The organism is Pseudomonas sp. KCJK9016, from assembly GCF_046231795.1.
In the GTDB taxonomy this organism is placed as follows: Bacteria; Pseudomonadota; Gammaproteobacteria; order Pseudomonadales; family Pseudomonadaceae; genus Aquipseudomonas; species Aquipseudomonas bananamidigenes.
Map to the genome: position 1 here is coordinate 57,672 of NZ_JBJJMM010000023.1, position 42,265 is coordinate 99,936.

Genomic DNA, 42,265 nt, shown 5'->3' on the forward strand with positions numbered 1-42,265 from the left:
GGAAAACTGGATGCGGTACATGCGCACCAGTTGATACAGCTCGCCGCAGAGCATCTGGGTCAACGTGCGGTTGCCGCTGCCCTGGATGATCCGGTAGTGAAAGTCGAAATCGCCTTCCTGCTGGTAGTAGCCGACGCCGGCCTGAAACGCAGCATCGCGTTCGTGGGTTTCCAGCACCCGGCGCAGCTCGTCGATGTCTTCGACGCTCATGCGCTCGGCCGCCAGACGGCAGGCCATGCCTTCAAGGGATTCGCGGATTTCGTAGAGTTCGAGCAGTTCGGCGTGGCTCAGCGAGACCACCCGTGCACCGACGTGCGGCACTCGAACCAGCAGGCGCTGGCCTTCGAGACGATGAATCGCCTCACGCAGCGGTCCGCGACTGATGCCGTAGGTACGCGCCAGTTCCGGCTCGGAGATCTTGCTGCCGGGGGCGATTTCGCCTTTGACGATAGCCGCCTGGATGCGCCGGAAGACGTTTTCGGACAGGGTTTCCGAATCGTCGCCGCTGATGACCGGGGGATCGAGTTGATCCAGCATATTGTCGACACCTTTAAATCCGATGCGGCAAAAACTAACGAATCAGCCCGTACCAGTCAAAGGAAAAATAAAGATTGTCGACAATCGTCTAATAACACGCATCATCCACCCCAGGGGTTATAGACCCGCTCGGGCGCTGGCGCCATTAAACCACCGTGCTAGAATGCCGCCGCATTTGCGGGTCACTTGTACGGCTTGTCATAAAAAGCTGATAGGCACACGAAGGCACGCGCAGACAGGATCTCCTGATGCCGTGGCCCTGAACCGAGAACGGAACGCTGCTCGCCAGGATTTATGAGACTCAAGCCCTTCCCTACCTTTTTCTATCTGTTTTGCCTGCCCGGCCTGGCTGTGGCGGGGGAAAAGACTGTGTACGGCCTCAACGAATACGCTGCGCTCGACGGGATCAACCTGGAAGTGGCGGCGAAACTCGACACCGGGGCGAAAACCGCCTCCCTGAGCGCCCGCGACATCAAACGCTTCAAGCGCAATGGCGAGTCCTGGGTGCGTTTCTACCTGGCCATCGACGCTGCGCATTCGCACCCGATCGAGCGGCCGCTGGCCCGGGTCAGCAAGATCAAGCGCCGCGCCGGCGACTACGACCCGGAAGAAGGCAAGAAATACACCGCACGCCCGGTGATCGAGCTGGATATCTGCATGGGTTCGGCGATGCGCAGCATCGAAGTGAACCTGACCGACCGCAGTGCGTTCCAATACCCGCTTTTGATCGGCTCCGAGGCGCTGAAACGCTTCGATGCGCTGGTCGATCCCAGTCTTAAATACGCTGCCGGCAAACCTGCCTGCGCCATCGCCGCTCATACCGCCGAGTAATGTCCATGCGTTCTTTAACCCTCCACCTGAAAATCCTGATCGCCATCCTGGTGCTCCTGGGCATTTCGGTCACGGCCTATCAGATTTTCGTGCTCGGCATCCCGGTGACCGAAGACGCCACCGACGACTTGTGGAACATCGACGCCAAGGTCGAGTTCGTCGCCAGCACCAAGGATCCGGTGAAGATCCAGATGTTCGTGCCGCCTCTGAGCCGCGATTACGTCAGCCTCAATGAAAGCTTCATCTCCAACAACTATGGCGTGGCGGTCAACCGTGTCGACGGCAACCGCAAGGTCACCTGGTCGGCACGTCGGGCCAAGGGCAACCAGACCCTGTATTACCGCCTGGTGCTGACCAAACGCTACACCGCCGAAAAAACCAAGGTCAAAGGCCCGACCTTCCGCGACAGCATGGCCATCGAAGGTCCGGAAAAAATCGCCGCCGAAGCCCTGCTCGCGCCGATCCGCCAGCACTCGGCCGACGTCGAGACCTTCATCGGCGAGGCGATCAAGCGTGTCAACAACACCAACGACGACAACGTGAAACTGCTGCTGGCCGGCGATCCGTCGACGCCGCACAAGGCAAAGATCGTCGAACTGCTGCTGTCCATCGCCCATGTTCCGGTGGAAAAGGTCCACACCATCCGCCTCGTCGCCGATCAGCCGCAGACCCCTGAGCTATGGCTGCGCAGCTTCAATGGCAACGACTGGCTGTACTTCAACCCGGAAACCGGTGAACAAGGCCTGCCGAGCGATCGCCTGCTGTGGTGGACCGGTGATGAAAACCTGATCACCATCGACGGCGCGAAGAAGGCCAACGTGACCTTCAGTCTGAACAACAGCGAAATGAACGCAATTCGTCTGGCCAAGCTGACCGACGAAAACACCGATGCCAACTTTCTCGAATACTCGCTGTACGGCCTGCCGCTGCAGACTCAGCAGACGTTCATGATCATGGTGATGATCCCGATCGGCGTGCTGGTGATCCTGATCCTGCGTAACCTGGTCGGCCTGCAGACCCTCGGCACGTTCACCCCGGTACTGATCGCCCTGGCCTTCCGCGAAACGCAACTGGGCTTCGGCATTCTGCTGTTTACCGTGATCACGGCGCTGGGGCTGTCGCTGCGTTCGTACCTGGAACACCTGAAGCTGCAAATGCTGCCACGGCTGTCGGTGGTGCTGACCTTCGTGGTGGTGCTGATTGCGGCGATCAGCCTGTTCAGTCACAAGCTCGGTCTGGAACGCGGTCTGTCCGTGGCGCTGTTCCCGATGGTGATTCTGACCATGACCATCGAACGCCTGTCGATCACCTGGGAAGAGCGCGGCGCCAGCCATGCCCTGAAAGTGGCGATCGGCACCTTGTTCGCGGCGTCCCTGGCGCACTTGATCATGACCATTCCGGAACTGGTGTACTTCGTGTTCACCTTCCCGGCGATTCTGCTGATTCTGGTAGGTTTCATGTTGGCCATGGGTCGTTATCGCGGTTACCGCCTGACCGAACTGGTGCGTTTCAAGGCCTTTCTGAAGAAGGCTGACGCCTGATGTTCGGTTTCTGGAAGACCTGGAAGGCCCTGGAAGCCCGGGGCATCATGGGCATCAATCGGCGTAATGCGGACTACGTGCTCAAGTACAACAAGCGCAGCCTGTACCCGATCGTCGACGACAAGATCATCACCAAGGAACGCGCGATCAAGGCCGGCATCCATGTGCCGGAGCTGTATGGCGTGATTTCCACGGAAAAGGAAATCGACAGGCTCGACGAGATCATCGGCGGGCACAACGACTTCGTGATCAAGCCGGCACAGGGCGCCGGCGGTGACGGCATCATCGTCATCGCCGACCGTTTCGAGGGGCGTTATCGCACCGTGTCGGGCAAAATCCTCACGCACGAAGAGCTGGAGCACCATATTTCCAGCATCCTCACCGGCCTGTATTCGCTGGGCGGACACCGCGACCGGGCATTGATCGAATACCGGGTAACCCCGGACCAGATCTTCAAGAGCATCAGTTACGAAGGCGTGCCGGACATCCGCATCATCGTGCTGATGGGCTACCCGGTGATGGCCATGCTGCGGCTGCCGACCCGGCAGTCCGGCGGCAAGGCCAACCTGCACCAGGGCGCCATCGGCGTCGGGGTCGATCTGGCCACCGGCCTGACGTTGCGCGGCACCTGGCTGAACAACATCATCGCCAAACACCCTGACACCACCAACGCGGTGGACGGCGTGCAACTGCCCTACTGGGACGGTTTCATGAAACTCGCCGCCGGTTGCTACGAGTTGTGCGGGCTGGGCTACATCGGCGTGGACATGGTGCTGGACCAGGAAAAAGGCCCGCTGATTCTGGAACTCAATGCGCGGCCCGGGCTGAATATCCAGATTGCCAATGACTGCGGCCTGACCTCGCGCACCCATGCGGTGGAAGCACATCTGCAGGATCTGAAGACTCGCGGCATGACTGAAACGGTTGAGGAGCGCGTGGCGTTTGCTCAGGAACTGTTCGGGCATATTCCGGCGGTCGAAGGCTAACTCCTGTGGCGAGGGAGCTTGCTCCCGCTCGGCTGCGCAGCAGTCGTGAGCCGGCAGACACGATCACTTTGACAGACCGAGCCACTGAATCCCGGCCTGCTTTGCAGTCCAGCGGGAGCAAGCTCCCTCGCCACAGGTTGCTCGTCAGCCGCTGTCGATCTGCCAATCCCCGACATCCCCTCTAGGAGCAATTCCCCGAGGGGACTACAATCCCCACCCCGCCTCGATGGCCGATCTGCCCCGCCCATGTTGACCTGTTCCGTACACCCGCTGCCCTACTGCGCCAACCCCGCCGACTATTTCGCGGCAATCCGCCATGCGCCCGGCGCCGTGTTGCTCGACAGCGGCCGGCCCGCTGCCGATCGTGGCCGTTATGACTTGCTCAGCGCCTGGCCGCTGGAACAACTGACGGTTTTGCCCGACGAACGTGGCGACGATTTCCTGCAACGTCTGCGGGACAATCTGGCGCGGTTGGGCGATGCGCAATTGCCCGAGGACCATGAACTGCCGTTCGTCGGTGGCCTGATCGGCTACCTGAGCTACGACTTCGGTCGGCATCTGGAGCACCTGCCAGGCCTGGCGATGGATGATCTGCAACTGCCGGATGCACGATTCGGTCTGTACGACTGGGCCCTGATCAGCGATCACCACAAAGCCACCAGCCAGCTGGTGTTCCATCCGTCGGTCAGTGTCAGCGAGAAGCAACGGCTGATCGACCTGTTCAGCCAACCGATGGCCGCCGAACTGACGCCATTCAAACTGAACACGCCGATGACCGCCGACCTCTCGGCCGATGACTACCGTCAGGCAATCGAACGCATTCATCAATACATCCAGGCCGGCGATTGCTATCAGGTCAACTTCGCCCAGCGTTTCCGCGCACCGTGCCAGGGCGATCCATGGTTGGCTTATTGCGCGTTGCGCGAAGCCTGCCCGACGCCGTTTTCCGGGTTCCAGAACCTGCCTGACGGCGACGCGGTGCTGAGCCTGTCGCCCGAGCGCTTTGTCAAAGTCAGCCGACGCCAGGTGGAAACCCGCCCGATCAAGGGCACCCGCCCCCGTGGCGCGACCCCGGCGCAAGACGCCGCCAATGCCGCCGAACTGCTGGCCAGCCCCAAGGATCGCGCGGAAAACCTGATGATCGTCGATCTGCTGCGCAACGATCTGGGTCGCACCTGCCGAATCGGCTCGGTGCGGGTGCCGGAGCTGTTCAGCCTGGAAAGCTATCCGAACGTGCATCACCTGGTCAGCAGCGTGACCGGTGAGTTGGCGCAGGATCGCGACGCCCTTGACCTGATCGCCGGCAGCTTCCCCGGCGGCTCGATCACCGGAGCCCCGAAGATCCGTGCGATGCAGATCATCGATGAACTGGAACCGACCCGACGCGGCTTGTATTGCGGCTCATTGCTGTACCTGGACGTGCGCGGCGAAATGGACAGTTCCATCGCCATTCGCAGTCTGCTGGTTAAGGATGGGCAGGTGTGTTGCTGGGGTGGTGGCGGGATCGTCGCCGATTCGGACTGGCAGGCGGAGTATCAGGAGTCGATTACCAAGGTGAAGGTTCTTCTGGAAACCCTGCAGGGCCTATAGACCTGATCGTGGCGAACGAGCTCGAACTCAAGCGGCTCGACCTGGACCGTGCAACGCAGAGGCCGCCCCGGCGGACGTTGCTTTTTGTTAACATCGCCGCCATATAGAGCGCCCAGCGCCACCGACCTGTAGGAAGCCGCCTGATGAGCCCAACGTTCGACGTCGTGGAACTCGCCACGACCTATGCCAACAAATCCGCCCAGGACATCCTCAAGCTCGCGTTCGCCGAGTTCGGCGATGACCTGTGGATATCTTTCAGCGGCGCCGAGGATGTGGTGCTGGTGGACATGGCCTGGAAGCTGAACAAGAACGTCAAGGTGTTCAGTCTCGACACCGGCCGCCTGCACCCGGAAACCTACCGTTTCATCGATCAGGTACGCGAGCACTACAAGATCGACATCGAAATCGTCTCGCCGGACTACACGAAACTTGAACCGTTCGTGAAGGAAAAAGGCCTGTTCAGTTTCTACAAGGACGGCCACGGCGAATGCTGCGGCATCCGCAAGATCGAGCCGTTGCGCCGCAAACTGTCCGGCGTCAAAGCCTGGGCTACCGGCCAGCGTCGCGACCAGAGCCCTGGCACCCGCAGCGCGGTGGCGGTGATGGAAATCGACACCGCGTTTTCTACCCCGGAGCGTACGCTCTACAAGTTCAATCCACTGGCACAGATGACCAGTGAGGAAATCTGGGGCTACATCCGCATGCTGGAGCTGCCGTACAACAGTCTGCATGAGCGCGGTTTCATCAGCATCGGCTGCGAACCGTGCACCCGCCCTGTGCTGCCGAACCAGCACGAACGCGAAGGTCGCTGGTGGTGGGAAGAAGCGACCCAGAAAGAATGCGGATTGCATGCCGGGAATATCATCAGCAAGGGGTAAGCCGCTCGCCCCACAGTTGTCTCTGCCGGACATGAAAATGTGTACACACGAATGTCACCATCGGTGCCATTTATGTGTGCACTTTTCGCTTCTGCGCCCTGAAAAGTTACATCACGCTCACCGAGCGATCCCTTCCGACGCCCACCAGAATTCCCTCCGAAAAATAAATACCTGTTCAAGCGGTCAATTTATATCGCCTGCATTTCAGCGACTTAGCGCCATTCAATAACTTTTCGTAATCAACCGCGATTTTCATAGATCGCTGGCTGGCACAGATCTGGCTTAGTGCATACATGTTTTGTATACAAAACTGCAGAACATGAATACACACTTTCGATCCGCAAGCCTGAAGCGCCCTATCCCGTACAGGCTGCAGATGCCCCGTAACCAGTGATGTCTGCTGGCCGCGACGAAGATTTGTCGAGCCTCAAAGCTCATGCACAGTCATCGCGGCCCCTGCACATCAGGAGCCTGCCGGAATGCGTACAAGTCTCTCCAACAATATCGCGCTGAATCTGCCCGCCTCTGCCCCCGACCAGCCAATGCTCGGCACTGGCCAGGTCGAACCGCTCGAATTGAGCCCCCGCCTGCACAACAGCGACCTCGCACCGACCAAGGTCGAAGGACGGCGCTGGGGCAAATACAGCATCTTTGCCCTGTGGACCAACGATGTGCACAACATCGCCAACTACTCGTTTGCCATCGGTCTGTATGCCCTGGGCCTGGGTGGCTGGCAGATTCTGCTGTCGCTGGGGATCGGCGCCGCGCTGGTGTATTTCTTCATGAACCTGTCGGGTTACATGGGGCAGAAAACCGGGGTGCCGTTTCCGGTCATCAGCCGGATCAGTTTCGGCATTCACGGGGCGCAGATTCCTGCGCTGATCCGGGCGGTCATCGCCATTGCCTGGTTCGGGATTCAGACGTATCTGGCATCGGTGGTCTTTCGTGTATTGCTCACGGCGATCCACCCCGGCTTCGCCGACTACGACCACGACTCGATCCTCGGCCTGTCGAGCCTGGGTTGGGTGTGTTTCGTGGCGATCTGGTTCGTGCAACTGGGAATTCTGGCCTACGGCATGGAAATGGTCCGCCGCTACGAAGCCTTCGCCGGGCCGGTGATTCTGCTGACCGTCGCCTGCCTTGCCGCGTGGATGTACACCCAGGCCAACGCGACCATTGCCTGGTCGATCCGCGAACCGCTGACCGGCGGCGAGATGTGGCGCAACATCTTTGCCGGTGGCGCACTCTGGCTGGCGATCTACGGCACGCTGATCCTCAACTTCTGCGACTTCGCCCGCTCCTCGCCGTGCCGCAAAACCATCAAGGTCGGAAACTTCTGGGGCCTGCCGGTGAATATTCTGGTGTTCGCCGCCATCACCGTCCTGCTGTGCGGGGCGCAATTTCAGATCAACGGCCGGATCATCGAAAGCCCGACCGAGATCATCGCCTCGATCCCCAACACGTTCTTTCTGGTGCTCGGTTGCCTGGCGTTCCTGATCGTCACCGTAGCGGTGAACATCATGGCCAACTTCGTCGCCCCGGCTTTCGTGCTCAGCAACCTGGCACCGAAGTACCTGACCTTCCGCCGCGCCGGGCTGATCAGCGCCACGATTGCCGTGCTGATCCTGCCGTGGAACCTTTACAACAGCCCGCTGGTGATCGTGTATTTCCTGTCGGGCCTCGGCGCCCTGCTCGGCCCGTTGTACGGCGTGATCATGGTCGACTACTGGCTGATCCGCAAAAGCCGGATCAACGTGCCACAGCTGTACAGCGAAGATCCGAACGGCGCGTATTACTACAGCCGCGGGGTCAATCTGCGGGCCGTGGCGGCATTCATTCCGGCCGCTCTGATCGCCATCGTCCTGGCACTGGTGCCAGGCTTCCACAGCGTTTCGCCCTTCTCTTGGCTGATCGGTGCCGGCATTGCCGGGATGCTTTACCTGATCGTCGCCAAACGCCAGCCGCACTACGCCGACGTGGACGGCGAAGCCATCGCCGTCGACAACGTCAGCCACTGAATTATTTGGCGGCCCTTCGCCGGGCCGCAGAACCAACCGTAATAAGGACTTCTCATGCGTATTCTCGTGGTCAACGTAAACACCACCGAATCCATCACCCAAGCCATCGCCTGCTCGGCTCGGGCGGTCGCCTCTCCAGGCACCGAGATTGTCGGCCTGACGCCGCATTTCGGGGCGGACTCCGTCGAGGGCAATTTCGAAAGCTATCTGGCAGCCATCGCCGTCATGGACCGGGTGATGGCCTACGACCAGCCGTTCGACGCGGTGATCCAGGCCGGCTACGGCGAGCACGGTCGCGAAGGCTTGCAGGAATTGCTCAACGTGCCGGTAGTGGACATCACCGATGCGGCCGCCAGTACCGCGATGTTTCTGGGCCACGCCTATTCGGTGGTCACCACGCTGGATCGCACCGTACCGCTGATCGAGGACCGCTTGAAACTGTCCGGCCTGTGGGACCGCTGCGCCTCGGTGCGGGCCAGCGGCCTCGCGGTGCTTGAGCTGGAACATGAACCGCAACGGGCGCTGGAAGCGATCGTGCATCAGGCCGAACTGGCGGTGACTCAGGATAAAGCCGAAGTGATTTGCCTGGGTTGCGGCGGCATGGCCGGGCTCGATGAAAAGATCCGTCAACGTACCGGAGTGCCGGTGATCGATGGCGTCACCGCGGCTGTCACCATCGCCGAATCGCTGGTGCGTTTGGGCCTCTCAACCTCCAAGGTGCGGACGTATGCGACACCGCGACCGAAAACCATCATCGGCTGGCCAGCGCGTTTTGCGCGTTGAATCGCTCTGCCAGCCCCCGGGCTGAAAACTGCTCGATGACGAAATCGACGAACGCCCGGGTCTTGCCCGGCAGCAGTTTGTGCTCGGCGTAATAAATGGAGATGTTGCCGTCGTCGACGTACCAGTCGGGCAGGACTCGCTGCAAGGTCCCCGCCTCAAGATAGCCCACGGCGAAGGGCATGCTCACCAGTGCAATCCCCAGCCCTTGCGCCGCCGTGGCGCAGGCGGCCTGGGAGTCGCTCAGGGTCATGCGTGCCTGGAGCGTCAACGGGCGACAATTCTGCGGATTGCCCCCGGTCAGTTGCCAGGAGCGCACGCGTCCGGTTTGCGGCGAGCGAATCAGAATACCGTCGTGATGCCTGAGATCATCCGGCTCGCTGATCACTGGACGGTTGCGCAGATAGTCCGCCGATGCCACCAGGACTCGATGCGCCGGACTCAACCGGCGAGCAACCACGCCTTGAGGCAATTCGAATCCCCCGCCGATGGCCGCATCGAAGCCCTGCCCGATCAGGTCGACCTGCCGGTTATCGAAATGCCAGTCCGGACTGATCGCCGGGTATCGCCGCAGGAACTCACCCAGCATCGGCACGACATACAGGCAGCCGAAAGCGGTACCCATGCTGACTTTCAGCGACCCCGCCGGAAGCCCCTGAACGCTGGACAGGTTGGCAACGGCATTCTGGATGGTCGTCAGGCTGCCACTGATCTGACTCAAAAACAGTTGACCGGCTTCGGTCAGCGTCAGACTCCGTGTACTACGCTGGAACAGCCGTACACCCAGCCGCGCCTCGAGCTTCGCCACACTCTTGCCGACTGCCGCCGGGGTCAGGCTCAAGCGTCGGGCGGCCTCGGCAAAGCTGCCGACTTCGGCGCTACGCACAAAGCATTCGATACTGCTGAAGGTTTCCATGATCCTCACTATAAACTTCTGGTTTACACAGACTATAGCAATCATGGTCTACACGGTTGTCGATGCGAGGCCGATACTCGGCTCCAACCACAAGGCATCCCGCCTTGAAACTTCTGGAGATCGAACATGACCACTCAACACCTCAGCGGTAAAGTCGCTCTGATTCAAGGCGGCTCTCGCGGTATCGGTGCCGCCATCGTCAAACGCCTGGCCGCTGAAGGCGCCGCGGTTGCCTTTACTTACGTCAGCTCCGCCGCCAAGGCTGAAGAACTGCAGAACAGCATCACCGCTACCGGCGGCAAAGCCTTGGCGATCAAGGCCGACAGCGCCGATGCCGGCGCTATCCGCAACGCCGTGAACGCGACCGTCGAAACCTTCGGTCGCCTCGACATACTGGTCAACAACGCCGGTGTGCTGGCGGTCGCTCCGCTGGAAGACTTCAAACTGGAAGACTTCGACCAGACCCTGGCGATCAACGTACGCAGCGTGTTCATCGCCAGCCAGGAAGCCGCCAGACACATGGGCGAAGGCTCGCGCATCATCAATATCGGCAGCACCAACGCTGACCGCATGCCTTTCGCCGGTGGCGGTGTGTATGCGATGAGCAAGTCCGCGCTGGTCGGTCTGACCAAAGGCCTGGCGCGGGATCTCGGACCAAGGGGCATCACCGTCAACAACGTGCAGCCCGGTCCGGTGGATACCGACATGAACCCGGCCCATGGCGACTTTGCCGAAAGCCTGATTCCGCTGATGGCGGTCGGTCGTTACGGCACAGCCGATGAAATCGCCAGCTTCGTCGCCTACCTGGCCGGCCCGGAAGCCGGATACATCACCGGTGCCAGCCTGACTGTCGACGGTGGTTTCGGCGCCTGATTGTTTCGAGTGATCGAAAAACGCCGCCCCTCCTTCAATGGAGGGGCGGCGTTTTTATCTGCGGTCTGGTCAGGCCCAATCGAGCGCCGGCAACCCACAGGCACTTGGCGTGAACGCTTTCAACGTACGAAGAATTCCGTCGGCATGTGCGTATTTTTCATCGGCCATGGCCGCATCCGGAATCGCAATGGCGGTCATGCCCGCCGCTTTTGCTGCCGTCACGCCAAACGGCGAATCCTCGAACACCAGACAATCTTCCGGCGCCACACCCAAGCGGCGAGCCGCCGTGAGGAAAATGTCCGGTGCCGGTTTGGCGGCACCGACTTCCGGATCGTCGGCGGTGACGATGAAGTCGAACAACGCAAACCAGTCGCGGTGCAACGTGGTTTTCTGGCCGAACGACTGGCGCGATGAACTGGTACCGACGGCAATCGGAATGTTGTGTGCCTTTAGGTGACGAATCAGTTCCTCGGCCCCCGGCATCGCTTGCGCGGTGGGAAAGCGCTCGCGCATCAGCGGCTCGCGGATCACCAGAAACTCTTCGGCGGTGATTGGCAGATCCAGCGCCTCGACCACATAGCGCGCCAGATCGCCAGCCCCGCGCCCGATGATGTTCTGCTTGATGCTCCAGTCAAAAGTGCGCCCGTAACGCTCGGCAATCAGCGAGGTGACCTCGGTGTAAATGCCCTCGGTGTCCAGCAGCAAACCGTCCATATCGAAAATCACGGCCTTGATCGGGCCGAACGCCTTCAGCGGTGCATTCATCATCGGATCCGTTATCAAAGACATCCCGGGCGGCATAGGCTGCCGCTGCTCGGATCTGATTAAAGGGTTCAGCAGCATAACGAGCGTGGTCGAGGTTGAGCAACAGCTCAAGGGAGCGAAAGCGCGTCACTCATCATCATCGAAATCCTCATACTCCAGCTCTTCCCCTTCCCCCTCCCAAAGCGGAACCGTCGCATCATCCATCAACGACCCCGGATCCTCATTCCCCGGATCATTGATAAACGGCAGCCCGCTCGGGCCTTTTTCTTCCTTGCCTGCGGTTTCGGGAGTCATGGCGCACCTCGGGAGTTCAGCGTGTAGACGTTCGAAAAGTATGGTCGCCAAACGTTCCAGCGCGTTGCATGCGAACACAAAAAACCCGGCACAGGGCCGGGTTTCAGATCCGCTCGGTCAGCGGTGACGATATTTGTGTTTGTGCTTGTGGCCACCACCGGAATGCGACCGTCCACCATCGTCACCCAGGCTGTTGCCAATGGCACCACCCGCCGCACCACCGAGTCCTGCCCCGACAGCCGAGCCGGTAGATCCACCGACGCTGTTGCCAAGCACCGAACCGCCGGCCGCTCCGAGGCCGCCGCCAATGGCGGCTTCCGTACGATTGCGTTTGTTTGCCCCGACGGCGCTGCCGGCCGCGCCGCCGACACCGGCCCCGACTGCCGCGCCGGTGCTGCCGCCAAGTTGTCCACCGACCACGTTACCCAGCACACCCCCCAGACCACCGCCGACCGCCGCGGAACCATCGCCGGCAGCCATGGCGCCCTGGGCCACGAGCAATCCTAAAACCAACGCAGTTAATGTCGATCGCATACAGACCTCACAGGTCCCGGATCGGGACGGTACGCCCGGAGAACGGGCTATACGCAATTGGAGGCGAATTCGGGAAAAACGTTCAGCAACGAAAAGGCCCGGCATATAGCCGGGCCTTTCAGACACGCATTCTCAATCAGTGGCGCTTGTGGCCCTTGGACAGGCTGCTGCCCACTGCGCCGCCCGCTGCGCCACCCAGGCCTGCGCCGATGGTTGCACCGTTCTTGCCACCCAGGCTGTTGCCGATGATCGAACCACCTGCCGCACCAACGCCGCCACCAATGGCCGCTTTGGTGCGGGCACCTTTCTTCGCTGCCAAGGCACCGCCGGCCGCCCCTGCTACGCCGGCTCCAATCGCTGCACCGGTGCTGCCGCCCATTTTCTGGCCAACCACGTTACCGAGCGCGCCACCCAGACCGCCACCCAGTGCGGCGGTACCGTCGCCGGCCATTGCACCTTGAGCAACCAGAAGCCCCAGAACCAGAGCAGGCAGAGTTAAACGCATGACGAAAACCTCAACAAAAGGAAGAAAAAAGGGCGCAGATTGAATGCTGTTGCAGCGGCAATGTCCAGCACTGCCGCGCACTTGGCGCCGATTGGACAGCGATTATCAAAAAGGTTTTATGTCGGGCAAAAAAAAGCCCGCTGGGGAGACGGGCTGGAGACTTGCTTTCTAACGGATGGCTTCACCCTACGTAGACGGGTGTGAAAAGTTTGTGAAAGAAACCGGACGAATACGCAATTTTTGTAGGACAGAACTCTCGACAATCATTAACAAAAACCCCCGCTCAATGGCGGGGGCTGTGTGGCATCCTGATTACTTTCTGGAACGGGTCGTCACCCTGGGCAAAAACTTTGCCTTGGGCCCCTTGGGCGCCGTGGACTTGATCTTGCCGGTCTGCACCGGATCCTCGCCAAAGCCAGCCTGATACTCGGTCTGGCCGCAGCGCACGCAATTGTTGAATGGAAATTCAGCCCCGTCGTCTTCGATGTACGGATCAGTCATTTCTTCACCCCTTTCAAAAGCGGGCCGATACCGGCAAGACCCTTTTGCCTGAAAAAATATCGACCTCCAAGGCTTTTGAGACTAGCCGGTCATTCCTGGACTTGTGGTTCATATCACCCGAAGCCCGACGAATGGCCTGTCATTCGCAAATCCGGCTCAGCGCAGCTTGACTGCCGTACCGGTCGCAAACACCACAACCATCCCGCCCTTCCCCGCCGGCATGCTGATCTCGAAATCCACACCGACCACCGCATCGGCCTGCAAGGACCGTGCACGTTCCTTGATCTCGTCAGTCGCCTGAACACGCGCCTCCTTCAACGCGCGCTCCAGCGTCTGCGAACGCCCACCAAAAAAGTCGCGCATCCCGGCGAACATATCGCGAATCACATTCACGCCCTGCACCGATTCGGCGCTGACAATGTCCAGATACGCCGTGATCTGCCGGCCTTCGATGGAGTGGGTGGTGGAAATGATCATGGAAGTCGTCCTTTTACATACAGATAAAACCGCGATTGTACCGCCCCGGCAAAATGAAGCCGAACCCGGCTGGGCAACCAAAAATCCGGACCCCGGAATGCACAAAACCCCTGGTTTCTTTCGAAACCAGGGGTTTTGTTTACATCGAATTTGGCGGTGAAGGAGAGATTCGAACTCTCGATACAGTTTCCTGTATACACACTTTCCAGGCGTGCTCCTTAAGCCACTCGGACACTTCACCGTATCTCTTCAAACATGTTCTGTCTGTCGAGGCGCGCTAATGTAGTCGAAAGCTTTTCCGATGGCAAACTTTTTTTCAGAATTTTCATGTGGTTAAGACATTCAGCCGTTCTGCGCATTTCGGATCATGGCAAACCGGCCATTCTCCGGTCGGCGAAACCCTCCCATGAAGCGGCGAACCCGCAGCAGCCTGTACAGCAGACGGCAATCGGTGACCGGCAAGTCAGTCACAGTGCTTTACCTGACCGGCGACGCTGGGTAACGTCTGCCCATCTTTCGTATAAGGAATTGCGCCATGAGCGACCTGATTGCCTACCACCTCGAAGACGGTATCGCGACTCTGACCCTGAGCAACGGCAAGGTCAACGCCATTTCCCCGGACGTGATCGCGGCCTTCAACGCGGCGCTGGATCAGGCGGTGGCGGATCGTGCAATCGTGATTATTACCGGCCAGCCGGGCATTCTCTCGGGCGGCTACGATTTGAAGGTCATGACCGCCGGCCCCAAAGAAGCCGTGTCGCTGGTAACCGCCGGGTCGACCCTCGCCCGTCGCCTGCTGTCGCACCCGTTCCCGGTGATCGTGGCCTGCCCGGGTCATGCCGTGGCCAAAGGTGCGTTCATTCTGTTGTCCGCCGATTACCGCATCGGTGTCGACGGCCCGTTCAGCATCGGCCTGAACGAAGTGCAGATCGGCATGACCATGCACCACGCCGGGATCGAGCTGGCCCGTGATCGCCTGCGCCGCTCGGCGTTCCACCGCTCGGTGATCAACGGTGAGATGTTCGATCCGCAAAGCGCTGTGGATGCCGGTTTCCTCGACAAGGTGGTTTCTGCCGAAGAACTGCAAGGTGCCGCCCTCGCCGCAGCGCGTCAGTTGAAGAAGATCAACATGAACGCGCACAAGAACACCAAGCTCAAGGTTCGCAAGGCCCTGCTGGAAACCCTGGATAACGCCATCATCCAGGATCAGGAACACTTGGGCTGAATCCTCTTCAGCTCGGTACAGAAAAGCCCGACCGTCGCGTCGGGCTTTTTCTTACGCGCAAGGTTTAAATTTCTGCAGAAGCTCTAGGACGCCTCTGACCGACAAGTCGGAAACATGTGCTTAAACATCGCCTATCTCCTGACTCTATAACGGCAATTGCCGAAAACAGTGCACATCCGTACACTGCGCCACCTTTTGTCCCGGTGGGCCTGAAAATGCTGTTCATGTTTCGTATGTTGTTGATGGGCCTGCACTTTATTCTTGCGGGCGTGCTAGGGCTGATCCTCGGACTGTGCCGCCCCTTCAATCCGGATAACAGTCGCTTGTGTGCCCGCCTCTATGCATTGCCGGCCATGTGCATTTTGCGTCTGCGGGTGAAGGCCGATGTCGGATCGTTGATGAACAAGCCCGCCAGTTGCGTGATCATCGCCAATCACCAGTCCAACTATGACCTGTTCGTGTTCGGCAATGTGGTGCCGCGTCGAACCGTGTGCATCGGCAAAAAGAGCCTGAAATGGGTTCCGCTGTTCGGGCAGCTGTTCTGGCTCTCCGGCAATGTGTTGATCGATCGTGGGAATGCGCACAAGGCCCGCCGGTCGATGCTGACAACCACCGAGACCTTGCAGCACAAAGACACCTCGATCTGGGTATTTCCGGAAGGCACGCGCAACTTGGGCGAAGAACTGCTGCCATTCAAGAAAGGCGCGTTTCAGATGGCCATCGCCGCCGGCGTGCCTATCGTTCCGGTCTGTGTCAGCAGCTACATCAAGCACATGCGTCTGAACCGCTGGCGCAGCGGGAAAATTCTCATACGCTCGCTGCCGGCGATTCCTACCGCCGACCTGACCATGGACGACATGCCCATGCTCATCGCTCGATGCCGTGAACAGATGCGCGAGTGCATCGATGACATGGATCGACAGCTTCAGGCCGCGTAAAAAGGAAACCCGCCTTGTGCGGGTTTCCTTTCGCCCGGTGAACTGTGCAGATTTCACTGACTCTCAAGCAGCGACACGGCTAAGCTGAAGCCATGTCTCCTCTGTCATCTGCCAAGAAGAAGTGAACCACCACCATGGGTCGAGTTGTTGCTGCTGCGGTTTACAGCGCCGGTAAGAAAGTCACCAATATTTCCCTCGACGAAGGCGCCGCCTGGGCGGCCAAGACCGGGCATTTTGTCTGGATCGGCCTCGAAGAGCCAAATGCCCAGGAACTGGCCAACCTGCAACGCCAGTTCAACCTGCACGAACTGGCCATCGAGGACGCCCTGGAAAAACACAGCCGTCCGAAACTGGAAACCTTCGGCGACGCCCTGTTCATCGTCACTTACTCACCCGTGCGCCAGCACGGCATCCTGCAGTTCATCGAAACCCACATTTTCGCCGGCAAGGGCTACATCATCACCGCCCGCAACGGGCATTCCGCGTCCTACGCCCATGTCCGTCAGCGCTGTGAGGCGCGACCGCTGTTACTGGAGCACGGGGAAGATTTCGTACTGTATGCCCTGCTGGATTTCGTGATTGAAAACTACCAGCCAGTGGGTGAAGCGATCCACGCCGAGATCGATGAACTGGAACGCAATGTGTTGTGCAGCGCGCTGAATGAGCACGATATCCAGAAGCTGCACGGTCTGCGCCGCGACGTTCTGCGCCTGCGTCGATACGCAGCGCCGATGGTGGAAATCGGCGAGGAATTGCAGAAGCTGAGCTTCCCCTTCATCGACAAGAACATGCGTCCGTACTTCCGCGACGTGCAGATCCATGTCACACGGCAGATGGAAGACCTGACCACCCTGGCCGAGATTGCGAGCCAGACCATCGAGATCGGTGTGTTGCTGGAGGCGTCACGACAGAGTGTGGTGCAGCGCAAGTTCGCGGCATGGGCGGCGATTCTGGCGTTCCCGACAGCGATCGCCGGGATCTACGGGATGAACTTCCAGAACATGCCGGAACTGAGCTGGCATTACGGCTATTTCGCCGTACTGGGGTTTATCACGGTGGGCTGCGTGGGGCTGTGGGCCAGTTTCAAGAAGTCAGGCTGGCTGTAAGCCAGAAAGCGCCCCCGTACTCGACACGAGGGCGCTCCGGTTCAAGCAGCGTTTGGCTTGTGCGCCACAAAACGCATCATCCATTCCGCCACCGTGGTGCCGTGGTGATCGTTCTCAAGGCTGGCCACGCCCTTGCTGTAGATCTGCTCGCCCAGCGCTTCCTGACGCAGGTCCAGCAACGCTCGCGAATAGTCATGAATGAATTCCGGGTGCCCCTGGAAGCACAGCACCTGGTCGTTGATGTGATAAGCGGCAAACGGGCAAAAATCGCTGGACGCAATCACCGTGGCGTTCTCCGGCAACGCCGTCACCTGATCCTGGTGGCTGATCAGCAGCGTCAGCTCTTCACGCACCGGGTTCATCCACGGAGCCTTGGCCGCCAGCTTGTAGTTGTGGGTGCCGACACCCCAGCCCTGGGTCGCACGCTCGCTCTTGCCACCCAACAACAGCGCCAGCAATTGATGGCCGAAGCACACGCCGAGCAGTTTGTCGCCGCGTTCATAGCGGGTCAGCAGGTATTGCTTGAGGGTCTGGATCCACGGGTCGGTGCCGAACGAGTCCGCCTTGCTGCCCGTGACCAGGTACGCATCGAACGTCAGGTCATCAGCGGGATACTCGCCTTGCATCACGTTGTACACCGTGAACTCGGCAGCGATCGGCTGTTTCGAGAACAGGCGCTGGAACATCTGCCCGTACCCCTGATATTCATCGACCAGTTCCGGACGCAGGATGTCGGTTTCCAGAATGCAGATGCGTAGCGACATAAAAAATTCCTGACACGTGATGGGAATAATGCACACCCCAGAGCCTGCCCTGAAATCCCCCGGCAAGGCAAGCCCCGGAATGCTTCCCGCGCCGTCAGAACAGCTCGCCGCTGGCAGCCTTTTGCAGCAACAATGCCGGCGGTGTGAAACGGTCGCCGTACTGTTCAGCCAGGTACTGGGCCCGCGCGACAAAGTCCTTCACGCCATATTGATTGATGAACTGCAACGCGCCGCCGGTCCAGGCCGCGAACCCGATGCCGAAGATCGAACCGACGTTGGCATCCGCCGTCGAGGTCAACACCCCCTCCTCTAGACAACGCACGGTTTCGATGGCTTGCACGAACAGTAACCGGTCCCGCACATCTTTCGGTGAAATCTGCCCGTCGGCTTTTTCGAAACGGGTTTTCAGCTCGGGCCACAGGTGCTTCTGGCCTCCTGCCGGGTACTCATAAAAACCGCCTCCCGCTGCCTTGCCCGGCCGTTTGTATTCGTTGAGCAGCAAGTCAATCACGGCAAAAGCCGGATGCTCAATCTGCGGTTTCCCTTCGGCTTGCAGATCTTTGGCCGTTTGCTGGCGGATATGACTCATCAGGCTGAGGGAAACTTCGTCAGAGATTGCCAGCGGTCCGACAGGCATCCCGGCCTTGCGCGCTTCGGTCTCGATCATCGCTGCGTTGATGCCTTCGCCGAGCATGGCAATGCCTTCGCTGGTGAACGTGCCGAACACCCGTGAGGTGAAGAAGCCACGGCTGTCGTTGACCACGATCGGCGTTTTCTTGATTTGCAGGACGAAATCGAACCCGCGTGCAAGGGTTTCGTCGCTGGTCTGCGCGCCCTTGATGATCTCTACCAACGGCATTTTTTCCACAGGACTGAAGAAATGCAGACCGATGAACTTGCTCTGATCCGGCACCGCCGTCGCCAGACCTGTGATGGGCAGGGTCGAAGTATTGGAGGCAATCACCGCGTCTGCACCGACCACCTGCTGCGCCGCTGCCGAGACCCTGGCCTTGAGCTGACGATCCTCAAACACCGCCTCGATGATCAGATCGCAACCCGCCAGATCGGCATCGTTTTCAGTGGTCCGGATACGCGCCAGCACCGCCTCACGCTGCTGGGCAGTCATCTGCCCGCGAGCGACTTTCTTGTCCAGCAGCGTTGCCGAATGCGCCTTGCCCTTCTCGGCAGCCGCGAGGTTGATGTCCTTGAGCACCACCTCTATTCCGGCAGAGGCGCTGACATAAGCGATGCCGGCGCCCATCATCCCGGCGCCGAGCACACCCACACGCTTCGTTACATAAGGTGCAAGGCCCAGCGGACGCGAACCGCCGGCATTGATTTCATTGAGCTGGAACCAGAAGGTGCCGATCAGGTTTTTCGAGATCTGGCCGGTGGTCAGTTCGGTGAAGTAACGGGTTTCGATCAGGTGCGCAGTATCGAAATCCACCGGCGCGCCTTCCACTGCTGCACAGAGAATTTTCTCCGGCGCCGGCAACGTGCCCTGGGTCTTTGTGCGCAGGATCGACGGCGCAATCGCCAGCATCTGCGCGACTTTCGGGTTCGACGGCGTGCCGCCGGGAATTTGATAGCCCTTCACATCCCAACGTTGCATTGGCGCAGGATTGGCCAGAATCCAGGCCCTGGCCTTGGCCAACAGTTCATCGCGATTTGCCGCCAGCTCATCGATCAAGCCCGCCTGCAGCGCCTGCTGCGGACGGACTTTCTTGCCCTCGAGCAGATACGGCAGGGCTTTTTCGATGCCGAGCATGCGCACCATGCGCACCACCCCGCCGCCACCCGGCAGCAAACCGAGGGTCACTTCCGGCAGACCGAGTTGCACCGAGGCATCGTCCAACGCCACGCGGTGATGACAAGCCAGGCAGATTTCCCAGCCGCCACCGAGCGCCGCGCCGTTGATCGCCGCGACCACCGGTTTACCGAGGGTTTCCAGGGTGCGCAACTGGCCCTTGAGGGTCAGCACCATGTCGTAGAAAGCCTTGGCTTCGGGCTTGCCGACCTTGATCAGTTCATTCAGGTCGCCACCGGCGAAGAAGGTTTTCTTGGCCGACGTGATGATCACCCCGGCGATGTCATCTTTTTCCGCCTGCAATCGGGCGACGCTTTCGGCCATGGCCTCGCGGTACACCGCGTTCATGGTGTTGGCGCTCTGGCCTGGCATGTCGATGGTCAGGACGACGATGCCGTCCTGGCCCTTTTCGTAACGAATGGCTTGGGTCATGACAAGGTTCCTGAGGGTCAGAGGCGTTCGATGATGGTGGCGATACCCATGCCGCCGCCGACGCACAGCGTCGCGAGGCCGTAGCGCAGGCGTCGAGCTTCCAGTTCATCGAGCAAGGTGCCGAGGATCGCGCAACCGGTGGCACCCAGCGGATGGCCCATGGCAATCGAGCCGCCATTGACGTTGACCTTGTCCGGGTCGACGGCCATGTCCTTGATGAACTTCAGCACCACCGAGGCAAACGCCTCGTTGACCTCGAACAGATCGATGTCTTCGACCCGCAGCCCCGCCTTGGCCAGCGCCTTGCGGGTGGCCGGCGCCGGGCCGGTGAGCATGATGGTCGGGTCGGTGCTGGTGACCGCTGTGGCGACAATTCGTGCCCGAGGTCGCAGACCCAATGCGCGCCCTTTGGCCTCGGAGCCGATCAGCATCAGCGCCGCACCATCGACGATGCCCGAACTATTGCCCGGTGTGTGCACATGGTTGATCCGCTCGACGTGGCTGTAGACCCGCAGCGCCGTGGCGTCGAAACCCATCTGGCCGATCATCTCGAAGCTCGGCTTGAGCTTGCCCAGGCCTTCGAGAGTCGACTCGGCACGGATAAATTCATCATGATCGAGCAGGATGATGCCGTTCTGATCCTGCACCGGCACCAGCGACTTGTCGAACGAACCGTCGGCCCGGGCACGGGCGGCTTTCTGTTGCGAGTGCAGCGCGTAGGCGTCGACGTCCTGACGGCTGAAACCTTCAAGAGTGGCGATCAGGTCGGCACCGACACCTTGCGGGGTAAAATGGCTGTGCAGGTTGGTTTGCGGGTCCAGCGCCCAGGCGCCGCCGTCACTGCCCATTGGCACGCGAGACATGGATTCAACCCCGCCGACCACCACCAGCTCTTCGTATCCGGAACGCACTTTCATCGCGCCCAGGTTCACCGCTTCCAGCCCAGAGGCGCAGAAGCGATTGATCTGTACGCCAGCGACGCTGACGTCCCAGTCAGCCACTTGCACGGCAGTCTTGGCGATATCCGCGCCCTGGTCGCCAATCGGCGTAACGCAACCGAGCACCACGTCATCGACCTGGCTGGTATCCAGCTCCGTGCGGCTCTGCAATGCGGTCAACAGCCCGGCCACCAGGTTCACCGGTTTGACGCTATGCAGCGAACCGTCGGCCTTGCCTCTGCCACGGGGCGTGCGTAACGCATCGAAAATCAAAGCTTGGGTCATGGCGTTCTCGAACCTGTGCGGTGAGTGAAATTCGTGCTCCCACTCTTGGCCGGGACGCTCATGGATTCAATGACCACAGCGCTCAATGACGTTGACGTGCACGCTCAGACGGACGGTCATTCCCGGCCAGGTTAACCGGTTCAGGTCACCGAGCTGTCTAGCAAAAGGTCGGCAAAGAAGCTGGCAAAGGGCCTCATGCCTTTTTAATCGCGACTGGTAGCAAATACATGTGAAATGGATCTAAGCCAAGCGTGACGCGGGCCCTAAGGTGAACATGTACGTCGTTGTCGTCGGGTTTTGCCGAGGCAGGCGTTCTTCTACAGGAAGTGCAGCGCTTGCCGTCATGGACACGCAGGCAGGCATCAGGAAATAACAAAAAAGGCGGTCAAGCCATGTTCAAACAACCGAAAGTTCGTCAAGCGGGGCTCATCCTTTTCGCCACCACGCTGTTATTGATTTTGCCGAACCTGACCAAGGTGATTGGCTGATTCAAGCGGCGGGTGTTGCTCATCGCCACTCAAAATGTGACTGGCCCGCTATCCGGGCCAGCATGGCTGTGCCACTCTTTGCGCACTTCCACGACATGGACGGCGATCAATTGAAAGCACTCATTCTGTTTGGGGGCATGCTGCTGAGCATGTCCTTGTCTGCTGCTCAACTGGATCTGCAATTGGGCGAGAACAGTCGCACCTGGCAGACCGAGGAACTGCTCAAGCATCCTCAGGTGCAAACCCTCACGATCAAGAATGATGTGTCCTACAAGAAGGACATGACTTATCGCGCCGTGCCGATTGCCGCGCTGCTGACCGGCATCAAACCCGAAGATCACCTGCAAGCCGTGGCACTGGACGGCTTTGCCGCCGAGCTGGCCGCTGCGCCGCTGCTCGACACCAAAGGTTCCCGGGCCTGGCTGGCCATCGAAGACCCGGCCCACCCGTGGCCGCCGCTGTCGGAAGGCAAGCACAGCGCCGGGCCCTTTTACCTGGTGTGGACCGATCCGCAGGCCGGCAATATCAGTCCGGAACAATGGCCATTCGAAGTGGCGAGCATCAAACGCATGGCTCCAGTGGCCGAACGCTTCCCTGCCCTGCTGCCGGATCCTGCCTTGAAGGCCGATGACCCGGTGAATCAGGGGTTTGCACTGTTCCAGAAAAACTGCCTGGCCTGTCATCGACTGAATGGTGCGGGGGATGCGCAATTCGGGCCGGATCTGAATATTCCGTACAACCCGACCGAATACTTTGGCGCGGACTTTCTCAAGCGCTATATCCGCGATCCGCAGAGCTTGCGCCAGTGGCCGCAGGCGAAGATGCCGGGGTTCTCCGCCGATGTATTGCCGGATGCGGATCTGCAGAAACTGGTGGGGTATTTGCAGCACATGGCCGGGCGCAAGGTTAAACCGTGAGACATTTCTTGTGGGAGCGAGCAGGCTCGCTCCCCACAGCCTATTGTTGTTGCACCGAGATGACCGGGGTCGGCGAGACCAGCACCTTCGCATGCATCTGCTCTGCCCCGCCACCCCGGCGCATGCCCCGCACCGGGCAGGCATCCAGGTAGTCCAGCCCCACGGCCAGTTTCAAGTGCCGCTCCGGCCGCGCCAGTTCATTGGTCACATCAAAGCTGTACCAGGCGTCATCGATCCAGGCTTCGGCCCAGGCGTGGCTGGCCAGGTGTTCGCAATCCTCACTGTACAGATAGCCCGACACATACCGCGACGGCACCCCCAGACTGCGTGCACAGGCCAGAAACGCGTGGGCATGATCCTGGCAGACACCCGCCCGCCCGGCGAACGCCTCGGCGGCGCTGGTATCGACTTCGGTGGATCCCGGCGTATAGGTCATGTGCTGGTTCAAGCCATGCATCAAGTCGATCAGCGCAGTGCGGTCGCGCCGCTGTTTGCAGGACTTCTCGGCAAACGCCCGTAACGCCTCGTCCGCCTCGGTCAGCCGGGTGAAACGCAGGAACGGCAGCGCCGACTGGCGCTCATGTTCCGCTTCGCGCCTTTCGTCGATATCGACCTGCCCTCGGGCACCGATGATGATCGCTTCATGGGGTTCGTCCATGGTCAGGACATGCAGGATGTTGCCGAACGGATCGAGCTGGGCCCGCACCGGGCGCGGCAGGTCGAGTTGCCACCTCAGCACATGCTGGCGTTCGCTGTCGTGAGGGGTCAGGCGCAGGTACTGGATGCTCGCCCGCACCTGATCTTCATAGTGATAGGTGGTTTCGTGGCTGATGGAAAGTCTCATGCGGCCTCCAGATAGGAACTGTGAATGGCGTTGCCCAACTGGCGCACCAGTGGAATGAATTCGGTGAGCCAGGCGTGCAGCCCTTCCTCGAGGATTTCGTGGATGCCGGTGTAGCGCAGGCGTGCGTCCATTTCCGCCGCCAGCCGTTGCGCCGGGCGACCGTTGGCCCCTGGCAGTTGCGCGAGGATCTGGTCGATTTCTTCGGTGCAGGCCCGCAAGGAGCGCGGCACGTCGGCACGCAACAGCAGCAACTCGGCGACATGCCGGGCGCCGGGTGCGTCGCGATAGATCTCGGTGTAAGCCTCGAACGACGACAGCGCCCGCAATAACGCACTCCACTGGTAATAGGCGTGGGCGGTGCCGTCACTGACCGCCTCGGCCTGATCGCCGGCCATTTCATAGCGGGCGTCGAGCAGCCGTAACGTGTTGTCCGCCCGCTCGATGAACGTGCCCAGGCGAATGAAGCGAAACGCGTCGTTGCGCATGATGGTGCCGTAGGACGCACCGCGGAACAGGTGCGAACGTTCCTTGATCCACTCGCAGAAACGGCTCATGCCATAGCGGCTGAGGCCCTGGTTGGCGATCCCGCGGATCTCCAGCCAGGTGGCGTTGATGTTCTCCCACATGTCGGCGGTGATCCGCCCGCGCACCGCGTGGGCACTGGCTCGTGCCGCGCCGAGGCAGCTGTAGATGCTCGCCGGGTTCGCAGCGTCGAGGGCGAAGAAATGCAGCAATCGCTCGGCATGCAGCTCGCCGTGGCGCTCAAGGTAATCATCCAGGGTGCCGGTGATCATCAGCGGCATCGCCAGTTCATGCAGGCCATCACCACGGCCGTCCTGCGGCATCAGCGACAGCGAATAGCTGACATCGAGCATGCGGGCGAGGTTTTCCGCCCGCTCCAGGTAACGCGACATCCAGTACAGATCCGAGGCAGTTCTACTTAACATGGCAGGCTTCCTTCAATCCTCGACCACCCAGGTGTCCTTGGTTCCGCCGCCCTGGGATGAGTTCACCACCAGAGAGCCTTCACGCAAGGCGACACGGGTCAAACCGCCGGGCACGACCCGGGTTTCGCGACCGGACAATACGAACGGACGCAGGTCGATATGGCGCGGCGCAATGCCGTTTTCGACAAAGGTCGGACAGGTCGACAGCGACAGCGTGGGTTGCGCAATGTAGGCGTGGGGCCTGGCCTTGATCCGCTCGCGGAACGCTTCGATTTCCGCCGCCGTCGCCGCCGGTCCCACCAGCATTCCGTATCCGCCGGAGCCCTGGGTTTCCTTGACCACCAGATCCGCAAGATTGGCCAGCACATGGGAGAGTTCAGACGGGTTGCGACATTGCCAAGTCGGCACGTTCTGCAGGATCGGCTCTTCATCGAGGTAGAAACGGATCATTTCGGTGACAAACGGATACACCGACTTGTCGTCCGCCACGCCGGTGCCGATCGCATTGGCCAAAACCACGTTGCCGGAACGATAGGACGACAGCAATCCCGGCACGCCAAGCATCGAGTCCGGACGGAACGCCAGTGGATCGAGAAATGCATCGTCGAGACGGCGATAAATCACATCCACCGCTTTGGGACCGTCCGTGGTGCGCATGTAGACTTTGTCATCGCGCACGAACAGATCGGCGCCCTCAACCAGTTCCACGCCCATTTCCCGGGCCAGGAATGCATGCTCGAAAAATGCGCTGTTGAATCGTCCCGGCGTCAGTACCACGACACTCGGGTCATCGAGAGGGCTTGAGCTTTTCAGGGTATCGAGCAACAGGTTCGGGTAATGGTCGATGGGTGCGATGCGCTGGGCCGCGAACAGCTCGGGGAACAGGCGCATCATCATCTTGCGGTCTTCGAGCATGTAGCTCACGCCGCTGGGCGTGCGCAGGTTGTCCTCAAGCACGTAGTAGGTACCGTCGCCGTCGCGCACCAGATCGACGCCAGAGATGTGCGAATAGATATCGCGGTGCAGATCCAGCCCTTGCATCGCCAACTGGTATTGCTCGTTGGCCAGCACTTGCTCGGCGGGAATGATCCCGGCCTTGATGATGCGCTGCTCGTGATAGAGGTCGGCGAGAAACATATTCAGCGCCTTGACCCGCTGGATGCAGCCGCGCTCGACGATCCGCCACTCGCTGGCGGGAATGCTGCGCGGAATGGTGTCGAAGGGAATCAGGCGCTCCGTCCCTTGCTCGTCCCCATAGAGCGTGAACGTAATCCCGGCGCGATGGAACAGCAGATCGGCCTCGCGTCGCCGCTGGGCCAGCAGTTCCTCGGGTGTTTCTGCCAGCCAGCGGGCGAACTCTCGGTAATGCGGGCGAACCACGCCGCTGGCATCGTACATTTCATCAAAACTGGTGCGGATCATGCCGTACTCCTTGTCACTCCGGACATGCAGGCCATCGCAAGGCCCGTGCCATCGGCATAAACGCTTTGATTTCAACAGGTTGGATATTCACACCGCACGCACCGCACCATTCCTGTGCGGCAAATGCCTCAACCTGATCACCCCCGCTTCATTGCGACGCAGCGCCGTCGCCTATCAGCAGCATAGTCAGAGTTGATTTCACTGCCCGGCGCGGGCTGCGGATAATCCGTCCATCCGCTGCGAGACTTCCCGGGTGAAGCACGCAGCCCCACTGATCCGGCTTGCCCCGGCAAGCCCCTCCCGGCCGTAACCCTGACCGGTTTCCTCTCCTTCCGGTCTTCCCTTTCAGCCACCCTCTGCGGTGGCTTTTTTTTGCTCTGGATTCTTGTTTCAGGGTTTTACCGGACGTTTTTCAAGGTGCCGAAACGACAACGGCCGACCCGAAGGTCAGCCGTTGCCGGATGTGTGGCGAGGAGGATCAGTTCAAGCGATGGCGGTTGCGCACCTCCTGCTTCACGCCCCAGCCTTCGATGATGCCGCCCAGAGGCTCGACCACCGCCGAAAACCCCTGTTCGAAATCGCCGATGTCGTCGTAGGTTGCGTACATCACCTTGCTCAATTCCAGACACCAGGCGCCGTCGTCGCGCACACTGACCTGGGCATTGATGGATTCACCGCGAAACTTGCCTGCCGCCCTGCGCGCCCGCTCCTCGTCCGGGAAAATGGCGTAGAACTCGATGGGATGGAATCGGGAAAAATCGAAACCGCCTTCTTTCATGCGGCGCAGCACGTTGCTGCTGATGTCTTCTTGATAGGCTGTGCTCATGAACGTCCCCCTCGCATAGATGGATAGACTTTCCGTATTCCCTGCACCTGGCCAGACGGCTCAAGCGCTGTGACAACCGTGTTGCCGGCGGGAAACAAGCATGTAGCTGACAAGACCAGACCTTAGCGATCCGTTCGCTGATCTCGCTTGCAGAGTAGCCCCAGGACAGAGCCGCTGCCAAGGTCTGGTGCGTTACCGGGAAAAAGATTTTCAGACGGGAGTAATGCTGCGGATTTCGATGCTGTGCTGGTTTTTCAGGGTCTTCACGCCGGCGTCGGCGGTGCGACCTTCCAGGTCGTTGAGGTCAAGCTCGGCGACAACGGGCAGGAACCGTTCCTTGATGAGCCGGGCGGCTCGCTCATGACTCGGGCATTCTTCGCAATCGAAGACTTCATCGACGGTTTCACCATGATCGTCCACGAAAGTGACTTTCCACTTTGACATCGGAGCCTCCTCGATCAAACCCGCAAATGGGCTTACATGTATCTCGACTTTTGTCAGGATTGATCGTTCAAAAGCTTTACATCGATGCAACATGAAAAACATTTCATCTGCGGGAGCGAAGCGGCTCGCCCCCGCAGTGATGGCGGCCGAACGATCAGTCGTTGCCCGGTTTGTTCACCGCTTGCAGCACGTATTGCGGCAAGGCGAAGGCGCCGATGTGGATTTCCGGGTTGTAGTAGCGGGTGACGATGCCGCTGCCGATGAAGCGCTGCTGCAGCACTTCACGGCTCAGCTTGCGGTAGGCCGGGTTGGTCGAGCCCCAAGCGAACGTCATCGAACCGCCGATGTAGGTCGGCACGGCCGCCTGGTAGAAGTGCCAGTCCGGGAACAGGCTGCGCAGACGACCGGCGGTGGTTTTCACCTCGTCGATCTGCATGAACGGCGTGCCGTTCTGGGTCACGAGGATACCGCCCTCGTTCAGGCAGCGATGGCAAGCCTGATAGAAGTTTTCCGAAAACAGCACTTCGCCGGGACCGATCGGGTCGGTGGAGTCGGAAATGATCACGTCGAACTTTTCCGTGGTGGTCGCGACGAAACGCATGCCGTCGTCGATCACCAGGTTCAGGCGTGGATCGTCATAAGCGCCGCTGGAGTGGTTCGGCAGAAACTCCTTGCACATATCGACCACAGTGCCGTCGATTTCGACCATGGTGATGTGCTCGACGCTGGCGTGTTTGGTCACTTCGCGCAGCATGCCGCCATCGCCGCCGCCGATGATCAACACGCGCCTGGCGGTGCCGTGGGCGAGGATCGGCACGTGGGTGAGCATTTCGTGGTAGATGAATTCATCGGCTTCGGTGGTCTGGATCACGCCGTCCAGCGCCATCACACGGCCCATGCGCGGGTTCTGGAAGATCACCAGGTGCTGGTGTTCGGTGCGCACTTCGTGCAGCAGTTTTTCCATGCGAAAACGCTGGCCGTAGCCTTCGTAGAGGGTTTCCAGGTATTCGCTGGTCTTGGTGACGGTCATGGTGAAGTGCTCCGATGAATGCGCGGGCGCCAATCGTCAGGTTCGATTGCCCGGGAAAGGCGCGCATTCTACGTTGCCGAAGATGACAGGTCGAACCTCAGTTCATCGGCCCCGCGCAATCCAAGGTGCGAACGGTCAGATCCGCACATTGCCCCGCGGCCCGGCAATTGCCCAGATGATCAGGCCCAGTACCGGCAGAAGGATGATCAACAGCACCCAGAGAATTTTCATCCCGGTCTCGGCGCCGCTTTTCAGCACATTGATGATCGCCCAGATGTCGAGGGCAAGAATGATCAGGCCGATCAGGCCGTTGAACGTGGAACCCATGGTGTCGCTCCAGAAGAATAGTGGCGTGCACTTTTAGGATAGACGGTCACGCGCAGGGTTCCCTTTTATTGCATTCAGACGTGGACGGCGACCTTCAAGGCTTCCAGCGAAGGCGCAGCGGCGATGCCCACTTCGGCGCACAGCTCCAGCACACGCGGCACGTCGTTGCCGTAGACCAGCACCACTTGCAGCTCGTCGTCGAGCAACTGGCTGAAGTTCATCAGCGTGTAACCGCCGTTTTCCTTGTTCAGACTGCTCATCTGCACCTGAATGCGATTCAGCGCGGTCAGGGCTTCGGTCCTGGCCAGTTGCTTGGGTTTGAGGTTGAACGCCACGTTCGGACCGAACGAGGCGATGATCCGGGCGAACAGGTCAACGTAGTTGTCGGCCTGGAACAGCACAGTATCCGGCAGGCTGCCGACCACGACCCACTCGCCCAGCGGAATCGGGAAGGTGTCGTCGTAGTTGATGTCCGGGTTGGCGGTCAGAAAAGCGTCGGCATCGGCGTAGGCCTGTGCGGCTTCATCGGCGACCTTCCGGATCTCGTCTTCGCCCATGCAGCCGGAGCTGATTTTGCTGATGAGTTCGACGAGTGCGGCTTTCATGGGGGGCAGGTCCTGTGGCGAAGGGATTTCGAGGGCGCGAAGGATAGCGCATTCTCGTCCTCGCCACAGAGCCGGTTGCGGATCGGCGGCTTCAGCCCAACAGTTTTTCCAGCTGCGCGGTGGTGTCCACGGCACCCATGGTGCGCGCCGCATCCAGCGCGGTAACGCCGTTGGCGTCCTTGGCTTTCGGGTCAGCGCCCTGGTCGATCAGATACTCGACGATCTCGACCCGATTGAACATCGCCGCCATCATCAACGCCGTACGACCGTCGAAGGAGGCGCCTTCAATCTGCGCCCCGCCGGCCACCAGGGCCTTGACCACGGCCAGATCGCCCTTGAACGCGGCGCCGGCAATCGGACTCTGGCCATTGCCGTTGCGCTTTTCAGGATCGGCCTTGTGCTTGAGCAGCACTTGTACGGCGTCCACATGCCCGTAGTAGCTGGCGAGCATCAGCAGGGTATCGCCCTTGCTGTTGGTGAGGTTCACCGGCAAACCGGCCGTGATCAGGCGATCCAGCATCACCGCGTCGCCTTCGCGCGCCTTGTTGAATACCTGCTCGGTGAATTCGGCAGCTTCTTCGGGCGTCATCTGGCGGCCTTGGTCGGACATGGGGCAACTCCACTTTCAGTCAATCGGAAAGCCGCTAGTTTCCCGAGCGCGACGATAGCTGTCACCCGCTTTTTTCCAAGACAACCAATAGCCAATATCAATAACGCAATTTACCTGCGCGGATATCCGCAAGGATTTCATCCGTCACCTGTTCGTAGGTTTCAGTGCCCGGCAGCCAGGCGTAGACAGGGTCATCTCCGGTCAGGCCCGGGTCGAAGCCTTCGTTTTTAAGGCGCGTCTTCTGGTATTTGAACGTGCCGGTGGTTTCCATTTTCACCTTGACCCTCAGGAACAGCGGTACCGCGTAGGACGGCATGCGCTGGCGGGCAAACGCCAACAGTTCGGTGAAGTCGAGAGTCGCCAGGGACTCGGCCGGTGTAATCGCCGCCATCCCGGCGCGTCCGTTGGTATCGGGAATTTCCACACCATAAGCCACGGCTTCGGAAATGTGCGGGTGCTGCAGCAACAGGTTCTCGACCTCGGTGGTCGAAACGTTCTCGCCTTTCCAGCGGTAGGTATCGCCGAGGCGATCGACAAATTGCGCATGGCCGAAGCCGATGTTGCGCAGCAGGTCCCCGGTATTGAAGAAGCGGTCACCCTTGGCGAATACATCCTGCAGCACGACCTTGGCGGTTTTCTGCGGATCGGTGTAGCCATCCAGCGGCGCCTTGTCGTCAATTCGCGCCAGCAACAGCCCTCGCTCGCCCCGGCCGACCTTGCGCATGAAACCGTCGTCGCCGCGAATCGGTTCGCCGCTGTCCTGATCGTAAGCGACCAGTTCCCAGGCCATCAGCGAAAAACCGATGGTGTTGTCGAAATTGAGGATGTTGGTGAAACCGATATTGCCGTCGCTGGCTGCATACAGTTCGCAGATGTGATTCACCGCAAAGCGGGTCTTGAATTGAGCCCAGGCACCTGGCCGCAAGCCGTTGCCGATCATCTTGCGCACGTCATGGCGGCTGTCATCGCTGCTGGCCGGCTGATCCACCAGATAACGACACAACTCGCCGACGTAGCCGATGGTGGTAGCACGGTAGCGCCGCACGTCGCTCCAGAACTGACGGGCGCTGAACTTGCGGCGAATGGCGAAACCCGACGCGCCATTGACCGCCGATCCCCAGCACACACAAAGCCCGGTGGCGTGATACAGCGGCAAGGTGCAATAGACGATGTCGTCCGGACGCATGTCGAGAGCGATCATGCCGAAGCTCGCCGAACTGCGCATCCAGCGCCCATGCTTGAACACCCCGGCCTTGGGCAAACCGGTGGTGCCGGAGGTGTAGATGTAGAAACAGGGGTCGTCGAAGAAGATCTGCCGACTGCTGGCCGGGTTGTCGCCGGGTGCATCGGCACTGGCGCTGATCAGATTGGTGTAACCCTGCGGAGCGATGCCCGGATGACTGAACGTATCCTGATCGGCCACGAACCAGGTGCGGGCCGGCGCAATCGTCACTTGCTCGCGTACTGCTGCAAACGCTGGCAGCAACTCCTCACCAACGACGATCGCCACCGGCGCCACGAGATTGATGCTGTGGATCAGCGTGTCGCGGGTCTGTGAAGTGTTCAGCAGCGCACTGACAGCACCGACCTTGGCCAGCGCCAGAATCGTCACCAGCAGTTCCGGACGGTTCTCGATGAACACGGCTACCACATCGCCTTTGCCGATGCCCTGTTCGATCAAATAATGAGCAATGCGGTTGGCCCACTGGTTGACCTGGGAATAACTGAGCACCACCTCGCCCGACAGCAGCGCGGGACCCTCGGGATTGCGCAGGGTCGCTTGCTCGAATGTCCAGCCAAGACCACAGGTCTGGGTCGGATCCTTGACGTTGGCCACCTTCAGGCCTTTCACCACCCGCGGGATGGCTTTGGCGATCGTCGGCAGTTTGCGGAGCATCATGCCCCAGGTAATCGTGTCGCCAGGCGCGTGACTCATGGCAGCTCCCGTTGGGCCTTGACGTGCAGGCCGGATTTTTATTGTCGGGCAATCGGGTGAGGCAACCGGCGCTTCTTGAGCGAGGGTCGAGGCCGAAAATACGTCAGGGTTTCTCGGGCTGTACACGCGGTTTTTGCAATGTTTTGTATCCGTCAGCGCTACAGGACGAAGCGTGATCGCGGCGGGATGCAATGGTTCCGTCAGATCGACAGCAATCCCGCAAAATGCAGGATGCACGATGGCCATTCATGCAGATTGCACGACAGCCTGAATTTCAAATATCTATAAATTATTGATTTATAAAGAATTTATAAAAACAAAATACTGGCACAATCACTGCAACCTCCTCCGCATGCTTGCCCTTCAAGTGCATACGGAGCTGAAAGACATGAGCCTGATCCAAGAAAAATTTACCTCCCTGTTCTCCAACTTCGCCGTCACCACCCAGCCACGTCCCGATGGCGGGATCCTGCTGACGCTCAAGAGCGCCGACGGCAAAGTGTTCAAGCGTGCGCTCACCTATCAGCAATTGCATGCCGCCGACCAACTGTCGTGGGCGATCAGCGCGATTCGTCGTGATCTGGCGGAACAGGCCAGTGAGCTGCCGCAGATCGGCATGCTGCAAAGCCAGCAGCGTTTTGCCCTGCCGACCTATCACTCGATGTAACGAACACTGCATAAACAAACAGGCCGGGGAGCTTTCGCTTCACGGCCTGTTTGTTTGCACGTCGATTGGTGGAGTCAGAACGCTTCCGGTTCGATCCCGGTAAAGCTGTCGACGGTCACATGCCCTTCCAGCTCCCCGCCCTCACGGGCCAGGCCACAGGTTTGCAGGCCGGCGGACCGGGCGGCATCGAGTTCCTGCACGATGTCGGACAGAAACAGGATCTCCTGCGGCTCGACCCCGATGGCCTGCTGGATAGTGCTGTACGACTGCGCTTCGCGCTTGGGCCCTGAAGTGGTGTCGAAGTAGCCGCTGAACAGCGGCGTCAGATCCCCGGCTTCCGAGCAGCCGAAAATCAGCTTCTGTGCCTGGATCGAACCGGACGAATAAACAAACAGTTGATAACCAGCCTGATGCCAGCGCTGGAGCGCTTCGACGGCGTCCAGGTATACATGCCCTTTCAACTGACCGGCCTGATAGCCTTGCTCCCAGACCATGCCCTGCAACGCTTTCAGCGGCGTGGCCTTGCGATCTTCGGCGATCCAGGCCAGCAGAATCTCTACAACTCGTTCAACGTCGGCCTGGGGTTCGTTGCTGTCACGGCGCACGGCGTCCAGTTGCCCGGCAACGTCCGCACGGGCGGCGTTCTGGCGGACGAAGTCCGGCAGATGCTTCGCCGCATACGGAAACAGCACGTCGAACACAAAACTCACCGCGCTGGTGGTGCCTTCGATATCGGTGAGGATGACCTTGATCGACATCGGCTCAATCCTCCAGACGCGGGAAACGACCGGCGATGTCTTCGCCGGTGAAATTGGCAACCCAGCCTTCAGGGTTATTGAACAGACGGATCGCCACGAAATGCGGGTTCTCGCCCATGTCGAACCAGTGTTTGGTGCCCGCCGGTACCGAAATCAGGTCATTCTTCTCACACAGCACGGCGTAGACGTAATCGTCGATGTGCAGGGTAAACAGGCCACGACCGGCGACGAAAAAGCGCACTTCGTCTTCACCATGGCGATGTTCTTCGAGAAACTTGGCACGCAACTCGGCTTTCTGCGGATGATCGCTGTCGAGGCTGACCACATCGACGGTGATGTAACCGCGCTCGGTCATCAGTTTGTCGATTTGCTCACGGTAGGCGCCGATCACTTCTTCCTGACTGGCACCAGGCTGGATCTTCGCGGCGGCTTGCCAGCGGTCGAAGCGCACACCCTGCTCGGCCAGGGTCGAGGCGATGTCTTCGAAGTGGGTCAGCACCTTGTTCGGAATTTCAGGGCTGGAAACGTGATAGACGGACAGGCTGCTCATGGGGCAATTCCTCGGTATCGGCCTTGCCGTCCGGTTCTTCGAGACCGGTCGGGCACTGCATTCATCAGGCAAATGGGCTGGTTCTGGTGAAGTCAGCCTTGGCGGTTCATGACGCTGCGGGTCTTCAACTCGCATTCAAACAGGAATTCAAAGGCTTCGATCTGGCGCAATGCGTCACTCATCTGCGCACCCCAGGTGTAGAGACCGTGACCGCGAATCAGATAACCGACGCAATCGGGATGGGCATCGAGCCAAGGCTGCACCTGGGCGGCGAGGCGTGCAATGTCCTGATCGTTATCGAAGATCGGCACTCGCACACGGGATTCGTGGGTCGAAATGCCGCTGAAGGCTTTTTGCAATTCGTAGTCTTCAAATTCGATGAAATCTTCCGGCGTCAGGCGCGACAGCACCGTGGCGTTCACCGAGTGGGTGTGCAGCACCGCGCCGATTTCCGGACGCCAGCTATAGAGCTGGGTGTGCAGCAGGGTTTCGGCGGACGGCTTTTTGCCCGGCTCCAGGCTGTTGCCGGACAGGTCGGTCGCCAGCACATCGTCCAGACCCAATTGGCCCTTGTGCTTGCCGGACACGGTCAGCAGCGCTTCGCTCGGCGACAGGCGCGTCGAATAGTTGCTGCTGGTGGCCGGCGACCAGCCGCGGCCATAAAGAAAACGCCCGGCATCGATGATCTGCTGGGCAAGCTGTTCACGGGTAAGGCTCATGGCCTGTCCTCTTGCATACGTGTGGCAATGATAACGGCAGCCGCGAGTGCCGCGAGACTGGCAATACTAAAGGTCAATGTCGCACCGAGGGCGTTCCAGCTGTAACCGGCATACAACGCGCCAAGGGCACCGCCGGTGCCGGCCAGCGCGGCGTACAGCGCCTGCCCCTGCCCTTGCTGACGGGCGCCGAAGCTACGTTGCACGAATGCGATGGCAGCGGCGTGAAAGCTGCCGAATGTCGCAGCATGAAGCACCTGGGCAAACAGCAGCACCCAGAGAAATTCGGCGAACGAACCTAACAGCAACCAACGCAGTGCCGCCAGCAGAAAACTCGCCATCAGCACCCGGCGCAGGGAGAAGCGCATAAGAATCCGGCTCATCGCCATGAACATCAGCACTTCCGCCACCACGCCAACGGCCCAGAGCATGCCGATCACCCCACGGCTGTAGCCCAGTCGTTCAAGGTGCAAGGTCAGAAACGTGTAATACGGCCCGTGGCTCATCTGCATCAGCGCCACGCAACCGTAGAACGCCAGCACCCCGGATTGGCGCAGTTGTTTGAGGAAGCCCTCCCCCGTCGGCCGGTTGCCCTGAGGCGGTTGCGCGTTCGGCACCCACAGACTGCTGAGCACGATACCGGCCATGATCAGCACCAGCGCTGTCGGATAAATGTCGAGGCTCAGCCATTCGAACAACCGTCCGAGGGCGACCACGGTGATGATGAAACCGATGGAACCCCACAGCCGGATCTGGCTGTAGCGAGACGTCTGGCCTTGCAGATGCGCCAGGGTGATGACTTCAAACTGCGGCAATACGGCGTGCCAGAAGAAGGCGTGCAAGGCCATGACCATCGCCAGCCAGGCGTAGGTCTTGCTGACGAAAATCAACGAGAACGTCAGCAGCGTGCACAGCGCGCCGAAGCGCACGATGGCCAGTCGTCTGCCGGTGTAGTCACCGAGCCAGCCCCAGATGTTCGGCGCCACGCAGCGCATCAGCATCGGGATCGCCACCAGCTCGCCGATGCGTGCGGCGCTGAACCCGAGGTGATCGAAATACAGCGCCAGAAACGGCGCCGTGGAGCCGAGCAAGGCGAAATAGAACAGATAGAAACTGGACAGCCGCCAGTACGGGAGCGCCGCCACGGTCAGACCGCAGCGGCTGTGAGTCGACCCATCAGAGCTGACCCAGCACCGGCGTGTTCACCCGCACGTCGGCGTTCTGACCACGGTGACGCAGCAGGTGATCCATCAGCACGATGGCCATCATCGCCTCGGCAATCGGCGTGGCACGGATGCCGACGCACGGGTCGTGACGGCCCTTGGTGATCACTTCGACCGGGTTGCCGTCGATGTCGATCGAACGGCCCGGGGTGGTGATGCTCGACGTCGGTTTCAAGGCCAGATGCGCGACAATCGGCTGACCCGACGAGATGCCACCGAGGATGCCGCCAGCGTTGTTGCTGAGGAAACCTTCCGGGGTCAGCTCGTCGCGGTGCTCGGTGCCACGCTGGGCGACACAGGCGAAACCGGCGCCGATCTCCACGCCCTTGACCGCGTTGATGCTCATCAGCGCATGGGCCAGTTCGGCGTCGAGACGGTCGAAGATCGGCTCGCCCAGACCCGGCATCACACCTTCGGCGACCACGGTGATCTTCGCCCCGACCGAGTCCTGGTCGCGGCGCAGCTGGTCCATGTAGGCTTCCAGTTCCGGCACCTTGTCCGGGTCCGGGCTGAAAAAGGCATTCTGCTCGACCGACTCCCAGGTCTTGAACGGAATTTCGATCGGGCCGAGCTGGCTCATGTAGCCGCGAATGACGATGCCCTGAGTCGCCAGGTATTTCTTGGCAATCGCACCGGCCGCCACCCGCATCGCGGTCTCCCGCGCGGAGCTGCGACCGCCGCCGCGGTAATCACGCTCGCCGTATTTGTGATGGTAGGTGTAATCGGCATGGGCCGGACGGAACAGATCCTTGATCGCCGAGTAGTCCTTGGACTTCTGGTCGGTGTTGCGAATCAGCAGGCCGATGGAGCAACCGGTGGTGCGCCCCTCGAACACGCCGGAAAGGATTTCGACTTCGTCGGCCTCCTGACGCTGGGTGGTGTGACGGCTGGTGCCCGGCTTGCGGCGGTCGAGGTCGCGCTGCAGGTCTTCAAGGGAGATCTCCAGGCCCGGCGGGCAGCCGTCGACAATGGCGACCAACGCCGGACCATGGCTTTCGCCCGCGGTGGTGACAGTGAACAACTTGCCGTAGGTATTGCCGGACATGCAGGACGCTCCGTTAAATCAAACCCGAATTCATGATGCGCGCCAGTATACGCAGGCTAACCGAGTAGTTCATCCTCGAACCTTGGCGGTGTTGGTGAGTCCAACCGGCACCTTGGCAAATGATGGCGTGATGATGCTGCGAGTTTTGATCTTGAGCCTTACCCTGTTTACTGGCTACGTCCAGGCAATGGTCCTGCAACGCCCGGTGACGCTGGACACCGGCAACGGAGAACTTTTCGGCTCGCTTTTGCTGCCGAAGTCTGACAATCCGGTGCCGATTGTTCTGATTCTGTCTGGCTCCGGTCCTACGGATCGTGACGGAAACAACCCGGATGGCGGGCGCAACGACAGCCTCAAGCGGCTGGCCTGGGTGCTGGCCAAACACAATATCGCCAGCGTGCGCTTCGACAAGCGCGGGGTGGCCGCGAGCCTGGCCGCGACGCCGGATGAGCGCAATCTGTCGGTGGAGGCCTACGTTGCGGACGCCGTGGCCTGGGGCCGGAAGCTCAAGGCCGATCCGCGCTTCGGTCCGCTGATCCTGCTTGGCCACAGCGAGGGTGCACTGATTGCCAGCCTGGCCGCACCGAAAGTCGACGCCGCTGCGGTCATCTCGCTGTCCGGGACGGCGCGGCCGATCGATCAGGTCCTGCGCCGGCAACTGGCCCGCAGCCTTCCACCACCGTTGATGCAGCGCAGCAACGAGCTGCTCGACAGCCTCAAGGCCGGACATACCGACGACAACGTGCCGCCGCCGTTGCAGGCGATCTTCCGTCCGAGCGTGCAGCCCTATCTGATTTCTCTGTTCCGTCAGGACCCGTCCGCAGCCTTTGCCCGACTGAAAATGCCGGCCTTGATCGTCCAGGGCAGCAATGACATTCAGGTCCAGGTCGATGACGCCAATCTGCTCAAAGCGGCAAAACCCGATGCCACACTGGCGGTGATCGAAGGCATGAATCATGTGATGCGCATCGTGCCCAATGACGTGCAACGGCAAGTGGCGTCCTACAAGGACCCGAATCTGCCGCTGGCGGCCGAACTGGGAACGCGGATTCTCGGGTTTATTGACGGACTTCGCACCCGTTAACCCTCCAGTCCTGGAAAAAACGGCCGATAAGCCTTTGTCGCCAGCGTACTGGCTGGCGGCAAGCAGCTTGGACAGGATCTCGCCGTTATGACTGATACCCAGACTTCACCCGACACCACCGCTGAAAAAGACGCACCGCCAGCGGTCGAGCTGCCGTGGGCGGATGTCCACGTCGAGCACCACAAAATGCTCCGCCTGGCGCCGTTGCAGACCGACCGCAACACCGGCGGGCGACCGTTGCGTTTTGTCGAATTCGGTTACGCCGAGCGCAACGGCAAAGACCAAAGCCTGATGCGCATGGAGATCAAACTGCCTGCCCAGCGCGTGCGCAAAGAACAGAATCAGCTCGATGTGTGGGTCGACCACAAGACCAAACGCGTGCACTTCGGCCCGGACAGTGGTTTGCAGATCGAACCGCCGAACCGCGGCATCGGTCGCTTCATGGCTGCCCAGGGCATCAACTGGGCGAAGAAGCGCTGGCCCACCTACACCGTCGACGGCATGGACCTGAACAACAAGGACGCGCTGAACGAAGCCACCCGCCTGCGCCGCGATCACTTTCTGCGGGTACACGGCTTTGATGTGGTGTACGCCGACGCCCAGCACTTGAAGGGCAGCATCAAGGAAGTCCGGGTCGGTGATTTGCTCGGCGACTGGAACACTGAAAAGCTGCAGATCGTCGAGATTCTCGAGGCCGCGCAGATGCTGCAGCAAGCCGAGCAGAACCTGACCGAACAGGAAGTCAAACTGAAGCAGCAGGAAGACAAGGTCAGCAAGTTCAAGCGTGAAGATGCCGGTTTGCGCTTCACCATTACCTGTCTGGTGGCGTTTGCGGTGTTTCAGGCGGGATTGCTGATCTGGATTGCCACACACCGCTAAGCCAACGATCGTTCCCACCGAGATGGGACCGATCGGTTCAGGTCAGACGCGGGAAGCGAACAGCGCCTGATGATTGCGGCACTGTTCGGCAGTCAGCATGAACACGCCATGCCCGCCGCGCTGGAATTCCAGCCAGGCGAAATCGACTTCCGGGTACAGCGCTTCGACGTGTACCTGGCTGTTGCCCACCTCGACGATCAGCAAACCCTTCTCGGTCAGGTGATCCGCTGCTTCGGCGAGCATCCGGCGCACCAGGTTCAAACCATCGTCGCCACAGGCCAGGCCCAGCTCGGGCTCATGCTGGTATTCGTCCGGCATGTCGGCAAAATCTTCCGCATCGACGTAGGGCGGGTTCGACACGATCAGGTCGAAACGCTGACCCGGCAGACCATCAAAACCATCGCCCTGCACCGTGAACACACGCTCATCGACGCCATGGCGCTCGATGTTCTGGTTCGCCACTTCCAGGGCTTCGAACGACAGGTCCGCCAGCACCACTTCGGCATTCTGGAACTCGTAGGCGCAAGCGATGCCGATGCAGCCGGAGCCCGTGCACAGGTCGAGAATCCGCGCCGGCTCGTCGCCGATCCACGGCGCAAAACGGTTTTCGATCAACTCGCCGATCGGCGAACGCGGGATCAGCACGCGCTCATCGACGATGAACGACAGGCCGCAGAACCATGCCTCACCGAGCAGATAAGCGGTGGGAATGCGCTCTTCGATTCGGCGTTTGAGCAAGCGTTGCAGGTTGACCAGTTCGTCGTCTTCCAGCGCACAGTCCAGATAGCTGTCAGCAATTTCCCATGGCAGGTGCAGGGCGCCGAGCACGAGTTGCCGGGCTTCGTCCCAGGCATTATCGGTGCCGTGGCCGAAAAACAGATCCTCCCCATGGAAGCGGCTGACGGCCCAACGGATGTGGTCGCGCAGGGTACGAAGTCGGGAAGTGATCACGGGGCAGAACTCCAGAAAAAACGACTGGCGATTCTAGCAGCCAAAACGCGCCGCGACGACGCAGGAAATATCCCGGATCGACAGTAGGAGCATTCCGAATTCCTTATCAGCTATTGAACAGAACGTGTAACTTGACGAGGCTGCAGGCCAGAAACGACGGTGCCTACGATGGTAGCGATTCACAGAACCGCTCAGCCAGAGGACAATGTCGCAAAAGCCCCACCCCAAGGAGCCCCAGAATGTCCGTTCCAAAAACGATGTTTCAACTCAGCGGTCGCGGTTACGCAGCGGCCACGTTGAGCCATGCCACCCTGGTCATCATCGATGCCCAGAAAGAGTACCTCAGTGGCCCGCTGGCCCTGAGCGGCATGGACGCGGCTGTCGCGAACATCAAACAACTGGTTGCCGCCGCACGCGCAGCCGGCCGGCCGATCGTGCACGTACGCCACCTCGGCACCGTCGGCGGTCTGTTCGACCCGCAGGGCGAACGCGGCGAATTCATCCCCGGTCTGGAACCCCGGGGCGATGAAACCATCATCGGCAAACTGCTGCCGAGCGCTTTCCACGGCACCGAACTTTACGATCGCCTGCAAACTCTCGGCTCGCTGGACCTGATCGTCTGCGGCTTCATGAGCCATTCCAGCGTCAGCACCACCGTACGCGCGGCGAAGAATCTTGGATTCCGCTGCACGCTGGTTGAAGACGCCTGCGCCACGCGTGATCTGCCATTCAAGGGCGGCGTGCTCAGCGCCGCCCGGGTACAGGAGGCGGAAATGGCGATCATGGCCGACAACTTCGCCACCCTTGCCCGGACTCAGGACCTGATCTGATACACCTGCCCGTGAGCGGCCCGGCCCGCCGCTCATCCGCAAAAGCCTCGCATTTGCTTCAATTACCCTAGCCTCAGGAACAACCCGGGCAACTCCCGGTCGAAGGGCCGATACCCATTGAGGAAGGTCGGAATGAAGTTATCCGATGGATTTGACGCACGCCGCTTGCGGCCCAAAGGCCAAAGCAACTGGCGTTTTCGATTTGGCGCAGCGATCGCCGCCATTCTGGCGACGTTCGGTGTGCTGTTGGCGATGGCCGGGGCCGCCAGCCTGATCGGGCACCCGCCGGCACTCGGTGACTTGAATGCGACACCGATGGGCTCGGCGATCATTCTGGCCGTCGGACTGTTGTTCCTGTACTTCGGCGTGGCCCTGTGGCGCCGTTGCCGGCGTCGCGCACGGCAATCGCGGGAACTGAACATGTCCCCGCACCTGATGAAAAAACACGACTGAATCGACGGCCTGGCTTTTTGCCGGGCCGTTTTGTGTCTCTTTGGGTAAACTGGCCGCCCTTCGCGGAGGCTGATATGCAAGACGACGATTTTTCTCTGTTCAAAAGTGCGATCCAAGGCGTCAAGCCGATCAAGCACGACCGCGCCGATACCGGCAAACCCAAGACTGACCGTGCGCAAATCGCCAAACTGCGCCAGTCCGCCACCATCCGTACCGAAACCACCACCGTTGACGGTCTGTCCGATCAGTTCGTGATCGACGTCGGCCCCGAAGACGAACTGATGTGGGCCCGCGACGGGGTGCAGGAAAGCCAGATGCGCAAGCTCAAAATCGGACAGATCCCGTTCGAAGGCAGCCTTGACCTGCACGGCATGAGCGTCGAAAAGGCCCGGGAAACCCTTTGGGCGTTTCTCGCCGAGGCGACTAAATTCGAAATCCGCTGCGTACGCGTCACCCACGGCAAGGCCGTGCGTCTGGACGGCAAGCGCCCGATGATCAAAAGCCACGTCAACACCTGGCTGCGCCAGCATGCGCAAGTGCTCGGGTTCTGCTCGTGCCAGGCGAAACACGGCGGCGCCGGGGCGGTTTACGTGATGCTCAAACGCACCATGATGGAAGGCCGCGACGAATAATCCCGTCACACCGAACTTGCAGGGTCGTGTCCGCCACCGTACCCTTGCCCTTTGCGAAAATCCCCACAGGTAGTTTCATGTCCCTGGAACAGAATTACACCGCCATGTTTACAGGTCTTCGGTGAGTTATCAGGGGCAATAAAATCAAGAACTTAGGTCCAGCATACACTTACGAAATCGCACTGAAACGTGGTCATTGGTACGAAAATCGGTACAGCCTCTTCCACGTATGCTCCTGAAAAAAAGCCCCGCCTCACTCTCACGAGATGGGTTTTTTCTTGCCTGATAGTTTAATGCCAGAGCTAAATGGGGCCTTTCAGACTAAAGCAGATTGTCGCAAGCCTAGTGTTCTAGCTAGATGTGCCTGCCTAGACGTCCAAGTCGCGAAAGGGTAATGTGGAGATAACCGGTATACGTAGTAGACGTTTTAGTATAAGTAAGGGTTATCTTTTCGCTCCGCATTACGGTTCCGCTCTAAATCTAAACCTTAACGCCAACTCGCAAACCCAACACATTGTTAATGCGGAACACAGAGCAGATCATGGCGAGAGGCGATTCCA

At 60.2% G+C, this 42,265-nt stretch carries 45 protein-coding genes and 1 tRNA gene (1 of these 46 running past the window's edge); 18 read left to right on the forward strand and 28 right to left on the reverse strand.

Translation table 11 applies throughout. The features are described from left to right. Positions 1 to 534 carry the 5' portion of a GntR family transcriptional regulator gene (locus tag ACK6BI_RS21100; protein ID WP_176704423.1) on the reverse strand. 189 nt of this gene lie to the left of the window's left edge, so the window shows 534 of its 723 coding nt (coding positions 1-534); it begins with the start codon at positions 532 to 534; its stop codon lies beyond the left edge, outside the window. A gap of 297 nt (positions 535 to 831) precedes the next feature. Between ACK6BI_RS21100 and ACK6BI_RS21105 the strand changes: the two genes are divergently transcribed. From ACK6BI_RS21105 to ACK6BI_RS21135, 7 genes are all read left to right on the forward strand, one after another. Then, positions 832 to 1,368 (forward strand): ATP-dependent zinc protease, encoded by a 537-nt coding sequence (locus ACK6BI_RS21105; RefSeq protein WP_065258027.1) that lies wholly within the window; start codon positions 832 to 834, stop codon positions 1,366 to 1,368. Positions 1,369 to 1,373: 5 nt separating this feature from the next. Further along, complete coding sequence (locus ACK6BI_RS21110; RefSeq protein WP_409318570.1) at positions 1,374 to 2,909, forward strand: inactive transglutaminase family protein; 1,536 nt, start codon at positions 1,374 to 1,376, stop codon at positions 2,907 to 2,909. Continuing rightward, positions 2,909 to 3,895, forward strand: coding sequence for an alpha-L-glutamate ligase-like protein (locus ACK6BI_RS21115; protein ID WP_409318571.1), 987 nt, complete (start codon positions 2,909 to 2,911; stop codon positions 3,893 to 3,895). The genes ACK6BI_RS21110 and ACK6BI_RS21115 overlap by 1 nt, the downstream gene beginning before the upstream one ends. A 246-nt stretch (positions 3,896 to 4,141) precedes the next feature. Beyond that, positions 4,142 to 5,485, forward strand: a complete 1,344-nt coding sequence (gene pabB / locus ACK6BI_RS21120) for an aminodeoxychorismate synthase component I (RefSeq protein ID WP_409318572.1) — start codon at positions 4,142 to 4,144, stop codon at positions 5,483 to 5,485. 143 nt (positions 5,486 to 5,628) lie between these two features. Further along, complete coding sequence (locus ACK6BI_RS21125) at positions 5,629 to 6,363, forward strand: phosphoadenylyl-sulfate reductase (RefSeq protein WP_409318573.1); 735 nt, start codon at positions 5,629 to 5,631, stop codon at positions 6,361 to 6,363. A gap of 479 nt (positions 6,364 to 6,842) precedes the next feature. Then, complete coding sequence (locus ACK6BI_RS21130; RefSeq protein ID WP_409318574.1) at positions 6,843 to 8,381, forward strand: NCS1 family nucleobase:cation symporter-1; 1,539 nt, start codon at positions 6,843 to 6,845, stop codon at positions 8,379 to 8,381. A 54-nt stretch (positions 8,382 to 8,435) separates the two neighbouring features. After that, complete coding sequence (locus tag ACK6BI_RS21135; RefSeq protein WP_409318575.1) at positions 8,436 to 9,164, forward strand: aspartate/glutamate racemase family protein; 729 nt, start codon at positions 8,436 to 8,438, stop codon at positions 9,162 to 9,164. Here ACK6BI_RS21135 and ACK6BI_RS21140 read toward each other — a convergent pair. Further along, complete coding sequence (locus ACK6BI_RS21140; RefSeq protein WP_409318576.1) at positions 9,133 to 10,077, reverse strand: LysR family transcriptional regulator; 945 nt, start codon at positions 10,075 to 10,077, stop codon at positions 9,133 to 9,135. The two genes, ACK6BI_RS21135 and ACK6BI_RS21140, sit on opposite strands and share 32 nt — an antisense overlap. A 126-nt stretch (positions 10,078 to 10,203) precedes the next feature. Between ACK6BI_RS21140 and ACK6BI_RS21145 the strand changes: the two genes are divergently transcribed. Beyond that, positions 10,204 to 10,950 carry a 3-oxoacyl-ACP reductase family protein gene (locus tag ACK6BI_RS21145; protein ID WP_065258035.1) on the forward strand — a complete coding sequence of 249 codons (747 nt, stop codon included), beginning with the start codon at positions 10,204 to 10,206 and terminating at the stop codon, positions 10,948 to 10,950. Between the two features lie 69 nt (positions 10,951 to 11,019). Here the strand turns inward: ACK6BI_RS21145 and ACK6BI_RS21150 are convergent, their stop codons facing one another. The 7 genes from ACK6BI_RS21150 to ACK6BI_RS21180 all read right to left on the reverse strand — a co-directional run bounded on the left by ACK6BI_RS21150 (position 11,020) and on the right by ACK6BI_RS21180 (position 14,267). Further along, positions 11,020 to 11,715: an HAD-IA family hydrolase gene (locus ACK6BI_RS21150; protein ID WP_007960113.1), complete on the reverse strand. Its 696-nt coding sequence runs from the start codon at positions 11,713 to 11,715 to the stop codon at positions 11,020 to 11,022. Between the two features lie 126 nt (positions 11,716 to 11,841). After that, positions 11,842 to 12,009, reverse strand: coding sequence for a hypothetical protein (locus tag ACK6BI_RS21155; protein ID WP_409318577.1), 168 nt, complete (start codon positions 12,007 to 12,009; stop codon positions 11,842 to 11,844). 117 nt (positions 12,010 to 12,126) lie between these two features. After that, positions 12,127 to 12,543 (reverse strand): glycine zipper domain-containing protein, encoded by a 417-nt coding sequence (locus ACK6BI_RS21160; RefSeq protein ID WP_065258037.1) that lies wholly within the window; start codon positions 12,541 to 12,543, stop codon positions 12,127 to 12,129. A 136-nt stretch (positions 12,544 to 12,679) separates the two neighbouring features. Next, complete coding sequence (locus tag ACK6BI_RS21165; RefSeq protein ID WP_409318578.1) at positions 12,680 to 13,048, reverse strand: bacteriocin; 369 nt, start codon at positions 13,046 to 13,048, stop codon at positions 12,680 to 12,682. Positions 13,049 to 13,360: 312 nt separating this feature from the next. After that, positions 13,361 to 13,549: a hypothetical protein gene (locus ACK6BI_RS21170; RefSeq protein ID WP_065258039.1), complete on the reverse strand. Its 189-nt coding sequence runs from the start codon at positions 13,547 to 13,549 to the stop codon at positions 13,361 to 13,363. Between the two features lie 156 nt (positions 13,550 to 13,705). Next, entirely contained in the window at positions 13,706 to 14,026 is a 321-nt protein-coding gene (locus ACK6BI_RS21175) for a YbjQ family protein (protein ID WP_065258040.1), read from the reverse strand. A 151-nt stretch (positions 14,027 to 14,177) separates the two neighbouring features. Continuing rightward, positions 14,178 to 14,267 (reverse strand) — tRNA-Ser (locus ACK6BI_RS21180). Positions 14,268 to 14,561: 294 nt separating this feature from the next. Between ACK6BI_RS21180 and ACK6BI_RS21185 the strand changes: the two genes are divergently transcribed. The 3 genes from ACK6BI_RS21185 (at position 14,562) to ACK6BI_RS21195 (ending at position 17,295) form a co-directional block, all read left to right on the forward strand. Next, positions 14,562 to 15,251 (forward strand): crotonase/enoyl-CoA hydratase family protein, encoded by a 690-nt coding sequence (locus tag ACK6BI_RS21185; protein ID WP_409318579.1) that lies wholly within the window; start codon positions 14,562 to 14,564, stop codon positions 15,249 to 15,251. Positions 15,252 to 15,466: 215 nt separating this feature from the next. Beyond that, entirely contained in the window at positions 15,467 to 16,189 is a 723-nt protein-coding gene (locus ACK6BI_RS21190) for a 1-acylglycerol-3-phosphate O-acyltransferase (protein ID WP_409318580.1), read from the forward strand. A gap of 134 nt (positions 16,190 to 16,323) precedes the next feature. Then, on the forward strand, positions 16,324 to 17,295 hold the full coding sequence (locus ACK6BI_RS21195; RefSeq protein ID WP_409318581.1) for a magnesium and cobalt transport protein CorA: 972 nt from the start codon (positions 16,324 to 16,326) through the stop codon (positions 17,293 to 17,295). A 41-nt stretch (positions 17,296 to 17,336) separates the two neighbouring features. On the opposite strand, the gene ACK6BI_RS21200 is transcribed toward ACK6BI_RS21195, so the two are convergent. The 3 genes from ACK6BI_RS21200 to ACK6BI_RS21210 all read right to left on the reverse strand — a co-directional run bounded on the left by ACK6BI_RS21200 (position 17,337) and on the right by ACK6BI_RS21210 (position 21,521). Next, a complete protein-coding gene (locus ACK6BI_RS21200; protein ID WP_409318582.1) occupies positions 17,337 to 18,059 on the reverse strand; it encodes an amidotransferase in 723 nt (240 codons plus the stop codon). A gap of 94 nt (positions 18,060 to 18,153) precedes the next feature. Further along, on the reverse strand, positions 18,154 to 20,298 hold the full coding sequence (locus ACK6BI_RS21205; protein WP_409318583.1) for a 3-hydroxyacyl-CoA dehydrogenase NAD-binding domain-containing protein: 2,145 nt from the start codon (positions 20,296 to 20,298) through the stop codon (positions 18,154 to 18,156). Positions 20,299 to 20,315: 17 nt separating this feature from the next. Then, positions 20,316 to 21,521: an acetyl-CoA C-acetyltransferase gene (locus ACK6BI_RS21210; RefSeq protein ID WP_409318584.1), complete on the reverse strand. Its 1,206-nt coding sequence runs from the start codon at positions 21,519 to 21,521 to the stop codon at positions 20,316 to 20,318. Positions 21,522 to 22,104: 583 nt separating this feature from the next. Between ACK6BI_RS21210 and ACK6BI_RS21215 the strand changes: the two genes are divergently transcribed. Further along, on the forward strand, positions 22,105 to 22,926 hold the full coding sequence (locus ACK6BI_RS21215; RefSeq protein ID WP_409318600.1) for a c-type cytochrome: 822 nt from the start codon (positions 22,105 to 22,107) through the stop codon (positions 22,924 to 22,926). Positions 22,927 to 22,966: 40 nt separating this feature from the next. Here ACK6BI_RS21215 and ACK6BI_RS21220 read toward each other — a convergent pair whose 3' ends face one another. From ACK6BI_RS21220 to ACK6BI_RS21265, 10 genes are all read right to left on the reverse strand, one after another. Beyond that, positions 22,967 to 23,770 carry a transglutaminase domain-containing protein gene (locus ACK6BI_RS21220; protein ID WP_409318585.1) on the reverse strand — a complete coding sequence of 268 codons (804 nt, stop codon included), beginning with the start codon at positions 23,768 to 23,770 and terminating at the stop codon, positions 22,967 to 22,969. Further along, positions 23,767 to 24,717: an alpha-E domain-containing protein gene (locus tag ACK6BI_RS21225; protein WP_065258049.1), complete on the reverse strand. Its 951-nt coding sequence runs from the start codon at positions 24,715 to 24,717 to the stop codon at positions 23,767 to 23,769. Before ACK6BI_RS21225 ends, ACK6BI_RS21220 begins: the two co-directional genes overlap by 4 nt. A 12-nt stretch (positions 24,718 to 24,729) precedes the next feature. Beyond that, positions 24,730 to 26,139 (reverse strand): circularly permuted type 2 ATP-grasp protein, encoded by a 1,410-nt coding sequence (locus ACK6BI_RS21230; RefSeq protein WP_409318586.1) that lies wholly within the window; start codon positions 26,137 to 26,139, stop codon positions 24,730 to 24,732. Between the two features lie 478 nt (positions 26,140 to 26,617). Beyond that, entirely contained in the window at positions 26,618 to 26,965 is a 348-nt protein-coding gene (locus tag ACK6BI_RS21235) for a ribonuclease E inhibitor RraB (protein ID WP_409318587.1), read from the reverse strand. A 210-nt stretch (positions 26,966 to 27,175) separates the two neighbouring features. Next, positions 27,176 to 27,409: a hypothetical protein gene (locus tag ACK6BI_RS21240; protein ID WP_065258052.1), complete on the reverse strand. Its 234-nt coding sequence runs from the start codon at positions 27,407 to 27,409 to the stop codon at positions 27,176 to 27,178. Between the two features lie 154 nt (positions 27,410 to 27,563). Then, a complete protein-coding gene (gene speE, locus ACK6BI_RS21245; protein ID WP_065258053.1) occupies positions 27,564 to 28,439 on the reverse strand; it encodes a polyamine aminopropyltransferase in 876 nt (291 codons plus the stop codon). A gap of 135 nt (positions 28,440 to 28,574) precedes the next feature. Beyond that, the gene (locus tag ACK6BI_RS21250; RefSeq protein WP_003223221.1) at positions 28,575 to 28,766 is read right to left on the reverse strand and encodes a PLDc N-terminal domain-containing protein; all 192 of its coding nucleotides are present in this window, start codon (positions 28,764 to 28,766) and stop codon (positions 28,575 to 28,577) included. 74 nt (positions 28,767 to 28,840) lie between these two features. After that, complete coding sequence (locus tag ACK6BI_RS21255) at positions 28,841 to 29,371, reverse strand: hypothetical protein (RefSeq protein WP_409318588.1); 531 nt, start codon at positions 29,369 to 29,371, stop codon at positions 28,841 to 28,843. Between the two features lie 91 nt (positions 29,372 to 29,462). Beyond that, entirely contained in the window at positions 29,463 to 29,981 is a 519-nt protein-coding gene (locus ACK6BI_RS21260; protein WP_409318589.1) for an ankyrin repeat domain-containing protein, read from the reverse strand. Between the two features lie 97 nt (positions 29,982 to 30,078). After that, entirely contained in the window at positions 30,079 to 31,917 is a 1,839-nt protein-coding gene (locus ACK6BI_RS21265) for a long-chain-acyl-CoA synthetase (protein ID WP_409318590.1), read from the reverse strand. Between the two features lie 388 nt (positions 31,918 to 32,305). On the opposite strand from ACK6BI_RS21265, the gene ACK6BI_RS21270 reads away from it, so the two are divergent. Further along, a complete protein-coding gene (locus ACK6BI_RS21270) occupies positions 32,306 to 32,584 on the forward strand; it encodes a DUF3509 domain-containing protein (RefSeq protein WP_065258057.1) in 279 nt (92 codons plus the stop codon). Positions 32,585 to 32,658: 74 nt separating this feature from the next. On the opposite strand, the gene mtnC is transcribed toward ACK6BI_RS21270, so the two are convergent. The 5 genes from mtnC to aroC form a co-directional block, all read right to left on the reverse strand. Further along, entirely contained in the window at positions 32,659 to 33,342 is a 684-nt protein-coding gene (mtnC, locus tag ACK6BI_RS21275) for an acireductone synthase (RefSeq protein WP_409318591.1), read from the reverse strand. A gap of 4 nt (positions 33,343 to 33,346) precedes the next feature. Then, the gene (locus ACK6BI_RS21280) at positions 33,347 to 33,892 is read right to left on the reverse strand and encodes a 1,2-dihydroxy-3-keto-5-methylthiopentene dioxygenase (RefSeq protein ID WP_409318592.1); all 546 of its coding nucleotides are present in this window, start codon (positions 33,890 to 33,892) and stop codon (positions 33,347 to 33,349) included. 92 nt (positions 33,893 to 33,984) lie between these two features. Continuing rightward, positions 33,985 to 34,611 (reverse strand): methylthioribulose 1-phosphate dehydratase, encoded by a 627-nt coding sequence (locus ACK6BI_RS21285; RefSeq protein WP_409318593.1) that lies wholly within the window; start codon positions 34,609 to 34,611, stop codon positions 33,985 to 33,987. Further along, entirely contained in the window at positions 34,608 to 35,753 is a 1,146-nt protein-coding gene (locus tag ACK6BI_RS21290) for an MFS transporter (protein ID WP_409318594.1), read from the reverse strand. The genes ACK6BI_RS21285 and ACK6BI_RS21290 overlap by 4 nt, the downstream gene beginning before the upstream one ends. Before the next feature lie 31 nt (positions 35,754 to 35,784). Continuing rightward, the gene (gene aroC, locus ACK6BI_RS21295) at positions 35,785 to 36,876 is read right to left on the reverse strand and encodes a chorismate synthase (protein WP_409318595.1); all 1,092 of its coding nucleotides are present in this window, start codon (positions 36,874 to 36,876) and stop codon (positions 35,785 to 35,787) included. Positions 36,877 to 37,006: 130 nt separating this feature from the next. On the opposite strand from aroC, the gene ACK6BI_RS21300 reads away from it, so the two are divergent. Together ACK6BI_RS21300 and ACK6BI_RS21305 are read left to right on the forward strand one after the other, a co-directional pair. Continuing rightward, entirely contained in the window at positions 37,007 to 37,960 is a 954-nt protein-coding gene (locus ACK6BI_RS21300; protein WP_409318596.1) for an alpha/beta hydrolase, read from the forward strand. Positions 37,961 to 38,047: 87 nt separating this feature from the next. Continuing rightward, positions 38,048 to 38,839 (forward strand): hypothetical protein, encoded by a 792-nt coding sequence (locus ACK6BI_RS21305; RefSeq protein WP_409318597.1) that lies wholly within the window; start codon positions 38,048 to 38,050, stop codon positions 38,837 to 38,839. A 42-nt stretch (positions 38,840 to 38,881) separates the two neighbouring features. Here ACK6BI_RS21305 and prmB read toward each other — a convergent pair whose 3' ends face one another. Continuing rightward, the gene (gene prmB / locus ACK6BI_RS21310; RefSeq protein ID WP_409318598.1) at positions 38,882 to 39,790 is read right to left on the reverse strand and encodes a 50S ribosomal protein L3 N(5)-glutamine methyltransferase; all 909 of its coding nucleotides are present in this window, start codon (positions 39,788 to 39,790) and stop codon (positions 38,882 to 38,884) included. A 239-nt stretch (positions 39,791 to 40,029) separates the two neighbouring features. Here prmB and ACK6BI_RS21315 point away from each other — a divergent pair, with 239 nt between their 5' ends. The 3 genes from ACK6BI_RS21315 (at position 40,030) to ACK6BI_RS21325 (ending at position 41,705) form a co-directional block, all read left to right on the forward strand. Next, on the forward strand, positions 40,030 to 40,620 hold the full coding sequence (locus ACK6BI_RS21315; protein WP_409318599.1) for a cysteine hydrolase family protein: 591 nt from the start codon (positions 40,030 to 40,032) through the stop codon (positions 40,618 to 40,620). A 132-nt stretch (positions 40,621 to 40,752) separates the two neighbouring features. Continuing rightward, on the forward strand, positions 40,753 to 41,073 hold the full coding sequence (locus ACK6BI_RS21320; protein ID WP_085732350.1) for a hypothetical protein: 321 nt from the start codon (positions 40,753 to 40,755) through the stop codon (positions 41,071 to 41,073). Between the two features lie 74 nt (positions 41,074 to 41,147). Next, a complete protein-coding gene (locus tag ACK6BI_RS21325; protein WP_065258068.1) occupies positions 41,148 to 41,705 on the forward strand; it encodes a Smr/MutS family protein in 558 nt (185 codons plus the stop codon). The last annotated feature ends 560 nt before the right edge of the window (positions 41,706 to 42,265 follow it).

Excerpts from the sequence above, each read along its gene's own strand:
- ACK6BI_RS21105 (WP_065258027.1), top strand. The coding sequence starts at position 832 with ATGAGACTCAAGCCCTTCCCTACCTTTTTCTATCTGTTTTGCCTGCCC.
- ACK6BI_RS21110 (WP_409318570.1), top strand. The coding sequence starts at position 1,374 with ATGCGTTCTTTAACCCTCCACCTGAAAATCCTGATCGCCATCCTGGTG.
- ACK6BI_RS21115 (WP_409318571.1), top strand. The coding sequence starts at position 2,909 with ATGTTCGGTTTCTGGAAGACCTGGAAGGCCCTGGAAGCCCGGGGCATC.
- pabB (WP_409318572.1), top strand. The coding sequence starts at position 4,142 with ATGTTGACCTGTTCCGTACACCCGCTGCCCTACTGCGCCAACCCCGCC.
- ACK6BI_RS21125 (WP_409318573.1), top strand. The coding sequence starts at position 5,629 with ATGAGCCCAACGTTCGACGTCGTGGAACTCGCCACGACCTATGCCAAC.
- ACK6BI_RS21130 (WP_409318574.1), top strand. The coding sequence starts at position 6,843 with ATGCGTACAAGTCTCTCCAACAATATCGCGCTGAATCTGCCCGCCTCT.
- ACK6BI_RS21135 (WP_409318575.1), top strand. The coding sequence starts at position 8,436 with ATGCGTATTCTCGTGGTCAACGTAAACACCACCGAATCCATCACCCAA.
- ACK6BI_RS21140 (WP_409318576.1), bottom strand. The coding sequence starts at position 10,077 with ATGGAAACCTTCAGCAGTATCGAATGCTTTGTGCGTAGCGCCGAAGTC.
- ACK6BI_RS21145 (WP_065258035.1), top strand. The coding sequence starts at position 10,204 with ATGACCACTCAACACCTCAGCGGTAAAGTCGCTCTGATTCAAGGCGGC.
- ACK6BI_RS21150 (WP_007960113.1), bottom strand. The coding sequence starts at position 11,715 with ATGAATGCACCGCTGAAGGCGTTCGGCCCGATCAAGGCCGTGATTTTC.
- ACK6BI_RS21155 (WP_409318577.1), bottom strand. The coding sequence starts at position 12,009 with ATGACTCCCGAAACCGCAGGCAAGGAAGAAAAAGGCCCGAGCGGGCTG.
- ACK6BI_RS21160 (WP_065258037.1), bottom strand. The coding sequence starts at position 12,543 with ATGCGATCGACATTAACTGCGTTGGTTTTAGGATTGCTCGTGGCCCAG.
- ACK6BI_RS21165 (WP_409318578.1), bottom strand. The coding sequence starts at position 13,048 with ATGCGTTTAACTCTGCCTGCTCTGGTTCTGGGGCTTCTGGTTGCTCAA.
- ACK6BI_RS21170 (WP_065258039.1), bottom strand. The coding sequence starts at position 13,549 with ATGACTGATCCGTACATCGAAGACGACGGGGCTGAATTTCCATTCAAC.
- ACK6BI_RS21175 (WP_065258040.1), bottom strand. The coding sequence starts at position 14,026 with ATGATCATTTCCACCACCCACTCCATCGAAGGCCGGCAGATCACGGCG.
- ACK6BI_RS21185 (WP_409318579.1), top strand. The coding sequence starts at position 14,562 with ATGAGCGACCTGATTGCCTACCACCTCGAAGACGGTATCGCGACTCTG.
- ACK6BI_RS21190 (WP_409318580.1), top strand. The coding sequence starts at position 15,467 with ATGCTGTTCATGTTTCGTATGTTGTTGATGGGCCTGCACTTTATTCTT.
- ACK6BI_RS21195 (WP_409318581.1), top strand. The coding sequence starts at position 16,324 with ATGGGTCGAGTTGTTGCTGCTGCGGTTTACAGCGCCGGTAAGAAAGTC.
- ACK6BI_RS21200 (WP_409318582.1), bottom strand. The coding sequence starts at position 18,059 with ATGTCGCTACGCATCTGCATTCTGGAAACCGACATCCTGCGTCCGGAA.
- ACK6BI_RS21205 (WP_409318583.1), bottom strand. The coding sequence starts at position 20,298 with ATGACCCAAGCCATTCGTTACGAAAAGGGCCAGGACGGCATCGTCGTC.
- ACK6BI_RS21210 (WP_409318584.1), bottom strand. The coding sequence starts at position 21,521 with ATGACCCAAGCTTTGATTTTCGATGCGTTACGCACGCCCCGTGGCAGA.
- ACK6BI_RS21215 (WP_409318600.1), top strand. The coding sequence starts at position 22,105 with ATGGACGGCGATCAATTGAAAGCACTCATTCTGTTTGGGGGCATGCTG.
- ACK6BI_RS21220 (WP_409318585.1), bottom strand. The coding sequence starts at position 23,770 with ATGAGACTTTCCATCAGCCACGAAACCACCTATCACTATGAAGATCAG.
- ACK6BI_RS21225 (WP_065258049.1), bottom strand. The coding sequence starts at position 24,717 with ATGTTAAGTAGAACTGCCTCGGATCTGTACTGGATGTCGCGTTACCTG.
- ACK6BI_RS21230 (WP_409318586.1), bottom strand. The coding sequence starts at position 26,139 with ATGATCCGCACCAGTTTTGATGAAATGTACGATGCCAGCGGCGTGGTT.
- ACK6BI_RS21235 (WP_409318587.1), bottom strand. The coding sequence starts at position 26,965 with ATGAGCACAGCCTATCAAGAAGACATCAGCAGCAACGTGCTGCGCCGC.
- ACK6BI_RS21240 (WP_065258052.1), bottom strand. The coding sequence starts at position 27,409 with ATGTCAAAGTGGAAAGTCACTTTCGTGGACGATCATGGTGAAACCGTC.
- speE (WP_065258053.1), bottom strand. The coding sequence starts at position 28,439 with ATGACCGTCACCAAGACCAGCGAATACCTGGAAACCCTCTACGAAGGC.
- ACK6BI_RS21250 (WP_003223221.1), bottom strand. The coding sequence starts at position 28,766 with ATGGGTTCCACGTTCAACGGCCTGATCGGCCTGATCATTCTTGCCCTC.
- ACK6BI_RS21255 (WP_409318588.1), bottom strand. The coding sequence starts at position 29,371 with ATGAAAGCCGCACTCGTCGAACTCATCAGCAAAATCAGCTCCGGCTGC.
- ACK6BI_RS21260 (WP_409318589.1), bottom strand. The coding sequence starts at position 29,981 with ATGTCCGACCAAGGCCGCCAGATGACGCCCGAAGAAGCTGCCGAATTC.
- ACK6BI_RS21265 (WP_409318590.1), bottom strand. The coding sequence starts at position 31,917 with ATGAGTCACGCGCCTGGCGACACGATTACCTGGGGCATGATGCTCCGC.
- ACK6BI_RS21270 (WP_065258057.1), top strand. The coding sequence starts at position 32,306 with ATGAGCCTGATCCAAGAAAAATTTACCTCCCTGTTCTCCAACTTCGCC.
- mtnC (WP_409318591.1), bottom strand. The coding sequence starts at position 33,342 with ATGTCGATCAAGGTCATCCTCACCGATATCGAAGGCACCACCAGCGCG.
- ACK6BI_RS21280 (WP_409318592.1), bottom strand. The coding sequence starts at position 33,892 with ATGAGCAGCCTGTCCGTCTATCACGTTTCCAGCCCTGAAATTCCGAAC.
- ACK6BI_RS21285 (WP_409318593.1), bottom strand. The coding sequence starts at position 34,611 with ATGAGCCTTACCCGTGAACAGCTTGCCCAGCAGATCATCGATGCCGGG.
- aroC (WP_409318595.1), bottom strand. The coding sequence starts at position 36,876 with ATGTCCGGCAATACCTACGGCAAGTTGTTCACTGTCACCACCGCGGGC.
- ACK6BI_RS21300 (WP_409318596.1), top strand. The coding sequence starts at position 37,007 with ATGATGCTGCGAGTTTTGATCTTGAGCCTTACCCTGTTTACTGGCTAC.
- ACK6BI_RS21305 (WP_409318597.1), top strand. The coding sequence starts at position 38,048 with ATGACTGATACCCAGACTTCACCCGACACCACCGCTGAAAAAGACGCA.
- ACK6BI_RS21315 (WP_409318599.1), top strand. The coding sequence starts at position 40,030 with ATGTCCGTTCCAAAAACGATGTTTCAACTCAGCGGTCGCGGTTACGCA.
- ACK6BI_RS21320 (WP_085732350.1), top strand. The coding sequence starts at position 40,753 with ATGAAGTTATCCGATGGATTTGACGCACGCCGCTTGCGGCCCAAAGGC.
- ACK6BI_RS21325 (WP_065258068.1), top strand. The coding sequence starts at position 41,148 with ATGCAAGACGACGATTTTTCTCTGTTCAAAAGTGCGATCCAAGGCGTC.